54 protein-coding genes (2 of these 54 cut by a window edge) are annotated in these 57,671 nt (G+C 40.0%); 20 read left to right on the top strand and 34 right to left on the bottom strand.

Translation table 11 applies throughout. The features are described 5' to 3' along the window. Nucleotides 1–389, bottom strand: partial view of a D-glycero-beta-D-manno-heptose 1,7-bisphosphate 7-phosphatase gene (gmhB, locus tag AACV33_RS15640; RefSeq protein ID WP_017023052.1) — the 5' portion only. Its footprint begins 163 nt before the window's first position; the window shows 389 of its 552 coding nt (coding positions 1–389); its start codon is at nucleotides 387–389; the stop codon falls past the left edge of the window. Between the two features lie 253 nt (nucleotides 390–642). On the opposite strand from gmhB, the gene metN reads away from it, so the two are divergent. The 3 genes from metN to AACV33_RS15625 are packed head-to-tail and all read left to right on the top strand — an operon-like array spanning nucleotide 643 to nucleotide 3,198. Then, complete coding sequence (gene metN, locus AACV33_RS15635; RefSeq protein WP_012549669.1) at nucleotides 643–1,677, top strand: methionine ABC transporter ATP-binding protein MetN; 1,035 nt, start codon at nucleotides 643–645, stop codon at nucleotides 1,675–1,677. Further along, the gene (locus AACV33_RS15630) at nucleotides 1,667–2,344 is read left to right on the top strand and encodes a methionine ABC transporter permease (RefSeq protein WP_023603674.1); all 678 of its coding nucleotides are present in this window, start codon (nucleotides 1,667–1,669) and stop codon (nucleotides 2,342–2,344) included. Before metN ends, AACV33_RS15630 begins: the two co-directional genes overlap by 11 nt. A gap of 44 nt (nucleotides 2,345–2,388) precedes the next feature. Further along, nucleotides 2,389–3,198: a MetQ/NlpA family lipoprotein gene (locus tag AACV33_RS15625; RefSeq protein ID WP_017023051.1), complete on the top strand. Its 810-nt coding sequence runs from the start codon at nucleotides 2,389–2,391 to the stop codon at nucleotides 3,196–3,198. Nucleotides 3,199–3,260: 62 nt separating this feature from the next. Here the strand turns inward: AACV33_RS15625 and ykgO are convergent, their stop codons facing one another. After that, nucleotides 3,261–3,398 (bottom strand): type B 50S ribosomal protein L36, encoded by a 138-nt coding sequence (gene ykgO, locus AACV33_RS15620; RefSeq protein WP_012549672.1) that lies wholly within the window; start codon nucleotides 3,396–3,398, stop codon nucleotides 3,261–3,263. After that, nucleotides 3,398–3,655 (bottom strand): type B 50S ribosomal protein L31, encoded by a 258-nt coding sequence (locus AACV33_RS15615; RefSeq protein ID WP_012549673.1) that lies wholly within the window; start codon nucleotides 3,653–3,655, stop codon nucleotides 3,398–3,400. Before AACV33_RS15615 ends, ykgO begins: the two co-directional genes overlap by 1 nt. Nucleotides 3,656–3,798: 143 nt before the next feature. Between AACV33_RS15615 and tsaA the strand changes: the two genes are divergently transcribed. Continuing rightward, nucleotides 3,799–4,497, top strand: a complete 699-nt coding sequence (gene tsaA / locus AACV33_RS15610) for a tRNA (N6-threonylcarbamoyladenosine(37)-N6)-methyltransferase TrmO (protein ID WP_065611432.1) — start codon at nucleotides 3,799–3,801, stop codon at nucleotides 4,495–4,497. 146 nt (nucleotides 4,498–4,643) lie between these two features. Continuing rightward, nucleotides 4,644–6,359, top strand: coding sequence for a proline--tRNA ligase (locus AACV33_RS15605; protein ID WP_017023049.1), 1,716 nt, complete (start codon nucleotides 4,644–4,646; stop codon nucleotides 6,357–6,359). Between the two features lie 71 nt (nucleotides 6,360–6,430). On the opposite strand, the gene nanQ is transcribed toward AACV33_RS15605, so the two are convergent. The 4 genes from nanQ to AACV33_RS15585 all read right to left on the bottom strand — a co-directional run bounded on the left by nanQ (nucleotide 6,431) and on the right by AACV33_RS15585 (nucleotide 10,146). After that, on the bottom strand, nucleotides 6,431–6,901 hold the full coding sequence (gene nanQ, locus AACV33_RS15600) for an N-acetylneuraminate anomerase (RefSeq protein ID WP_017023048.1): 471 nt from the start codon (nucleotides 6,899–6,901) through the stop codon (nucleotides 6,431–6,433). A 56-nt stretch (nucleotides 6,902–6,957) separates the two neighbouring features. Next, nucleotides 6,958–8,475: a sodium:solute symporter gene (locus tag AACV33_RS15595; protein WP_182699412.1), complete on the bottom strand. Its 1,518-nt coding sequence runs from the start codon at nucleotides 8,473–8,475 to the stop codon at nucleotides 6,958–6,960. 61 nt (nucleotides 8,476–8,536) lie between these two features. Then, the gene (locus AACV33_RS15590; RefSeq protein ID WP_023603690.1) at nucleotides 8,537–9,412 is read right to left on the bottom strand and encodes an N-acetylmannosamine kinase; all 876 of its coding nucleotides are present in this window, start codon (nucleotides 9,410–9,412) and stop codon (nucleotides 8,537–8,539) included. Then, entirely contained in the window at nucleotides 9,409–10,146 is a 738-nt protein-coding gene (locus AACV33_RS15585; RefSeq protein ID WP_065611440.1) for an N-acetylmannosamine-6-phosphate 2-epimerase, read from the bottom strand. The genes AACV33_RS15590 and AACV33_RS15585 overlap by 4 nt, the downstream gene beginning before the upstream one ends. 227 nt (nucleotides 10,147–10,373) lie before the next feature. Here AACV33_RS15585 and nagA point away from each other — a divergent pair, with 227 nt between their 5' ends. Beyond that, nucleotides 10,374–11,534 (top strand): N-acetylglucosamine-6-phosphate deacetylase, encoded by a 1,161-nt coding sequence (nagA, locus tag AACV33_RS15580; RefSeq protein ID WP_026469742.1) that lies wholly within the window; start codon nucleotides 10,374–10,376, stop codon nucleotides 11,532–11,534. A gap of 39 nt (nucleotides 11,535–11,573) precedes the next feature. On the opposite strand, the gene AACV33_RS15575 is transcribed toward nagA, so the two are convergent. Then, nucleotides 11,574–12,452: a MurR/RpiR family transcriptional regulator gene (locus AACV33_RS15575; protein ID WP_017023043.1), complete on the bottom strand. Its 879-nt coding sequence runs from the start codon at nucleotides 12,450–12,452 to the stop codon at nucleotides 11,574–11,576. 288 nt (nucleotides 12,453–12,740) lie between these two features. On the opposite strand from AACV33_RS15575, the gene AACV33_RS15570 reads away from it, so the two are divergent. The 4 genes from AACV33_RS15570 to AACV33_RS15555 all read left to right on the top strand — a co-directional run bounded on the left by AACV33_RS15570 (nucleotide 12,741) and on the right by AACV33_RS15555 (nucleotide 16,877). Further along, nucleotides 12,741–13,634, top strand: coding sequence for a dihydrodipicolinate synthase family protein (locus AACV33_RS15570; protein WP_023603693.1), 894 nt, complete (start codon nucleotides 12,741–12,743; stop codon nucleotides 13,632–13,634). 147 nt (nucleotides 13,635–13,781) lie between these two features. Then, nucleotides 13,782–13,988 carry a YaeP family protein gene (locus AACV33_RS15565; RefSeq protein ID WP_023603694.1) on the top strand — a complete coding sequence of 69 codons (207 nt, stop codon included), beginning with the start codon at nucleotides 13,782–13,784 and terminating at the stop codon, nucleotides 13,986–13,988. Next, nucleotides 13,988–14,176, top strand: a complete 189-nt coding sequence (locus AACV33_RS15560) for a DUF4250 domain-containing protein (RefSeq protein WP_012549681.1) — start codon at nucleotides 13,988–13,990, stop codon at nucleotides 14,174–14,176. Before AACV33_RS15565 ends, AACV33_RS15560 begins: the two co-directional genes overlap by 1 nt. 499 nt (nucleotides 14,177–14,675) lie before the next feature. Next, the gene (locus AACV33_RS15555) at nucleotides 14,676–16,877 is read left to right on the top strand and encodes an immunoglobulin-like domain-containing protein (protein WP_370527100.1); all 2,202 of its coding nucleotides are present in this window, start codon (nucleotides 14,676–14,678) and stop codon (nucleotides 16,875–16,877) included. Nucleotides 16,878–16,982: 105 nt separating this feature from the next. Here AACV33_RS15555 and AACV33_RS15550 read toward each other — a convergent pair whose 3' ends face one another. After that, entirely contained in the window at nucleotides 16,983–18,332 is a 1,350-nt protein-coding gene (locus tag AACV33_RS15550) for a sodium-dependent transporter (protein ID WP_065611444.1), read from the bottom strand. A 494-nt stretch (nucleotides 18,333–18,826) separates the two neighbouring features. On the opposite strand from AACV33_RS15550, the gene AACV33_RS15545 reads away from it, so the two are divergent. The 3 genes from AACV33_RS15545 to AACV33_RS15535 are packed head-to-tail and all read left to right on the top strand — an operon-like array spanning nucleotide 18,827 to nucleotide 21,226. After that, nucleotides 18,827–19,267: an ATP-dependent zinc protease family protein gene (locus AACV33_RS15545; protein WP_012549564.1), complete on the top strand. Its 441-nt coding sequence runs from the start codon at nucleotides 18,827–18,829 to the stop codon at nucleotides 19,265–19,267. After that, nucleotides 19,267–20,172 (top strand): 30S ribosomal protein S6--L-glutamate ligase, encoded by a 906-nt coding sequence (gene rimK, locus AACV33_RS15540; protein ID WP_017023039.1) that lies wholly within the window; start codon nucleotides 19,267–19,269, stop codon nucleotides 20,170–20,172. The genes AACV33_RS15545 and rimK overlap by 1 nt, the downstream gene beginning before the upstream one ends. Further along, the gene (locus AACV33_RS15535; protein ID WP_017023038.1) at nucleotides 20,132–21,226 is read left to right on the top strand and encodes a succinylglutamate desuccinylase/aspartoacylase family protein; all 1,095 of its coding nucleotides are present in this window, start codon (nucleotides 20,132–20,134) and stop codon (nucleotides 21,224–21,226) included. Before rimK ends, AACV33_RS15535 begins: the two co-directional genes overlap by 41 nt. Nucleotides 21,227–21,295: 69 nt before the next feature. On the opposite strand, the gene AACV33_RS15530 is transcribed toward AACV33_RS15535, so the two are convergent. After that, complete coding sequence (locus tag AACV33_RS15530; protein ID WP_026025570.1) at nucleotides 21,296–21,781, bottom strand: GreA/GreB family elongation factor; 486 nt, start codon at nucleotides 21,779–21,781, stop codon at nucleotides 21,296–21,298. A 233-nt stretch (nucleotides 21,782–22,014) separates the two neighbouring features. Between AACV33_RS15530 and AACV33_RS15525 the strand changes: the two genes are divergently transcribed. Further along, entirely contained in the window at nucleotides 22,015–24,555 is a 2,541-nt protein-coding gene (locus AACV33_RS15525) for an Ig-like domain-containing protein (RefSeq protein WP_182699411.1), read from the top strand. Between the two features lie 72 nt (nucleotides 24,556–24,627). Here the strand turns inward: AACV33_RS15525 and AACV33_RS15520 are convergent, their stop codons facing one another. The 3 genes from AACV33_RS15520 to AACV33_RS15510 form a co-directional block, all read right to left on the bottom strand. Then, nucleotides 24,628–24,954 carry a DUF3622 domain-containing protein gene (locus AACV33_RS15520; RefSeq protein ID WP_012549559.1) on the bottom strand — a complete coding sequence of 109 codons (327 nt, stop codon included), beginning with the start codon at nucleotides 24,952–24,954 and terminating at the stop codon, nucleotides 24,628–24,630. A 404-nt stretch (nucleotides 24,955–25,358) separates the two neighbouring features. Next, nucleotides 25,359–25,895, bottom strand: coding sequence for a DUF3332 family protein (locus AACV33_RS15515; RefSeq protein WP_182699410.1), 537 nt, complete (start codon nucleotides 25,893–25,895; stop codon nucleotides 25,359–25,361). A 70-nt stretch (nucleotides 25,896–25,965) separates the two neighbouring features. Beyond that, nucleotides 25,966–26,481, bottom strand: a complete 516-nt coding sequence (locus tag AACV33_RS15510) for an RNA methyltransferase (RefSeq protein WP_017023033.1) — start codon at nucleotides 26,479–26,481, stop codon at nucleotides 25,966–25,968. Between the two features lie 176 nt (nucleotides 26,482–26,657). On the opposite strand from AACV33_RS15510, the gene AACV33_RS15505 reads away from it, so the two are divergent. Beyond that, complete coding sequence (locus AACV33_RS15505) at nucleotides 26,658–26,933, top strand: DUF134 domain-containing protein (RefSeq protein WP_017023032.1); 276 nt, start codon at nucleotides 26,658–26,660, stop codon at nucleotides 26,931–26,933. Between the two features lie 17 nt (nucleotides 26,934–26,950). On the opposite strand, the gene nqrM is transcribed toward AACV33_RS15505, so the two are convergent. The 3 genes from nqrM to purL form a co-directional block, all read right to left on the bottom strand. Continuing rightward, entirely contained in the window at nucleotides 26,951–27,154 is a 204-nt protein-coding gene (gene nqrM, locus AACV33_RS15500) for a (Na+)-NQR maturation NqrM (protein WP_012549555.1), read from the bottom strand. Further along, a complete protein-coding gene (locus AACV33_RS15495) occupies nucleotides 27,151–27,621 on the bottom strand; it encodes a NifB/NifX family molybdenum-iron cluster-binding protein (protein ID WP_241802905.1) in 471 nt (156 codons plus the stop codon). The genes nqrM and AACV33_RS15495 overlap by 4 nt, the downstream gene beginning before the upstream one ends. Before the next feature lie 239 nt (nucleotides 27,622–27,860). Then, entirely contained in the window at nucleotides 27,861–31,790 is a 3,930-nt protein-coding gene (gene purL / locus AACV33_RS15490; protein WP_182699409.1) for a phosphoribosylformylglycinamidine synthase, read from the bottom strand. A 363-nt stretch (nucleotides 31,791–32,153) separates the two neighbouring features. Between purL and mltF the strand changes: the two genes are divergently transcribed. Both mltF and AACV33_RS15480 read left to right on the top strand, forming a co-directional pair. Then, the gene (mltF, locus tag AACV33_RS15485) at nucleotides 32,154–33,638 is read left to right on the top strand and encodes a membrane-bound lytic murein transglycosylase MltF (protein ID WP_182699408.1); all 1,485 of its coding nucleotides are present in this window, start codon (nucleotides 32,154–32,156) and stop codon (nucleotides 33,636–33,638) included. Nucleotides 33,639–33,808: 170 nt separating this feature from the next. Further along, complete coding sequence (locus AACV33_RS15480) at nucleotides 33,809–33,967, top strand: hypothetical protein (protein ID WP_158007247.1); 159 nt, start codon at nucleotides 33,809–33,811, stop codon at nucleotides 33,965–33,967. Nucleotides 33,968–34,046: 79 nt separating this feature from the next. Here AACV33_RS15480 and tadA read toward each other — a convergent pair whose 3' ends face one another. Both tadA and AACV33_RS15470 read right to left on the bottom strand, forming a co-directional pair. After that, on the bottom strand, nucleotides 34,047–34,580 hold the full coding sequence (gene tadA / locus AACV33_RS15475; protein WP_182699407.1) for a tRNA adenosine(34) deaminase TadA: 534 nt from the start codon (nucleotides 34,578–34,580) through the stop codon (nucleotides 34,047–34,049). Nucleotide 34,581: 1 nt separating this feature from the next. Continuing rightward, on the bottom strand, nucleotides 34,582–35,454 hold the full coding sequence (locus AACV33_RS15470; RefSeq protein ID WP_017023027.1) for a LysR substrate-binding domain-containing protein: 873 nt from the start codon (nucleotides 35,452–35,454) through the stop codon (nucleotides 34,582–34,584). A gap of 728 nt (nucleotides 35,455–36,182) precedes the next feature. On the opposite strand from AACV33_RS15470, the gene AACV33_RS15465 reads away from it, so the two are divergent. After that, on the top strand, nucleotides 36,183–37,331 hold the full coding sequence (locus AACV33_RS15465; RefSeq protein ID WP_017023025.1) for an S-(hydroxymethyl)glutathione dehydrogenase/class III alcohol dehydrogenase: 1,149 nt from the start codon (nucleotides 36,183–36,185) through the stop codon (nucleotides 37,329–37,331). Between the two features lie 276 nt (nucleotides 37,332–37,607). After that, nucleotides 37,608–38,450, top strand: a complete 843-nt coding sequence (fghA, locus tag AACV33_RS15460; protein WP_182699406.1) for an S-formylglutathione hydrolase — start codon at nucleotides 37,608–37,610, stop codon at nucleotides 38,448–38,450. A gap of 73 nt (nucleotides 38,451–38,523) precedes the next feature. On the opposite strand, the gene AACV33_RS15455 is transcribed toward fghA, so the two are convergent. The 3 genes from AACV33_RS15455 to guaB form a co-directional block, all read right to left on the bottom strand. Further along, nucleotides 38,524–40,083, bottom strand: a complete 1,560-nt coding sequence (locus AACV33_RS15455) for an AbgT family transporter (RefSeq protein WP_023603705.1) — start codon at nucleotides 40,081–40,083, stop codon at nucleotides 38,524–38,526. 278 nt (nucleotides 40,084–40,361) lie between these two features. Next, entirely contained in the window at nucleotides 40,362–41,915 is a 1,554-nt protein-coding gene (gene guaA, locus AACV33_RS15450; protein WP_017023022.1) for a glutamine-hydrolyzing GMP synthase, read from the bottom strand. Nucleotides 41,916–42,131: 216 nt separating this feature from the next. After that, a complete protein-coding gene (gene guaB / locus AACV33_RS15445; RefSeq protein ID WP_017023021.1) occupies nucleotides 42,132–43,595 on the bottom strand; it encodes an IMP dehydrogenase in 1,464 nt (487 codons plus the stop codon). A 209-nt stretch (nucleotides 43,596–43,804) separates the two neighbouring features. Between guaB and xseA the strand changes: the two genes are divergently transcribed. After that, on the top strand, nucleotides 43,805–45,139 hold the full coding sequence (gene xseA, locus AACV33_RS15440) for an exodeoxyribonuclease VII large subunit (protein WP_182699405.1): 1,335 nt from the start codon (nucleotides 43,805–43,807) through the stop codon (nucleotides 45,137–45,139). A 1-nt stretch (nucleotide 45,140) separates the two neighbouring features. Here xseA and AACV33_RS15435 read toward each other — a convergent pair whose 3' ends face one another. From AACV33_RS15435 to iscX, 13 genes are all read right to left on the bottom strand, one after another. Then, nucleotides 45,141–45,377, bottom strand: a complete 237-nt coding sequence (locus AACV33_RS15435) for a zinc ribbon domain-containing protein (protein WP_017023019.1) — start codon at nucleotides 45,375–45,377, stop codon at nucleotides 45,141–45,143. Nucleotides 45,378–45,673: 296 nt separating this feature from the next. Next, entirely contained in the window at nucleotides 45,674–46,549 is an 876-nt protein-coding gene (locus AACV33_RS15430; protein ID WP_182699404.1) for an alanyl-tRNA editing protein, read from the bottom strand. 55 nt (nucleotides 46,550–46,604) lie between these two features. Further along, nucleotides 46,605–48,107, bottom strand: coding sequence for a ribosome biogenesis GTPase Der (gene der / locus AACV33_RS15425; protein WP_012549538.1), 1,503 nt, complete (start codon nucleotides 48,105–48,107; stop codon nucleotides 46,605–46,607). 180 nt (nucleotides 48,108–48,287) lie between these two features. Continuing rightward, the gene (gene bamB, locus AACV33_RS15420) at nucleotides 48,288–49,445 is read right to left on the bottom strand and encodes an outer membrane protein assembly factor BamB (protein ID WP_012549537.1); all 1,158 of its coding nucleotides are present in this window, start codon (nucleotides 49,443–49,445) and stop codon (nucleotides 48,288–48,290) included. Nucleotides 49,446–49,455: 10 nt separating this feature from the next. Beyond that, nucleotides 49,456–50,067 (bottom strand): YfgM family protein, encoded by a 612-nt coding sequence (locus AACV33_RS15415; protein WP_012549536.1) that lies wholly within the window; start codon nucleotides 50,065–50,067, stop codon nucleotides 49,456–49,458. Between the two features lie 11 nt (nucleotides 50,068–50,078). Further along, nucleotides 50,079–51,347, bottom strand: a complete 1,269-nt coding sequence (hisS, locus tag AACV33_RS15410) for a histidine--tRNA ligase (RefSeq protein ID WP_182699403.1) — start codon at nucleotides 51,345–51,347, stop codon at nucleotides 50,079–50,081. Between the two features lie 40 nt (nucleotides 51,348–51,387). Then, on the bottom strand, nucleotides 51,388–52,506 hold the full coding sequence (gene ispG / locus AACV33_RS15405) for a flavodoxin-dependent (E)-4-hydroxy-3-methylbut-2-enyl-diphosphate synthase (RefSeq protein ID WP_012549534.1): 1,119 nt from the start codon (nucleotides 52,504–52,506) through the stop codon (nucleotides 51,388–51,390). Nucleotides 52,507–52,518: 12 nt separating this feature from the next. Then, entirely contained in the window at nucleotides 52,519–53,409 is an 891-nt protein-coding gene (locus tag AACV33_RS15400) for a RodZ domain-containing protein (RefSeq protein ID WP_023603709.1), read from the bottom strand. Then, the gene (pilW, locus tag AACV33_RS15395; RefSeq protein WP_012549532.1) at nucleotides 53,399–54,160 is read right to left on the bottom strand and encodes a type IV pilus biogenesis/stability protein PilW; all 762 of its coding nucleotides are present in this window, start codon (nucleotides 54,158–54,160) and stop codon (nucleotides 53,399–53,401) included. Before pilW ends, AACV33_RS15400 begins: the two co-directional genes overlap by 11 nt. 30 nt (nucleotides 54,161–54,190) lie before the next feature. Continuing rightward, nucleotides 54,191–55,309, bottom strand: coding sequence for a bifunctional tRNA (adenosine(37)-C2)-methyltransferase TrmG/ribosomal RNA large subunit methyltransferase RlmN (locus tag AACV33_RS15390; protein ID WP_023603710.1), 1,119 nt, complete (start codon nucleotides 55,307–55,309; stop codon nucleotides 54,191–54,193). Nucleotides 55,310–55,539: 230 nt separating this feature from the next. Continuing rightward, nucleotides 55,540–55,974: a nucleoside-diphosphate kinase gene (gene ndk / locus AACV33_RS15385; protein ID WP_012549530.1), complete on the bottom strand. Its 435-nt coding sequence runs from the start codon at nucleotides 55,972–55,974 to the stop codon at nucleotides 55,540–55,542. Between the two features lie 88 nt (nucleotides 55,975–56,062). After that, nucleotides 56,063–57,349 carry an aminopeptidase PepB gene (gene pepB, locus AACV33_RS15380; protein ID WP_065611461.1) on the bottom strand — a complete coding sequence of 429 codons (1,287 nt, stop codon included), beginning with the start codon at nucleotides 57,347–57,349 and terminating at the stop codon, nucleotides 56,063–56,065. Nucleotides 57,350–57,586: 237 nt separating this feature from the next. Continuing rightward, nucleotides 57,587–57,671: the 3' portion of a Fe-S cluster assembly protein IscX gene (gene iscX / locus AACV33_RS15375; protein WP_012549528.1), read on the bottom strand. Its footprint extends 116 nt past the window's final position; the window shows 85 of its 201 coding nt (coding positions 117–201); its start codon lies beyond the right edge, outside the window; it ends in the stop codon at nucleotides 57,587–57,589.

Below are 57,671 nucleotides of genomic sequence, written 5' to 3'. Positions count from 1 at the left end.
ACAGATTTTTCCATGTCGATATCTAAGAAGCTTTGAGCTGACATGAACATACCAGGATTTGGTTTACGACAATCACACTCTTCTTTGTACTGTTCTACTGTCGCTTCAGGGTGATGTGGACAATAGTAAATGCCATCAAAATCGATGTCATGCTCAGCAAAGTTCCAATCCATCCATTCAGTTAATGTTTCAAACTGCTCTTCAGTAAAGATACCACGTGCAATGCCTGATTGATTGGTCACTAATACAAGTAAGTAGCCCATGTCTTTGCATATCTTAACAGCATCGAACACACCATCAATGTATTCAAAGTCATCACGCTTATGAACGTAGCCACGATCAACGTTAATCACGCCATCTCTATCAATAAATATTGCTGGTTTAGACAAGGTAAAACCCTCTAATTGTCGAATCTCTTAATGACAAAATTATCTCACGCTTTTAAATGATTAGCATCTTATTTATACGTTTAGCCGTCTAGACGTAAAAATATCTATTGACTTAATTATCCATTCGAAATAGCATCGTCTTACATTAAAAAATAATTTAAAATGCGATATAGCTCAACTTTTGCAACATTGTGAACTTTTGTGTAACGTTATTTAAATTCCAATTGCTTAGCAGTTCAGTTCAAGGCGAATCATGATTGAAATAAACCGCGTCAATAAGGTCTTTTATCAAGGTGCAAAGGAAATTAATGCCCTTAAAGATATTAACCTTCATATTGCCCAAGGCACCATCTTCGGTGTTATTGGTTCATCAGGTGCAGGGAAAAGCACACTGATACGCTGTGTAAACATGTTAGAAAAACCAACCAATGGCGAAGTCATTGTGGATGGTGTTGATTTAACTAAACTGTCGTCAAGTGAATTAAGCAAGGCTCGTCGTAATATTGGGATGATCTTTCAGCACTTTAATCTTTTGTCTTCTCGCACTGTATTTGAAAATGTAGCTTTACCTTTAGAGCTTGCAGGAAAATCAAAACAAGAGATTAATAAGAAAGTGAATGACTTATTAGATCTCGTCGGACTGTCAGACAAACACCACACTTACCCTGCTAATTTAAGCGGTGGTCAAAAACAACGTGTGGCGATTGCTCGTGCGCTTTCAACCGATCCAAAAGTATTGTTATGTGATGAAGCAACCAGTGCGCTTGATCCTGCGACAACGAAATCAATTCTAGAACTGATTAAAGATCTAAATCGTAAATTAAGCATCACTATCTTAATTATTACTCATGAAATGGAAGTGGTAAAAAACATCTGTCATGAAGTCGCGATCATCGGTGATGGTGAATTGGTTGAGAAAGGCATTGTGAGTGATATTTTTGCCCACCCTAAAACCGTTTTAGCTCAAGAATTCATTCGAGCGACATTAGATTTATCAATTCCTGACGATTTTAAAACGCGTCTACACGATACTTATGTCGAAGGCAGTTACCCTCTGATCCGTTTAGAGTTTACTGGCGCAACGGTGAATGCACCGGTTATCAGTCAAATATCTCGTGAATTCAATATTGATATCAGTATTTTAAGCTCTGATATTGATTACGCTGGCGGCGTTAAATTTGGCCTAATGCTTGCTGAGTTTTTCGGTAACCAAGAGTCAACAAAACAAGCGATTGAATTCTTACGTAATCATCATGTAAAAGTAGAGGTGTTAGGTTATGTCGTTTGATGTGATTTCCGCATGGCTTGATTTAAACAGCAAGCTATTATTGAACGCGACTGGCGAAACTCTGTACATGGTTTCTGTTGCTGGTATTGTCGGTTTTGCTATTGGTATTCCACTGGGTGTTATTTTGCATATCACCAAAAAAGGTGGATTAATGGAAAACCCAGCGTTCAATAGCATCCTTGGCGCTGTTGTAAATATGGGACGTTCTGTGCCTTTCTTGGTACTCATGGTTGCTATCATTCCGGTGACTAAGCTTATTGTGGGCAGCTTTATTGGTACCACGGCAGCCATCGTTCCATTAACCATCGGGGCAATTCCTTTTGTTGCTCGTTTAGTGGAAGGCGCATTAATTGAAGTACCAAGTGGGTTAGTTGAAGCCGCACAATCAATGGGCGCAACTCCTCTTCAAATTATAACTAAGGTATTGCTTCCTGAAGCTTTGCCTATGATAGTGAACTCAGTAACTATCACTCTGGTTACCCTCGTTAGCTACTCAGCAATGGCTGGAACAGTTGGCGGCGGCGGGTTAGGTGATGTAGCGATTCGTTATGGTTTCCACCGTTATGATTTAACCATCATGGCTGTGACCGTTGTTATGTTGATTGTTTTGGTTCAAATCATTCAATCAATTGGTGATAACTTAGTTAAAAAAGTTGATCACCGTTAATCTAATTTAAAATTTAAATGGAATTCATTTTTAAGGAGTAAATAATGGTATTGAACATAAAAAAACTGGCAGCAGTAGCGGGTCTAGCATCAACGCTTATTCTTACTGGTTGTGGCCAAGAAGAAACAAACACAAACCTAATTAAAGTAGGTGTAATGGCAGGTGCTGAAGCACAAGTCGCTGAAGTTGCAGCAAAAGTAGCAAAAGAGCAATACGGTCTTGATGTTGAGTTAGTGACATTTACCGATTACGTAACACCAAACGCAGCATTAGATGATGGTTCAATTGACTTGAACGCATTCCAACACAAACCATATTTAGATCAACAAGTCGCTGACCGTGGTTACAAAATTGAAGTTGCTGGTAATTCATTTGTTTACCCAATTGCTGGTTACTCTAAGCAAGTAACTGCTGTTGACCAAATTGAAGATGGTGCACGTATTGCGGTACCAAACGATCCAACTAACCTTGGCCGTTCTCTTCTTCTTCTTCAAGAGCAAGGTCTAATCACATTACGTGACGGTTCAGGTCTTGCTGCAACGGTTCGTGATATTACCGCTAACCCTAAAAACATCACAATTGTTGAGCTAGATGCGGCACAACTTCCTCGTTCTCTTGATGATGTGGCACTGTCTGTAATCAACACAACTTACGCAAGTAGCCTAAACCTTACACCGGAAAAAGACGGCATCTTTGTTGAAGATAAAGACTCTCCATACGTAAACTTAATTGTTGGTCGTACTGATAACGTAAACACTGAAAACGTAAAGACTTTTGTTAAAGCTTACCAATCAGAAGAAGTTTACCAAGCCGCTCTAAAAACATTTAAAGGTGGCGTAGTTAAAGGTTGGTAACCCCTCTTTTAACGTAATCAAACCTAAAAAGGTTGGCATCACTGCCAACCTTTTTTTATGTCTTACTTTTTCTTCTTTCCTTGAACCGCTTTAAATCGAGGGTTTGTTTTACAAATAACAAAGACTCGCCCCTTTCGCTTTACGATTTGACAGTCTTTATGTCGCGATTTAGCACTTTTCAATGAGCTTAATACTTTCATTATACCTTACCTTTTAATGCACCAAATCGACGATTGAAGTTTGCAACTCGTCCTTCCGTAGAAACCACTCTTTGTTCACCCGTATAAAATGGGTGTGATTCAGAAGAGATATCCAATGTCATGTAAGGGTATTCCTTTCCATCTTCCCATTTCATCGTTCTGTCTGTTTGTAATGTTGACCCGATAAGAAAATATTTATTAACACTCGTATCGTGAAAAAGAACCTTTCTGTATGTTGGATGAATGCCTTCTTTCATTTTTCTCTCCCTATAAATTGCCATCAATTGTTATGTTATAACATAACAATTAGCAATTGCGAACTATTATCATATAAAGTAAAAAAGTGACGATTCATTAGTTATGATAAAATTTATCCATATTCACCGTTGAGCTTACATAAATGACTTATCACATCGATCCTGTTGGTTTTATTCAATCGCCTTATAAAGAAAAGTTTGCGGTTCCTCGTCAACCTCGCTTAGCACCTAGCGCGACATCTCGCCTAAAATTGGTGGGAGATGCAAATTCACCAGAAGCGGTGCGTGGGATTGAGCAGTTCTCTCATTTATGGCTCTTATTCTTATTTGACCAAAACTTAGATGCGGGATGGAGGCCAACGGTTCGCCCACCACGATTAGGTGGAAACGAACGCATTGGAGTTTTTGCTTCACGAGCGACCTTTCGTCCCAATGGTATTGGAATGTCAGCCGTCGAGTTAAAAGGCGTTGTTCAAGAAGGTAATCAAACTTATTTAGAATTAGGCAGCGTTGATTTGGTAGATAGCACACCGATTATCGACATCAAACCCTACATCCCTTATTCCGATTCAATCCCTACTGCGTTGGGGGGATTTGCAGAAAAAGAACCCGATGTTCTCAACGTGTACTTATCGATTGAGGCACAAAAATCACTCGCATCACACCCTCAAAAATCACACATTGAAGCCGTGATAAAAGAAGTACTTGGACAAGATCCCCGCCCAGCCTATAAAAAAGGCAAAGCGGATACTAAGGAATATGCGGTAAATTTGTTTGATTTGAACGTGAAATTCACCGTTGACAGCAATTCCATCACGGTAACTGCAATTGATCGCTTTTGAGATCGCTTTTAGGCTGATATCATAGAGGGCTTAATTTTAGATTTGAGCCCATTCTTAAAGAACATACTCTTACTAAAATTGAACTCTCGGTTTAACTGTTTAAATCGAGCTATTCCAATATTCATAACTAACAAATGGATGAAAACATGCGCACTAGCAAATACCTTCTTTCAACACTGAAGGAGACTCCAAACGACGCAGAAGTAGTGAGCCACCAGCTCATGCTACGTGCAGGTATGATCCGTCGTCTAGCTTCAGGTTTATATACTTGGCTACCGACTGGTCTACGTGTATTGCGTAAAGTCGAAAATATCGTTCGTCAAGAGATCGACAATGCAGGTGCAATCGAAACGTTGATGCCCGTAGTTCAGCCGTTTGAGCTTTGGGAAGAAACTGGCCGTTCTGAAAAGATGGGGCCTGAACTGCTTCGTTTTACTGACCGTCATGCTCGTCCATTTGTACTTAGCCCAACGGCTGAAGAAGTTATCACTAGCCTTGTGCGTAACGAAGTGAATTCTTACAAGCAGCTTCCGCTAAACTTGTACCAAATTCAAACAAAGTTCCGTGATGAACGTCGTCCACGCTTTGGCGTAATGCGCGCACGTGAATTCTGCATGATGGATGCGTACAGCTTTGACATCGATAAAGACGGTCTACAAAAGTCATACGATGCAATGCACGATGCTTACTGTAGAGCATTCGACCGCATGGGTCTTGAGTACCGTCCAGTATTGGCTGACTCTGGCGCTATCGGCGGCAGTGGTTCTCAAGAGTTCCACGTACTTGCAGAAAGCGGCGAAGATTTGATCGCATTCTCTACAGAATCAGATTACGCAGCAAACATCGAAAAAGCAGAAGCGCTAGCACCAACAACTGAACGTGCTGCTCCTACTCAAGAGATGACAACGGTTGATACACCAAACGCAAAAACAATTGCAGAATTGGTAGAGCAACACGGTATCGCAATTGAAAAAACAGTGAAAACATTGTTTGTTAAAGCATCTGATGAAGTTGATGCTGATATCATTGCACTTATCATCCGTGGTGATCACGAACTTAACGAAGTTAAAGCTGAAAACCTTCCACAAGTTTTATCTCCACTAGAGATGGCTGACGAAGCACAACTTCGTGATCTAATCAGTGCTGGTGCAGGTTCTCTTGGTCCTGTTGGCCTAGAACTGCCATTCATCGTTGACCGCTCTGTTGCGGTAATGAGTGACTTTGGTACAGGCGCAAACATCGATGGTAAGCACTTCTTTGGTGTGAACTGGGATCGTGATGTACAGCTTGGTCAAGTTGAAGATCTACGTAACGTTGTTGAAGGCGATCTAAGCCCATGTGGTCAAGGTACTCTACAACTGAAACGCGGTATCGAAGTCGGTCATATCTTCCAATTAGGTACAGCCTACTCAGAAGCAATGAACTGTGGTGTACTTGATGCTAACGGTAAAAACTCTATCCTTGAGATGGGTTGTTACGGTATAGGTGTTTCACGTGTTGTTGCATCTGCTATCGAGCAAAACAATGACGAATACGGCATTGTATGGCCAGAAGCACTTGCACCATTTACGGTTGCTATCGTTCCTATGAACATGTACAAATCTGATCGCGTTAAAGAAGCAGCAGAAAAACTGTATGCAGAATTAACAGCGATGGGCATCGACGTTCTATTTGATGATCGTAAAGAACGCCCTGGTGTTATGTTCAAAGACATCGAACTTATCGGTATTCCACATACTGTAGTGATCGGTGATCGCAGCATGGACGAAGGTAACTTTGAATATAAGAACCGTCGTGCAAACAGCAAAGAAGTCATCGAAATTGCAAACATTGTTGAGCACATTAAAGCACAACTAAGTTAATTCGACGCTTCATCAAACACAAAAAGCTAAGTCGTATGACTTAGCTTTTTTTATGCATTAAATCAGATAAATTAACTGAGTAAGCTGCGATGTACCTTAATGACTATTTTTTTAATTGCCATCGATTGTTCGACTAAGCAGCCCGGTTTATGAGGTTCTTCAGGAAAGAAAATCGCAAACATCTTTGGGTGCATAATCACTTCATTACACTGATGCATGCTCTCTACTAAATAAAAATCGTTCTCTTCATCGTATGCTTTAGCTATTGGGTTTACTTCATTTTCCAACGAATATTGAATTCGCTCTTCCCCATGAATTAAGCATTGAACATCAATATATTCCTTATGCACTTCCGCTTGTTTGTCATTCGCAAATCCCGTATCAAACTCCATCACATTAGCAAAAATACGCTCACCATCAATGATGTGTTTTCCCGTTGTTAATCGCGCTAAATCCGTCTCATTTAAATACATTAAACATTGCTGAATAACTGGCGGTAAATACTGATTTGTTGCTTGATGTTCAATATGACCATAAATCATAAACAATCCTTAGAAGAGCCTCTACAATAAAATAAAGGCTCAGATAAATAATAAAATTACGCTTTAGCGGCTTGTGTTGATTTCTTTTCTTTTACTGCACTTAACTCATCAATTTCGTCAGAGCTTAAATCATTTTTGAAAAGAGGCGCGGTGAAATAACCCACAATCACGACTACCAACGTACCAATAACACCATAGAAGAAGAAGTTTAAATCGGTTGCTGAACGAACCCACAGTACCGTAACAATACTTGCAATGACGCCTAATAAAGCACTGTTCGCATTTGATCTACGGAAAAAGATACCAAGCATAAAGAGTCCTGTCATAGGCCCCCCCATTAAACCAAGTAAACTATTAAAGGCATCCCATATTTCACTTTCATTCGACATAATTAAGTACGTTGACGCAATTACCCCTAAGATCCCCGCAATAACCGTTAAAATCCGACCTACTTTTAGTTTTTGCTCTGAGGTCGGGTTATTACTGAGTTTTTCATAAATATCAGAAGTAAAACACGCCGCAATACTGTTTAAGCTGCTTGAGATACTTGATTGTGATGCGGCGAAAATAGCGGCAATAATTAAACCCGCAATACCAACCGGCATTTGAGAAATAATATAGAAAGGTAAGATCCCTCCGGTATTAAAATCCGCAGGAAGCAACTCAGGATTTTGAGTGTAATAAGCAAATAACGCACTCCCCACAGCAAAGAAGAAGACAGGAACACACGCCACTAACTTGGCATTAGTAATCAATGCTTTCTTCGTTTCTTCAATATTCTCTGTCACGATATAACGTTGAACCACATCTTGGCTTGCCGTGAACTGTTGTAAAGAAGCAAAGAAGAACCCAATCATTAATACAGGGATTGTGCTCTCTGTCCAACTCCAACTAAATTGTTCCGCGGGAAAATATTTATTCGCTTGATTTGACATACTGAATACTTCAACAATACCGCCATCAACATTAAAACAAACCACCACAAAGATAAAAATAGCCGCAACAGATAACATGATGCCTTGAATTACATCAGTCCAAATGACCCCTTCAATGCCCCCTAAGAACGTATAAATAATACAAAGAACACCAATTAAAAACACAATCATCAATGGGCTAATATCAATAAATGGCATTAGCGCTAATGCGGTTAGATAAGTAACGATTGCTATTCGGCCAATATGAAAAAGCATAAAAGAAATACTGCCAAATAAGCGCATCTTCACATCAAAACGTCTTTCTAAGTATTCGTATACAGAGGTTAAATTTAATTTACGAAAGAAAGGGATGTAAAACCAAAAAACGATAGGAAGAATAGCAATAGCAACGTATTGCCCTATTAAAAATGTCCAATCACTGGTGTATGCTTTTGCTGGAATAGACATAAACGTTATCGAACTGAGGGTTGTTGCAAAAACACTGAATCCTGCGGCCCAACCGGGGATACGCCCCCCAGCTTTAAAGTAGTCATCCGCTGACTTTTGGCGACGAGCAAAATAGACACCCACCCCCATAATCGCCCCAAGATAAACAAAGAGCGCGATGTAGTTTAGTGTACCAAATGAATGTGCTTCCATTAGATTGTACCTTGTATAATTTTATGTAGGGTTAAATTATTATTATTTTAGAGGTTGTTCTTTAACGCATTTTATTCGCCCAATCAGCCACACCTATTAATCCAGCGTCCGCGCCACACAGTGCAGATTGAACTTTGGTTTGATAAGCAATGGGTTGTTGTGCTAAATAATGTTGTACTCGTTGTAAGTAATTCGGAGCAAGACCAACACTGCCACCCAAAGTGACAAGTTCGATGTCTAACACCATTTTTAAATCAGCAATCAGGTTGGCAATTACCTTTGCTGAGGTATTCACGATTTCTTCCGCGTTATTATTTTTTTGTGCGAAATGTGTAAACACGGTTTCACCATCACAAGTGTCACCAAAAAATGGTTTTCCGGCATGGCCAATGGCGGTTCCAGAGGCGATGCTTTCTACGCATCCCCTCCGGCCACAACCACATATTGGTCCATTAGGATCCGCAAGCGTGTGTCCTGCGTGGCCTGCAATTCCATTTGCGCCAATCAATAATTCATTATTAATAACGACCCCAGCACCTACGCCAGTCGATACCGTAATAAATGCCATGTTGATATTGTTCAATTCAAGAGTTTGATACTCAGCCCACGCGGCGGCTTGCGCATCATTAATCACAACCGTTGTTTTTTTTGTGATGTTTTCTATCACCGATTGAAGTGGGTAGTTATTTAATCCACCAAGATTTTGGGGGTTTAACGCCGTAAGTACGCCGTCATTAATAATCCCTGTAGAGGCAACCGCAATCGTAGATACTTCATTTAAAAATGGCATTAATAAGTGTTCTAGCGCCTTATCCATATTTTTAGGATCACTGGATGATGGCGTTGATATTTGATGACGGCGCAGAACTTTTCCAGATTGAACAATCGCTGCCGCAATTTTAGTTCCACCAATGTCGACGGCTAGGCACGATTTCATGCAATATCCTTAACCACGTTTGATTTACCCAGTTCAACTTCAGATTTAAACCACTCACAAATATGCTCAATACGAGTAATGGCAGAACCAACGGTGACACAAGACGCCCCCGCTTCTATAGCTTGGCGTGCGAGTAATGGTGAATTGAATCGACCTTCAGCCATCACAAAACACCCTTTACTCGCTAAGTGATCTATCAGCTGGAAATCAGGTTCTTTTGGTATCACTGATGTCGTGTAACCAGACAATGTCGTGCCAATAATTTCAACGCCGAGCTCATGGCAAAACATCCCTTCAGCATAAGTAGAAGAATCAGCCATGACCAAGCAACCTAAGCTTTGAATTTTGCTAACTAACTCTTCAACGGATACTGGACGAGGTCGATGAGTTGCATCAATAGCAATAATGTCAGCCCCCGCTTCTTTTAATGCGATTACATCTTCTATAAAAGGGGTAATTCGTACCTCTGAATCCATTAAGTCTCGTTTAACAATACCAATAATAGGTACAGAGACATGAGGTCTCACCGCTTTTAAATTATCAATGCCTTCAATTCTTAAGCCAACAGCTCCGCCTTCAACGCTTGCGATTGCCATGGCAGCAATAATGTCAGGGGTGTCCATCGCACCACCATCCACAGGTTGGCATGATGAAACGAAACCTTGTGATAATGCATTCAATGTTTTGTTGATATTGCTTTCCATAAAGCCAAACTCCAAATCTAGCAACAACATAATAGTATTGCTCCAATATATATTTATGGAGTTAAACTTCAACGATTGAATGTTAAAATGGAGATCTAGATCGACTAAAAAATAAAACATCGAAAAAACAAACGAACAAAAACCTTTATTTATAGGTATTTTAATTGATTGGGGTTCAACATTACTGTATTTTTAACGGTATATAAATTGGAGCTTAACTCCAGTTAAAATTAAAAACTTATTAATAAGGTAGAATAATGAAGAGAGAAAACACTCAAAATAATCATTATATGATTACTAATATTGACGTTTTTGATGGCCAAAAAACAGATAAAAAACAAGCAATTATTATAACTAACGATACGATCACATCCATTATCTCAATGGAAAAAGCACAATCTTTATCACTCAATAGCATTGATGGAAATGGCGCATTAGCGACAGCTGGATTTATTGATATCCAATTAAATGGGTGTGGTGGTGTACTGCTCAATACGGACATTGCGTTATCGACCTTAGACACAATGAATAAAACAAACGTGATGTATGGAACGACTCAATACCTACCGACTTTAATCACTTGTACCGAAAAAGACCTACACCGCACATTAACAATGATGGCCGATTTTAATCAGGCAGAGCAAGAAGGTGTTTTAGGTCTCCATCTTGAAGGCCCGTTTATCAGTATTGAAAAAAAAGGGGCACATCAAGCTCAATACATTCGCGAATTAGACTTAACGACAGCACTATTACTCGCCAAAAACAGCGCATACATTAAGGTAATTACCGTTGCACCAGAGCACGTTTCTCAAGACGTTGTTGATTGCTTAACTGACGCTGGTATTACCGTTTCTATGGGGCACACAAACGCCACTTATGCGGATGTAAATTCAAGATCTGGCTTTACTATGGCAACTCATCTTTACAATGCCATGACCCCATTAGGCTCAAGAGAGCCGGGAGTGGTCGGTTATATTTTTGATCAAAAACCGTATGCGGGAATTATCGTAGATGGTATTCATGCCTCTTATCCGTCCGTTCGAATTGCTCATCAACAACTAAAAGAAAAACTATTTTTAGTGACCGATGCCGTGACTCCCGCAGGTACTGATCTGACTGAATTTGATATGGCAGGCACACAAGCTTTTGTGACAGAAGGTAAATGCCATTATGAAGATGGCACTATTGCCGGTGCTGCGATTACCATGATTGATGGTGTAAAAAACCTGATAAACCATGTTGGGCTATCTAAAGAAGAAGCACTAAGAATGGCAAGTTTATATCCAGCTCAAGCATTAAACATGGATAACAAATACGGAAAACTAAAAGAAGGGTATAAGGCAAACATAACGTTATTAAACGACGATAATGACGTTATGAGTACGTTTCAGATGGGTAAATTAGCTTATCAACGATAATAAAACCGCGAGCAGAGATCCTACTCGCGGTTTCTTTTATTAGGATTTATGACACAACGCTTCCGTTGTCTTCAGTTTATTGGCTTTTGCACCATTGATGTCTCGTTTCACTAATAAGGTATAAATTAAATCCAATACAAATAACTGTGAAATTTTCGTACCAATAGAATCACCTTGTAATTGGCCTTGTCTATTACCATTAACCAACACGTAATCAGAATGCTTAGTAATATCAGAGCGTGGGTTATGGGTTATCGCAATCGTCGTAGCCCCGTTATCTTTGGCTAAACGCAACGCTTTAGTCGTTTCGACTGAACACCCAGAATGGCTAATACCCACAGCGAAATCGCCAGGTTGCATTAGCGATGACTTTACATACATAAAATGATTATTGGTAAATGCATCTACATTTAGACCAATTCGCATAAACTTATGCTTTGCGCTTTCTGCCGTTAATCCAGAAGAACCAACCCCAAAAAAATAAATCGCTTTCGCATCTTTTAATGCTTCTGCTACCAACTCCAAAGACTGAAAATTAAGTAAGTTCATGGTCTCTGACAATACACTTTCAATCGTAGCTTGAAGCTTGTGCCCTATGACTTCCGCATTATCTTCCGCAGTCACATCCGTATCAAAAATTTCTTTTTCGCGACCTTGAAGATTAGACACCTCAATCGCAAGTTCCATTTTAAAATCTTGGTAGCCTTTAAATCCTAAAGTACGACAAAAACGAATGATGGTCGCATCACCCGCATTAACGATCTGTGATAACTCTGCAATAGAGTGCTTGCTCACTTGTGTCGCGTTAGCCATAACATAATCAGCAATGCGTTTTGATGATGGCGTTAAGCTATTATAAAGACTGCCGATCATATCAATGATATTGCCAGCTTTGATTTGAATATGATGGTTGGACATTATTAAATAATCCTTGAATAAAACAACCTACTGATTTTATTTTGTCACGGCACTCCTTATTTGTGAAGTGTAACTCCGTGATTAGTTTGTACTAACCGCCCCTAAAAACCGAAAATCAGGCGCATATAAAAATTTTATCTGAAAAATGGGGCTTACAGATCACATTTACAGCATCACCCTCCCCTTTTTATATTGCAAAATGAAACTTTACTCCATAATATTAGTTTAACTCCAAAGTATTTAAATTAATGAAGAATGACTTCACAAAGATAATCTAATGAGGATGACATGAAAAAGTTAACAGGTTTAATTGCAGCTCCACATACTCCATTCGATAGTTCAGGTAACGTTAATTTTGAAGAGATTGATAAAATTGCCAAGCATTTAATTAATGATGGCGTAAAAGGTATTTATGTATGTGGCACAACAGGTGAAGGCATTCATTGCAGCGTAGAAGAACGTAAAGCAATTGCTGAACGCTGGGTAAGTGCTTGTAATCATAAACTCGACATCATTGTTCACACTGGTGCGCTTAGCATTGTAGATACATTAGAACTAACTCGTCATGCCGATACACTTGATATTTTAGCGACCTCAGCCATTGGTCCTTGTTTCTTTAAACCAGGTAGCGTCGCTGATCTTGTTGAATATTGTGCAACCATCGCTGCAGCGGCACCATCAAAAGGATTTTACTATTACCACTCAGGAATGTCTGGCGTAAACTTGAATATGGAAGAGTTTTTAATCCAAGCCGATAAACGCATTCCTAACTTATCAGGACTTAAATTTAACAGCGGTGATTTATACGAATACCAACGTTGTCTTCGTGCTTGTGATGGTAAATTTGATGTACCGTTTGGTGTTGATGAGTTCCTACCCGGCGCATTAGCCGTTGGTGCAAAAAGTGCAGTAGGCAGTACTTATAACTACGCAGCACCTCACTTTAATTCTATTATTGAGGCTTTCAATAAGGGTGACCACGACGCTGTATTTAATAAAATGACCAACGTTATTGAATTAATCCGAGTGCTGGTTGAGTTTGGTGGTGTGGCCGCAGGAAAAATCGCGATGGAACTTCACGACATTAATGCTGGTGATCCTCGTTTACCACTAATGCCGCTAAGCGCAGAGCAAAAGTTAGCGGTCGTTGAAAAAATGAGAGCCGCAAATTTTCTTAAATAAAGAATAACTTAGTTAACCATACGCCTTGATTTAGCTCCTAAGCTGAAAAACGTTTTCCCCTACGTTTTTCAGCTTTTTTTAATCTATGTTTTCCTTATTTCTCAGTGTAAACTTCATAACAGTTATCATTTTAAGATGGAAAGTATTATGAAAGTATACGATTGTTGTGACATGGTTCGTGAACTGTACTCATTAATTGGCAGTGGCGATCAAGGTTATATTCCTCAAGCGATTAACTGTGCAGTTAAATCATTAAACGACATTGCAGCCGACGATTCTCTTCCAAAAGAAACCCGTGAAAAAGCCGCATTTGCTGCTGCAAACTTATTAATTTCTGATTTTGAGGATGCGTAATGACACCTGAAAAAGTCGCTTCAATGGATCCAATTATGTTAATGAGTATCGTTAATATGAAAATTCGTGATGAATTTGGGGATCTTCACTGTTTCGTGAAATTCTATGAATTAGATCAAGATGCATTAATAAAGAGATTAGCTGACGCTGGTTTTGATTATTTAGAAGAAGCCAAACAATTCAGATAATCTATTTAACAAGGGAAATTAATATATTGTTTCCCTTTTAATAACACTTCTCGCCTCTCCCTTCTTTCCTTGCTTACTTTATTATTAAATTTATATATTAATATTTATACTTAATCATTTCATCAATATAAAAACAACAAACGTTAATATAAAAAGAGACATTACTCCCACCTTATTTTAACTATTCCAAATCGAATATATTGATAATAACGCAACTAAAGTGATACTTATCCCAGATTTACCCAATAATACCGAACTTAATTATTATCGTTAATAATTAACCACTTAACTTAAAAACACCTGATTTTTTCATTGTTAATCACATAAATAAATAATATTAAATTAAAAATGCTCTTTACGGAAACATCTTGTTACATTTGTAAAATATAACTTTTAAATATCCATGATAATTTCATTTCTCTTTATTAATCACCGTTAATTAAATCTATTAATATATTTAATTAATCCGATTAACTTACCTTTTATGAGTGAATTATGTATGGCATTACTAACAAATAAAATGAAGCTAAACACTATCGCATTAGCGTTATTAGGTGCTGGTTTTTCAGTTCAATCCCACGCAAATGATATGACAAACCCTGAAGGCGGTATTGTTGTTGGTTATTGGCACAACTGGTGTGATGGGCGTGGTTACCAAGCAGGTAACGCGCCTTGTATGACACTTAAAGAAACAAACCCAATGTATAACGTGGTCGATATTTCATTCATGAAAGTATACGACACCGCTGAAGGTCGTATCCCTACTTTCCGTCTTGATCCTACCGTTGGTTTAAGTGAAGCGGAATTCATCGAACAAATTAAAGAATTAAATGCACAAGGTCGATCTGTTGTGATTGCTCTTGGTGGTGCTGATGCACACATCGAATTAAAGCGTGGCGACGAAACAGCATTTGCAGACGAAATAATTCGTCTTGTTGAAGTGTATGGCTTTGATGGCCTAGACATCGATTTAGAACAAGCCGCCGTCACCGCAGCAGATAACCAATGGGTAATTCCTGAAGCATTAAAAATGGTGAAAGATCATTACCGTACTCAAGGTAAAAACTTTCTCATCACAATGGCTCCTGAATTCCCTTACTTAAAAGCAGGCGACAAGTACATCCCATACCTTGAACGTCTAGAAGGTTACTACGATTGGATTAACCCACAGTTCTATAACCAAGGTGGTGATGGTGTCTGGGTTGATGAAGAGAACGCTTGGATTACTCAAAACAGTGATGCTATGAAAGAGAAGTTTATTTATTACATCTCTGACTCTCTGATCAATGGAACTCGTGGTTTCCATAAGATCCCTCATGACAAACTTGTTTTCGGTATTCCTACCAATAGCGATGCAGCTGCAACAGGGTTTGTTAAAGAACCCCAAGATCTTTACAACGCATTCGATGCACTAAAACAACAAGGCCAACCATTACGTGGCGTAATGACATGGTCAATTAATTGGGATGTCGGTACAGATGCAGCGGGTACCCCATACAACAGTAGTTTTATTAATGATTATGGCCCTTATGTTCATGGTCAAACACCACCGCCGCCAGTCGTTGGTAAACCTGTATTTAGTGGCCTATCTGATACACGAGTTCAACACGGTACCGTATTCTCGCCATTAGCGGGTGTAAAAGCGATGGACAAAGAAGACGGCGATGTAACGTCATCAATCACGGTTGAAGGCTCAGTAAACACACAGGTACTTGGTGATAATGTACTTACTTACAGCGTGACCGATTCTGATGGCAACGAAACAAAACAAGGCCGCAATGTCGAAGTTTACAGTGCATTACCTGAACTTACAGGTGTAACCAATACGACAATAAAAATCGACTCTGCATTTGATCCATTAACGGGCGTAAAAGCAACAGATGCTGAAGACGGTGACTTAACGTCTCAAATCAACGTTGAAGGATCAGTCGATACGACTCTTGCTGGTAAATACTCATTAACGTATTCAGTAAAAGACAGCGCAAATCAAACAGCAACAGCAATACGTACTGTTACCGTAAATGACGGTTCTGAAGTCTGCGTGAGCCCTTGGAAAGCAGACCAAGTGTATTTAACAGATGAAACGACAAGTCACAATGGCAAAACGTGGCAAGCTGGCTGGTGGACTCAAGGCGATGAACCGGGAACCACTGGTGAATGGGGCGTTTGGAAACTGATTGGTGATACCGATTGTGGTGGCGTAATACCTGATCCAGAAGCAGAGTTAAGCGCTAAAATTACAGGACTTAGTAACGAGTATTCCGTCATTGATTCAGCAGCAACGATCACGTTTACAATTACGACGAATGAGATGGCGTCAACTACCGTCGATATCATTGACCGTATGGGAAACAGCGTGACGTCATACTCAGAACAAGTCACAGGAACCCAAGCGATTTCGTTACCATTAACGAATGTTGAAGAAGGGTATTACTCTATGCGTCTATTGGCATCAAATGATGATAATTCAGTAGAGGAACGTTACAGTTTTAATCTAGTATCGGAAGATACGACAACGCCACCAACAACAGATGTTCCCGCTTATGAAGCAGGGAAAACATACGTTGAAGGTGACCAAGTCTTAGCGACAGATGGTAATGTTTATCAGTGTAAAGCTTGGCCTTACACTCCATGGTGCTCAAGCTCTGCTTATGCTCCAGCAGAGAGCCAACTTTGGGCTAATGCGTGGGATAAAAAATAAGCATTAACCACTGAATGTATCGTATTTTTCGATAGTTAAAAATAAAACAGCCAGCATTTATCTGCTGGCTGTTTTCTATCTTAATGTTGTTTATTTATAAGTGTATTAGAACGATGCCCACAATACGGCGATAACTAAAACAGGACACACAAATTTCACATACAGAGGCCAAACTTTACCAAAGAAACCTTGTTGGAATTCAGGATAACCTTGCTCAAGCTCTTTAATTTTAGAGTGACGACTCCACACCCAGCCACCAAATACACAGAACAATAATGCCGCGACAGGTTGTAAATATTGCGTTGCAATCATCGCAACTAAGCCAAATAGTTCAGAAAAATTAAAGACAATCACCACACTAAACACGGCAATTAATAAACCTAATACCCAGCTTGTTGGTGTTCTTCTCGTTTCAAATCGCTCACTCACTAAAGAAACTGAACATTCAAGCATTGAGATTGAAGACGTTAATGCAGCGATGGTTAATAATAAGAAGAAAGCAATGGCGAACAGATCGCCCAATAAACCTAAGCTATCAAACATCATTGGTAAAACCGTAAACACCAACGTGTCAGAACTTAATAACGATCCATCTTCGGCATAAATTTGAACGCCCTTTTGCATTGCAACAAACATCGCAGGCATAACCACTAAGCCCGCAACAAATGCCACAGCGGTATCCACTAAAGTAACGTTCATCGCCATTTTAGGTAAATTCTCTGTCTTACTTAAATACGATCCGTAAATCAGCATTGAACAGCCACCAATGGTTAGCGAGAAAAAGCCTTGCCCCATGGCTGCTAGAATCAATTTTTTATCCATTACTTTTTCAAAATCAGGAATCAGATAATGCTTTAGCCCTTCAACAGCACCCTGCTGCATCATGATATAAACAAACAATAATCCAAATAAAACAAATAATGCCGGCATCAAACGAGTAGACCATTTTTCAATACCGTCTTTAATTCCACCTTGTACGATTAAAATAGTTAATACATAAAAGAGTATCGTACCCAGTAAATTACGTTCAATGCTAAAACCTTTAAACCACTCAGCGAGATCATGCAATCCAACAACATTGGCCATCGCACCAAATAGAAAACAGATTAACCAACCACCAACAATGCTATAAAACATCAGTACAACACTAGGTACACTCAGACCAATCCACCCAACAAAAGCACCAAAACGCTTACCCATTGGATTTGAAGTCAGAGATCGCATACTGTCTACTGGGTTTGCTTGACCATGACGACCGATCGCCATTTCGACAACAAGCATAGGGAAAGCCACCACAAGGATCATGATGAGATAAACCAATAAAAAGGCACCACCACCATTGCTTGCTGCCTGAGTTGGGAAGCCCCAAATATTACCCAGACCCACCGCTGCACCAGCAGCTGATAATATAAATCCTAATCGTGAACTAAAACTTTCTCTGTTACCTGTCGTCATCTCTGTATCACCACACTAGTACAATAAGCGAATAATAACTTCACTCGTAATTAAACACCAGATTTAAATACTCGCTTCATTCATTTATTTCTCTTAACAATAAGAAAGCAGAGACTCCATCTACTTTAAAATAAGAAAACAACATAATATCTATTCATTATTTGTCAAAATACCCACTAACATAGTGCTCTTTTTTTAAACAGTGTGAATAGAAAGCTTAATTCCATTCACAAATGGCTATCCATTAAAAAAACTAATGTGACGCGCGTCAAAATTATAATGAATATTTTATTTGACGAAATTTAAAACTGCTGATAAATTCGCGCCTATTGAGTCACGGTGTACACATCCTATAACACCTCTCTACGTATTCCACCAAACTCCAGACTACTGAACATATCAGTTCAGACAAATTAGATGGTAGCCAAATGGGTTAGATATCTGCAACGTATTTACTATACTTGTTGTAGATTTTTCTATTTGAGAAAATATTAATGACAAATAAAATCATGGTTGGATGGCGAGAGTCTCTTAGCCTTCCCGAGCTTGGTATTAAATTAATTAAGGCAAAAGTCGACACTGGCGCCCAAACATCTTGTTTACATGCGTTTAAAGTTGAGCCCTTTACCAAAGATGGTGAAGCATGGGTTCGCTTCTGGATCCATCCTGAAAAACGTAATAATGATTTTGTTCAAATATGCGAAGCTCCAATTGTTGATAAGCGAGTAGTAAAAAGCTCAAGTGGGCAAGAAGAAATGCGCTATGTGATCAGAACCATGATCCGACTAGCAGGCCAAGAATGGCCAGCAGAAATAACATTAAGTAACCGAGAAACAATGGTGTTTCGTATGTTACTTGGCAGATCATCAATGCAAGACCGCATTGTTGTTGATCCATCGTCGTCTTACCTAGTTGATTTTGAGGAAATTGTATAATGAAAATCGGTATTTTATCTCGTAACCAAGACCTTTACTCTACTCGCCGTTTAATTGAAGCGGCAGAAAGCCGTGGTCATGAAGTAAAAGTAATTGATGCATTACGCTGTTATATGAATATCAATTCAGAAAAACCTCAAATTCACTTCAAAGGTGAAGAACTGATTAATTACGATGCGATTATCCCTCGTATTGGCGCATCAGTTACTTTTTATGGTACTGCTGTATTACGTCAATTTGAAATGATGAATGTCTACCCGGTGAACGAATCTGTTGCTATCACTCGTTCTCGCGATAAATTACGTTCAATGCAACTGCTTTCTCGTAAAGGCATTGGTATGCCAATCACGGGTTTTGCAAGCAAGCCTGATGATGTAAAAGATTTACTTGATATGGTTGGCGGCGCGCCAGTTGTGATCAAGCTCTTAGAAGGCACTCAAGGTATTGGTGTTGTTCTTGCAGAAACAAGAAAAGCAGCAGAAAGTGTTGTTGAAGCATTTATGGGCTTAAAAGCGAATATTATGGTTCAAGAGTTCATCAAAGAAGCTGGCGGTGCAGATATCCGTTGTTTCGTTATTGGTGGCAAAGTGATTGCAGCAATGAAACGTCAAGGTGCAGAAGGCGAATTCCGTTCTAACCTACACCGTGGTGGTTCTGCGTCACTGGTTAAACTGACTCCAGAAGAACGTAAAACAGCAGTAGCAGCAGCAAATATCATGGGATTGAACGTAGCAGGTGTCGATTTACTTCGCTCTGATCGTGGCCCATTAGTTATGGAAGTGAACTCTTCACCTGGCTTAGAAGGCATTGAAGCCGCTACAGGTAAAGACGTTGCTGGTTTAATTGTTGATTTTATTGAGAAAAATGCAGCGACAAAAGGGACTAAAACTCGTGGCAAAGGCTAGACAGAACAAAGCATTCGACATACTAACGCATTCAGTTGCACCCGGTGAAAGAAAGGTCATTGAGATTGAAGCCGCAAAGCTTTATACCCACTCACCTTTATCTATCCCTGTAGAAATCATTAATGGCCAGCATGCTGGCCCAATCCTGATGGTCAATGCGGCCATTCATGGTGATGAGCTCAATGGGGTTGAAATTGTTCGACAGTTAATCAATAACATTGACCCAAAAACCCTAAAAGGCACTTTAATTGCAGTGCCTATTGTTAACGTTTTTGGTTTCATTCATAAATCTCGTTATCTACCCGATCGCCGAGATTTAAACCGTTGCTTCCCTGGTTCAGAAAAAGGCTCTTTGGCATCACGCATGGCAAATACCTTTTTCACCCAAATAGCAAAACGTTGTGATTATATTGTTGATTTGCACACCGGAGCGATTCATCGAACAAACTTACCTCAAATTCGTGCCAATCTAAGTAATCCTGAAACGTTACGAATTGCAAAAGCATTCGCAACACCATTGATTGTAGATTCGCCATTACGAGATGGTTCGTTACGCAGTGAAGCTGAACGTTGCGGTATTCCAGTATTAACATACGAAGCCGGTGAAGCATTGCGCTTTGAACCGATAGCGATCAATGCTGGATATGTGGGTGTACAACGAGTAATGCAATCTATTGGTATGTTAAAAGCCAGTAGAAAGCGCTTACCAACAGCCATTATTGCGAAATCAACTGGCTGGCTTAGAGCAGAAAGCGACGGTATCTTACGTACTATCGTGACACTCGGTGAGCAAGTTGAAAAAGATCAAGTTCTTGCTTATATCAGTGCGCCACTTGGGCACGGTGAGATCGAGATTATCGCACATAAAGGTGGCATCGTTATTGGCCAACAAACATTACCATTAGTTAATGAAGGGGACGCTATTTTCAATTTAGCTTACTTTTCTGAAGATGATGAGATGGTCGGTCAAACAGTTGAAACGTACATCGATGAAATGATTGATGCCGATACTGATCAACTAACGAATGGGCAGATCACAACATCTACCCTTTGATATTTCGATACCAAAAACAAAAATAAGAGAGGTTCGCCTCTCTTATTTTATTCATAATATTTACCGGTATTACTGAACACCAATAATTTCGTATTGTTGTTTTCTTCCAGCTAAGTCAAGTTCGAATTCATCCCCAAGCTGCTTTCCTATCATGGCCTTACCTAAGGGTGCTGATGGCGTGATCAACAAAAATGTCATGTCTTCATGAGTCACTTTTATCCCCCCCGCTGACGGTCCAATAAAGAACTGACTTTCGATATCATCCTGATTCACTAATGTCACTAACGCACACTGATTTATCACGCTATCTTCACCGTATTCTAAGCGTGGTAATTTACGATACGCTAAAATATCGGCATCACATTCTGACACTCTTCGAGCTTGCCCATGCGCTAAATACGAGGCTTCTAAACCAAACGTTTCATACTTACTTCGAGCTATGGCTTCTTTATCTGTCGCTTGTTCAATCGCTCGCTGTGTCGCCTCTAACGCCATTTGGTGAACTTGACGTAATTGTTGAATGATTGAATCTAATAACGCTTCTTTTTCTATCATGTTAGATAACCCATAAAATCGACCGCTTATCATAACAAAAATAAAGATAACCGCTTTAACTTCCTATCCCATTTTTAATGTGAAGTATTTCCAAAAAGAATCGTAACTCAATGAGAATAGAGTGAATCCCTGTGATCTCCTGTTAAATAGCAAAACAAAATGAAATACCTTCTTAATTATCGACTAAAACTTAAGAGTCAATCCCCCCGACTTACTCGATTAAGGATATATCTATGAAACGGATTTTCATTAACAGTGCTATTGCTTCTGCTCTCTTTATTTCATACGGAGCCAATGCTTTTGATTGCAGTTCACTCCCTCTTTGGCAAAATTCAGAACCCTACAGCGGTGGTGCTGAAATACAACAAAATCAGATTGCATACCAAGCACAATGGTGGTCCCAAGGACATTCACCAGAAACACATTCTGGTGAATGGCAAGAATGGAAACGTTTAGGTCAATGCGATAATAGTGGCGGGAATGCCGCACCAACACTGTCCATCATCTCCCCCTTAAATAATGCTGCGATTGCAGAAGGAAGTGCCATCACATTACAAGCCAATGCTGTGGATAGTGACGGAGAAATTACTCGTGTTGAATTTTTAGCGGATAGCCAATCCATTAAGATAATCACCGCCCCACCGTATAACACGGATTGGGTAGCACTAAAAAACACGACATCAATTTCAGTGATCGCTACTGATAATGAAGGCAGTTCAACGGCTGAATCCGTCTCTATTCACGTACAATCAACCGGGGATTTAATCCCACCATCAATACAACTTCTCTCACCAACGGGCAATGAAGTTCTCTCTGTCGGCGATGCTTTATTAATGTCCGCAGACGCAACAGATAACGATGGTCAAGTCGCTTATGTCGAGTTTTATGTTGATAGCGAATTGGTTTTTACAGACAGTTCCGTGCCTTTTGAACACTTATGGGCAGCAACAAAGGGAACGCATCGTTTTAAAGCAAAAGCGATCGATAATGATGAACAGTCAAGCATCAGCCAAGAAAGTATCTTAACCATCACGGAACCATCTAGCGGTGGTTGTGCAGGCTTACCTCAATACAAATCAGGAACGGCTTACACTCAAGGCGATGAAATACAAAATATTAATCAAAAATATCGTTGTGATGTCGGTGGCTGGTGTTCTTCTTCATCTGATTGGGCGTATGCTCCTGGCACAGGCTCAAGCTGGCAAGATGCATGGACAGGGCTAGGCGTTTGTAGCACTCCACCAGAGGTCGCCATTACTTCACCAAGTGATAACAGCGTCATTCTTGCAGGATCGTCCATTATAATAAATGCCACCGCAAACGACAGTGATGGCAGCATTGTTGGCGTAGAATTCTTTGCAAATGACATTACACTAGGCGCTGATACTCAAGCCCCTTATTCCATGACTTGGACTGCCGCCTTAATTGGAAATAACACACTAAAAGCCGTAGCAACCGATAATGAAGGAAATAACAGTGACAATAATATTCTTGTTACTGTCAGTGATCAAAACGTAGTGACAAGTCTAACTTCCCCTGCATCTGGATCGAGCCTTGCCTTAGGAAAAGTTACTCAACTAAGTGCAACCGCAACTTCATTAACCAGCTCGATAACTCAGGTTGATTTCTTAATTAATGGGGCAATCATTGGGTCAGACACAACAACACCATACAATACCAATTGGACACCAAGTGCTATTGGTTCTTACTCCATTTCAACAGAGGCCACTGATACCCAAGGAAATAAAGCACTCTCAATAGCATCAAGTATTACCGTTCTAGAACAAAGCCAAGCAACGCATAAATTAATTGGTTATTGGCATAATTTCGTTAACGGTTCTGGTTGCCCTATTCGTTTATCGGAAATGCCTGATGAGTGGGACGTTATCGATATTGCATTTGCTGATAATGATAGAAACAGCAACGGAACGGTGCATTTCAACCTCTACTCTGGCGATATTCACAGTAGCTGTCTCGCTCTAGATCCTAATCAATTTAAACAAGACATGGCCGCGTTACAGGCAAAAGGAAAAATATTTGTACTTTCTCTTGGTGGTGCAGAAGGCACAATAACCTTAAATACAGAACAAGATGAAGCCAATTTTGTCAGTAGTTTAACCGCACTTATTGATGAATGGGGCTTTGATGGGCTAGATATCGATTTAGAAAGCGGATCGAATTTACTTCATGGCACACAAATTCAAGCTCGCTTACCTACGGCACTAAAACAAATAGAAATGAATATGGGCGGAGACATGTATTTAACCATGGCACCAGAACATCCTTATGTTCAAGGTGGAATGGTTGCTTACAGCGGTATTTGGGGCGCTTATATTCCAGTAATAGACCAAGTTCGAGATACATTAGATCTTCTTCATGTTCAATTATATAACAATGGCGGATTAGCAAATCCATACATGCCAGGAGCGGCTCCAGAAGGATCCGTTGATATGATGGTAGCGTCGGTAAAAATGCTCGTTGAAGGGTTTGAACTCGCTGATGGCTCTTTCTTTGCTCCACTAAGAGATGATCAAGTCGCTATTGGTCTACCTTCAGGACCAAGTTCAGCAAACTCAGGACAAGCGCCAACACAAAACATTATAGATGCATTAGATTGTGTCACTTATGGCTCAGCATGCAGCACCGTTGTTCCAAATAAATTATACCCGAATTTTGGTGGTGTGATGACATGGTCAATTAACTGGGATAAACATGATGGGTTTAATTTCTCACAACCGATTGGCGAGAAACTGACATTAATGAACGCTCAATAACATAAAATAAAATAACAGGCACAAAAAAGGCGCTCAATAAGCGCCTTTTTTATTTTAAATAGATAGAGAAGATTACTCTTCGTCGTAATCGTATTCGCTTTCGTCTTCTTTCGCATCACGAGCAGCTTCATATTCTGCTTTTTGTGCCGCTGATTTTTCTTTCTTACGAGCGATCATTTCTTCTTTTTCGCTACGTTGATCAGCTTTACGATCGTTACGAACAGCTTGAGTCTTTGCAAATTCAACAAGCTCTTTTTGAGCCCATTCAACTGCTTCAGCTTCGCTTTCAAAACCAAGTTGACGCTTAGATACAACCGTTCTGCGAGAAGTAACTTGGCGCGTAATTTCAGCAGCCCAAGCGTTGCGTTTTTCTACAATACGGTAATCAAACTTTGCCATTTTTATTTCCTAGAATTCGATAGTTAAGGGATAGATCATTACTAAAAAATCCATCTATAACTGCAGTATAATACTTGCATTCCCTTTAATGCCCGCTATTAGAACACATTTCAATAAAAATGCACCAAAAAGATGTACTGAGCATCCCTCGAAAAAGTATAAAATTGAAATTAGCACGCGCCCAAAAGATATATCGTTTCCTTCCAAGCCATTATCATCGTTAATCCTTCTCTTACCAAGATCTCGATACGACATATCTTCAACCTATTATTCGTCGAAAATAGCAACCATAATACCAAGAGTAAGTTTGACGTAAATTAAAACCGAAATCGAACCAATCGTTTATTTTACTTATAAAATAACGATTGATGAGATCATCAATCGTTATTTATTTGAATGAGACGTTAGCTTCTTGATGCAGCCAGTTCTTCAAGTGCTTCGATACTTGTTTCTGATACGATTTGTCCATCCATATAGTAAGTAATGTGATTGCCATCTCTTACCCCTAATAACACGGCTTTCTCGCCATTATTATAAGTAATGTCCATTTGAACCGTATTTTCATCAATTTTCTTCATTTGACCAGATTCGATAGCACGATTTGATGAAAGAGGAATTGGTGCTGTTTTTAATGAATCATCAAGGCTGTCATTAATCTTCATCATCGTATCGACTTTACTATCAAAGATATGAGGTGTTCCAGTCAGTACGTTTTTACCCGTCCAAAATTCTAATGAGTTAAAGACAATATAATCCGATGCTAATGTCAGAGCATAAACAGGGGTTAACAAGAAGTTAACTCCGGCACGAGCATAACGGTTATCCACGACTTGAACGTTAAATTTCATCAACATTCCCGTGACGGCATTACTACCAACACAACCCGATAACGTTAGTGCTACGGCCGATATTGCAATGACTTTGATGATGCTTTTCTTCATAATTCCCTCTACTTAATATAGTGTTCACACTTTAAAAGCATAGGTCTTATATGAAAAACATCCAGAAAGATTATTCTTTCTCTTTAATAACTAAGTGATTTCTATTATCTCGACTACTGCGAATCAATTCATCACCTTTTACAATATCGACTGATTTAGCTAAGCGATCATATAAAAGTACATTAACCGTTGCGGCTAAATTCATGCAACCCACGGTTGGAATATAAACAACGTGATCAGCACGGTCAGCCACTTGTTGTGTAATCGAACCATCTTCTGGACCAAATACATATATCGCTTTATCTGGATGTTTGAATTCAGGTAATGAAATAGCGCCTTCAGCTAACTCAACACACACAATTTTCATGTCATCGGCTAAGTTATCAAGTAAGCACTCAACGCTAGTTAGCGGGATTTTATTTACTGCTTTTTTTGTATCGGTTTGAAATTTAGCAGCACGGTCATACCTTTCACCAGTATAACGAACATCATCCACTTGATAACAACCAGCAGCACGCATCACTGCGCCAACATTCGTCGGACTTTTTGGGTTACTTAAACCAATTGTGACATGCGTATTTTTCATTATTGTTCCGTACTCTCAAATTAAAGAGCACGCATTTTACCAAAGAGAACCTAAGAGGGATAGTTGGAGTTATCAATCATGATTATATCGATTAATGTTATGCCCTTTATATAATAATCATTGGCATATTTACGTCTCTCATTTATGGTTACCCAATTAAAGCAGAGGACACTTTCATGGCCAGACCAATAATAGAACGAAATATACGCTGTAGACCCGCTCATAGTTGCTTCAAACCTAATGGCATTCCCATGACAGAACTAGAACAAGTGTCATTATTACCTGATGAATTTGAAGCCATTCGCCTATCCGATCTTCATGGGCTCAATCAACAAGCTTGTGCTGACCAAATGGGAATATCTCGTCAAACGTTTGGAAACATCATTAAACGAGCACGAGCAAAAACAGCACAAAGTATCATTGAAGGAAAAGCACTAATGCTAAGCAAGTAGTGCTTTGTTTGAAACCACTAACGTTGAGGTTCTTGAATTTGATATAACGATTGTTTCGCCTCTTCAATACAGGTTGTCTTGCAATTACAAACACGCTTTACCTTTAAAATACTTAACCCTCCGCAACTGCCTTTAATACTTTGTCGGTGAAAAATAACGCCGATGGCCATCATTAAAATCACGGCTAAAAAAACACAAAAAGTCACCATGAATGTCATCATAATCCCTCCTCACCTTTACGGAAATTAAGCATTTTAGCGACTACTCCAATCAAACGAGGCGCTAATATTTTTGCTTGAATTCTTTCTGTTTTTCGCCCCTCAGAGCACCCCACTTTATTTAAATGATTTATAGATTGTTTTGCAGCACTGCAATCCATGATTTTTTCTAACCTAGAGGGATGAATTGAAGACAATTGACTCATTCTTGTTGCTTGGTAAATATCCACATTACGGCTCAATAACTTAGTTAATAATCGCTCTCCGATATTACGAACCACCACCGCTTCAACTCCATGCATTATTAACATGTCTAACAATGCTTTCTTTCCTTTGCAGCCAGTAATCTCCTTCGCCGGATTATCAATAGAAATAGACCTTCCTTTTCTATCATCCAGAATTAAAAACTGCTCAGCTTTAGAAAAATGGGGGGCGATTTTATCTCGATGACTTGGAATGGCGTAAATCATAAAAACCTCATTAAGTAACATTGAATGATCACACCATACACTCAATTATTGGCATATGCCAATAACTCATATTTTACACATAAAAAAACCGCTGAGATTTTCATCCCAACGGTTTTTAATAAAAGAGTCGTCTTTACCCAACCCTTTGTCTTATTGTAAAACAAAATTAGAAATAAATTTATTCTAATTAATCACATTTTTTAATTAATGTTTGATTTCCTGCTCATTAAAACAGCAAATCAACCAATGTTCTTACGTGCATTTTGGAACATACGCATCCATGCCCCATTTTCCCCCCAAGACTCAGGCGCCCAAGAGTTAGCAACCGTACGGAAGACACGCTCAGGGTGAGGCATCATGATCGTCACTCGACCATCCGTCGTTGTTAAACCAGTGATTGCATTTGGTGAACCGTTCGGGTTATTCGGGTACTGTTGCGTCTGATTGCCATTATTATCAACATAACGTAGCGCAACAGTTCCTGAGTTTTCGATTGCATTTAGGTGATCATTATCACGAACTTCAACACGCCCTTCGCCATGAGAAACAGCAATAGGCATACGAGAACCTTCCATTCCATTGAAGAAAACAGAATCAGATTTCTGAACTTCAACTAGGCTGAAACGTGCTTCAAAACGCTCTGATTCATTACGAACGAAACGAGGCCAATACTCTGCACCAGGAATCAATTCACGCAAGTTAGACAGCATTTGACACCCGTTACACACACCTAGAGAGAACGTATCTTCACGTTTGAAGAAATCTTCAAATTGATTACGAGTCTTTTCGTTGAACAGAACCGATTTAGCCCAACCTTCACCAGCGCCCAATACATCACCGTAAGAGAAACCACCACACGCGACAAGACCGTTGTACTCTTCAAGTACCGCAGAGCCAGTAAGAATGTCACTCATGTGAATATCAGTGGCTTCAAAACCTGCGCGGTCAAACGCTGCTGCCATTTCCACATGCGAGTTAACGCCTTGCTCACGCAAGATTGCCATTTTAGGCTTGGCCCCTTTATTGATCATAGCCGCTTCAATAATTGGAGCCGCAATGTCTTCGTTCACATCAAAACTAAGGCTAACGTTTAGGCCAGGGTCTGAATTGTCTTTCTTCGCTTCGTGTTCTTGGTCTGCACATTCAGGGTTATCACGTAATCCTTGCATTTTATGTGTTGTTTCAGCCCAAATAGTACGTAACTCAGTACGGTTACGTTCAACGACAACTGTCTCACCAGATTTAATTACTAGCTCGTCTGAATCAGCAACAGAGCCGATAACGTGTGAACATTCACCTAGCTCATTTGCTGTTAATGTTGATAGAACGGAATCTAGATCTTCGTTACGAACTTGAATTACTGCGCCTAATTCTTCATTGAACAACACAGCAAGCGTATTTTCATTGCTCTCTGATTCAAGTAACAGCGCTTCAATATTCGCGTTCACACCACAGTGACCAGCAAACGCCATTTCAGCAAGTGTTACAAATAAACCGCCGTCGCCCTTATCGTGGTAAGCCACTAGTTGATCATTAGCAACCAATGTTTGAATGCCTTCGTAGAAGCCTTTCAGCTGTACTGCGTTATCGACATCAGCCGGTTTATCACCCAATTGTTTGTAAACTTGTGCCAGTGCCGTTGCACCCATGCGGTTTTTACCGTTGCCCAAGTCAATAAGAACTAACGATGTTTCACCTTTGTCGGTTCTTAACTGAGGAGTCACTGTTTTACGGACGTCTTCAATTCGAGCAAAAGCAGTGATGACAAGAGAAAGTGGAGACGTCACTTCTTTCTGCTCGCCATTTTCTTCCCATTTGGTTTTCATCGACATAGAGTCTTTACCCACCGGGATAGTCAAACCAAGTGCAGGGCAAAGCTCTTCACCAACGGCTTTAACTGCTTCATAAAGACCCGCATCTTCACCAGGGTGACCCGCTGGAGACATCCAGTTTGCAGACAGTTTAATGTGTTTAATATCACCCACATTCGTTGCTGCAATGTTTGTAATTGCCTCACCAACCGCTAAACGTGCTGATGCACCAAAGTCTAATAAAGCAACCGGTGTACGTTCACCCAGTGACATCGCTTCACCGTGGTAAGTATCATAACTTGCCGCTGTTACTGCACAGTTCGCAACAGGAACCTGCCAAGGACCAACCATTTGATCACGAGCAACAAGACCTGTTACTGAGCGATCGCCAATGGTGATTAGGAATGTTTTTTCAGCGACGGTAGGTAAACGAAGAACACGCTCAATCGCCTCATTCAATTCAATGCCAGAACAATCAAGCGCCGAGTTATTTGCTTTTAGTGTCTTAGCATCACGGTGCATCTTAGGTGTCTTACCTAAAAGGATGTCCATTGGCATATCAATTGGCGTATTGTCGAAATGTGAATCTTCTAATTTTAGATCACGCTCTTCTGTTGCTTTACCAACGACGGCATAAGGTGCACGTTCACGCTTACAAATCGCTTCAAACGTTGCTAAATCTTTATCAGCAACAGCCATAACATAACGTTCTTGAGATTCGTTACACCAAATTTCAAGTGGGCTCATGCCCGGCTCATCATTTGGTACATCACGTAGATTGAAGATACCACCACGTTCACCATCATCAACAAGCTCAGGTAATGCGTTTGAAATACCACCTGCGCCTACATCGTGGATAAATGCAATTGGGTTTGCATCACCAAGCTGCCAACAACGGTCGATAACTTCCTGACAACGACGCTCCATTTCTGGGTTTTCACGTTGCACTGAAGCAAAATCAAGATCTTCAGCCGATTGACCTGATGCCATTGACGATGCAGCACCACCACCAAGACCGATGTTCATTGCTGGACCACCAAGAACAATTAAGCTTGCGCCCACAGGGATCTCTTTCTTCTGAACATGATCATCACGGATATTACCTAAACCACCCGCAAGCATGATTGGTTTGTGGTAACCACGAACTTCTTCACCATTGTGTGAATTTACTTTTTCTTCGTAAGTACGGAAGTAACCTAATAGATTTGGACGACCAAATTCATTGTTAAATGCTGCACCGCCTAGAGGGCCTTCAAGCATAATATCAAGTGCGGTTACGATACGGCTTGGCTTACCAAAATCCGTTTCCCATGGTTGAACAAAGTTAGGAATTTTTAAGTTAGATACAGAGAAACCAACCAAACCAGCTTTTGGTTTACCACCAATACCGGTTGCGCCTTCATCACGGATTTCACCACCAGAACCTGTTGATGCACCCGGCCAAGGAGAAATTGCCGTTGGGTGGTTATGGGTTTCAACTTTCATCAAGATATGTGTTTTCTCTTGGTGGTAGTTGTACTGGCGTGTTTCTGGATCAGGGAAAAAGCGACCAACGGTTGACCCCGTCATTACCGCGGCATTATCTTTGTAAGCAGAAAGTACATGCTCAGGGGTAACTTCAAAGGTATTTTTGATCATTTTGAACAAGGTTTTATCTTGTTTCACACCATCAATAGTCCAATCTGCATTGAAAATCTTGTGGCGACAATGCTCTGAGTTCGCTTGTGCAAACATCATTAATTCAATGTCAGTCGGATTACGACCTAGTTTTTCGGTAAAGCTTTCAAGAAGGTAATCGATTTCATCTTCAGCCAATGCAAGACCTAGGGTAACGTTTGCGTTTTCTAGCGCTTTACGACCACCGACAAGTAGATCAACTTCAGCATAAGGAATCGGTTCTGCAACCGTAAACAATGCCGCTGCCGATTCAAAATCAGTAAAGACCACTTCCATCATGCGATCATGAAGAATGGCTTTTAGTTCGACTAATTGAAGTTCAGAAAGTGTTTCAGAGGTTTCTACATAATAAGCAGTACCGCGCTCTAAACGTGCGATATTTGATAAACCACAGTTATGGGCGATATCAGTAGATTTTGAAGACCAAGGAGAGATAGTACCCGGACGAGGGGCAGAAAGAAGCAACAACCCTTCAGGTTCATGTTCTTCAATCGTTGGACCATAAGTCAGTAGTTTTTCTAACTTTTCAACTTCAGACGCATCAAGGTCAGCTTTTACATCAGCAAAATGGGCAAACTCAGCATAAATACCTGTTACAGGTAAACTCAGTTCACGGCAAAGCTCAAGCAGCTTATTAACACGAAATACAGATAGAGCAGGTGAACCACGCAAAATTCTCATGTACTTAGGTCTCTTTGGCAATGAATTAAAGGTAATATTGGAATAGTTTCATGATGTTAAAAGCAATCAACTCAATTAATTACTCATATCACATAGCGACTATGCCGATGTTACCTCTGGTATTGCGAGCGCATTATAAAGGATTTTGTTTTGTGAAGTAACACCCAAAGCAACCGTTTGCGTATTTTTTTTCAAAAAAAGAGAAACGCCCCTCTGTTTTAATGAATTTGAATATAAAATGTACACTTGATGCAAATATTGGCCTTAATCTCTCTTTATTGTTCTAATTTGTTACTGCGCTTTTGCCTCTTTTTCTCCCATTTGATATAACTACGCCCTACTTATTTAAAAGAGCATTCTGACTTGAGCCACATCCGATATTATCGTCTTCTAAAATCTTGCCTGGTTATTTCTACGCTTGTATTTACCTTAACGGGTTGCCAAGTAGAATCAGAACCAAAAACAAAACTAGAGCAAGTAAGAGAACGTGGCATCTTAAGAGTCAGTACATTAAACAATCAACTCTCTTATTATATTGGCTCGAACGGTCCTACAGGGCTTGATTATGATCTTGCGAAAGCCTTTGCTGAAAAGCTAAATGTAAAATTAGAAATCACGCCTGCTTATACGTATTCAGGTTTATTCCCAGCGCTAAACCGCAACGAAGTCGATATTGTTGCCGCTAATATGACCATTACCCCTGAACGTCTAGAAAACTTTCGTACCGGACCAATTTATTATTATGTGAGTCAACAGGTCGTATATAAAAAAGGGAACTGGCGCCCTCGAAATATCAAAAACCTCACAGAATTAGATGAAAACTTAACGATTGTGAAAGATTCTAGTTTTGAAGGCACTTTATTAAAATTAAAAGAAAAATATAAAAAATTAGAATGGTCTACAGAAGATAATACGGATGTAAGTGAACTATTAAAACAAGTCGCACGCGGTGAAATACATTACACCTTAGCCGATTCGGTTGAGCTGTCTCTTACCCAACGAATTCATCCCGATCTCGCTGTCGCTTTTGAGTTAACCGAAGATCAACCTATCGCTTGGTTCTTACAAAAAACAGAAGACGATAGCCTTCAGGCATTATTGATTGAGTTTTTTGGTGAGCTAAAAAGCAGTGGTAAATTAGCATTACTAGAAGAAAAATATTTTGGTCACGTAGAAACGTTCGATTACGTTGATACACGTGCTTTCATTCGTTCACTAGAAAGTAAGTTACCGAAATGGGAACCTTTATTTAAAAAATACGCAGGGGATTTTGATTGGCGTTTCTTAGCCGCTCTCTCATACCAAGAGTCACATTGGAACCCTATTGCTAAATCTCCTACAGGTGTGCGAGGCATGATGATGCTCACCTTACCAACGGCTCAATCTGTTGGGGTTAAAAATCGATTAGACCCAGAAGAAAGCATTCGCGGGGGAGCTGAGTATTTACGTCGTATAGTAAAACGTGTACCAGATTCCATTACCGAACATGAGAAAATTTGGTTTGCCTTAGCGTCTTATAACATTGGTTTCGGACACATGATGGACGCCCGTCGTTTAACACAACGATTAGGGGGCGATCCTAATTCATGGACAGACGTAAAAGACAATTTGCCTTTGTTACGCCAGAAACGTTATTACAAATACCTTCGCTATGGATTTGCTCGTGGTGATGAAGCTCAAAACTACGTTGAAAACATCCGTCGTTATTACCAAAGTATTATTGGTTATGAACAAGAACAAGCAAACAAATTAATCCAAGAAGATATCACCGTTGAAGATTTAACTGTCATTGATGTTCCATTGTCATCAGCAACGTCTACGGCAAGCCACGCAGTTTCAAGTCAGTAATTTGTTACTGTATAAAAAAGGCATTAGGATGATAACGGCTGACTCGATGAGAACGTTCATATAACGGTAACAATTACCACATACTCTGAGCTAAATAGATTAGAAAATCACTCGAATTAAGGGTAAGTGATTAACCTTAATTTTTTGCTTGTTAAATGGAAGGGGGATCAATGATCTCTAATAGAAGAAAACTAAAAACACAAACCTCGCTTAGGGGAAGTACTCAGCGTCGACGTAAATTATTAAATAACCATAAAAAAGTACTTCATCGCCAACGCACTTATGCACTGTCTCTTTTTGATGAAAATGAAGCTCTCTTTTGTCGTTAATTACCTTTATTCCTCCTTTGTTAACGTACTTTAAAAAGGCAAATTAACCGTGAACTTGCCTTTTTGTCTCTGCTTTCTGTTATTTACTCTCTAATTCGTCTTTCTTTTCAGCCTCTCGCTGCAATTGTTTCTCTTCTTTTTTCTCTTTTCGTCTACGCTTAAAAAAAGCTTGTAGCTGTTCACGACACTCATCAGCCATTAATCCAGATTCACACTCAACAAAATGAAAAGCAGTGGCTGCTGTAAACAAATTAATGACACTGCCTGATGCCCCTGTTTTTAAATCCGCTGCACCAAAAACAACCTGTTTAATTCGACTCTGTACGATGGCGCCAGCACACATTGGACAAGGCTCAAGAGTGACATATAACGTCGCGTTAACCAGCCGATAGTTCTTAACGGTTTGCCCTGCTTGCTTAATCGCCATCATCTCAGCGTGAGCGGTAGCATCATGAGTTCCAATTGAACGGTTCCAGCCCTCTCCTATTATCTCGCCATCTAGCACAATAACGGCACCAACAGGAACTTCACCTTCACCTTCTGCGATTGAGGCAAGCTCTATCGCTCTTTGCATATAGAACGTCGCGTTCTTATTCTCGTCTAAATCTACCATTCTATTCTGCTAACTCTTTTGCTAAGAACTCAACCAATAAACGAACTTTTGTTGAAAGGTGTCGATTGTTGGGATATACCGCCCAAATACCTTCTTTAGGCTCTCTATATGGAACCAGTATTTCGACTAATTCCCCTTTATCCATTGATTCTTGAACATAAAAATCAGGCAGCTGAACAATGCCTAATCCTTTTAAAGCAGCATTCGTTAGGGCTGCGCCACTATTACAATGAACCGATCCCTTTACTCTTACACTTTTTTCTTTTTTATTTTCAATGAATCGCCAAATAGGCAAACTGCCAACTAAACAATTATGCTGAGAGAGTTCAGACAAGGTATGTGGTTCACCATATTTTTCAATATAAGCAGGCGATGCACATACTCGTACTTGTCGGCTAGATAAGCGTTTTGCCATCATTGTTGAATCACTTAATCGACCTAAACGAATCGCCAAATCAAAATCTTGCTCAACGAGATCGAACGTTTGATTTGATAACACAAGTTCAAGTTCAAGTTGCGGATACATGAGCATGAAATCGCTAAGCAATGGCGCGATAAGTTGCTCACCATACGTGACTGATGACGTAATTTTTAAACGCCCTTGAGGGGTCGCATTTAATTCGGTAATCGCTCTATCTGCTTGTTTTAAGCCTTCAACTAAATGACGACAATGTTGATAATAAGTTTGTCCAGCTTCTGTTACAGATACTTTTCGAGTCGTTCGTATTAAAAGTTTTATCGATAAACGTTCTTCTAATGCCGCGACTTTACGACTAATTTGTGCAACTGAAGTCTCTAATGCTTTTGCTGCACCAGTAAAACTTTGTGCTTCTGCTACGGCAACAAATTCTGTTACCCCTTCCCAATTAATCACTCGCTGATACTCCGTACTTATTATTACACAACAGTAAAAATAACTTTTATTATACCGCGATTATCACAAATAATGAACTGCTCATAATGACCACTAACAAAACAATAAACGAAAATAAAAGTAATACTAAGCTTGAAGAATTACCTTAATCTATGCGGCTCTGCATAGAAATAAATAGACCAATATAAAAATAGATTTTGCCCTACTTTCTGCGTTTGCTTAAACGTGACTAAAAACATCGTCTCTCCAATTCCCCCAAAGGATAAATGATTATTGCGGAATATTTTGTCATTACTATTGCCATTTTGCCCCAATAAAAGAAACATATACTTTTTCAAAGACCGTATTTTAGGTCACGTCGGTTAACCTCTTTCCTTATCGCTTCAAATTTATGCAATACAGGCAATACATACTCAAGTATAAAATGAATGTTATTTTGAAGATGCAGCATTCAAATACTCTTTTTCCTATAAATTGATTCAATACGCTTATTTAATTCTAAATTAAGACTAATATTCACTCTATTGACTGCTATTTTATAGATAAAATAATGATTACAGGCTGAAAACACGTTTATTATTACATTTTAGTAAAAATCATTTTCATTTTAGGGGGATTATCAATTCTCATGGAATGCTTATACTAGGCACATCAAAACGAGACAGCGAAATTAAAATTCAACTACGCTTTAGTTGACTGCTGATTCAACCAATTAAAAGGAAAACCCAATGGCTCTTGATATTAAACCTGATCAAACACACATCAAATCTAAAGCAATGGTAGCTTGGGCTGCTGGCGAACCGCTAAAAATGGAAGAAGTTGATGTACAACTTCCTAAAGCGGGCGAAGTATTGGTTCGCATTGTTGCTACTGGCGTGTGTCACACTGATTTATTCACTCTTTCTGGCGATGATCCAGAAGGTATCTTCCCATCAATCCTAGGCCATGAAGGCGGCGGTATTGTTGAGATGATCGGCGAAGGCGTAACAAGTGTTGCTATTGGCGACCATGTTATCCCTCTTTACACGGCGGAATGTGGTGTATGTAAGTTCTGTACTTCTGGCAAAACGAACCTTTGCCAAGCGGTTCGTGAAACTCAAGGGAAAGGCTTAATGCCTGATGGAACTAGCCGCTTCTCTATTAATGGCGAAACTATCTTCCATTACATGGGTTGCTCTACGTTCTCTGAATTCACGGTTCTTCCTGAGATTTCATTAGCGAAAGTATCTAAAGAAGCGCCGCTTGAAGAAGTTTGTCTTCTAGGTTGTGGTGTAACTACAGGTATGGGTGCAGTTCTTAACACGGCTAAAGTTGAAAAAGGCGACACGGTTGCTGTATTCGGTCTTGGCGGTATTGGTCTTTCAGCTATCATCGGCGCAAAAATGGCCGGAGCAAGTCGCATCATCGGTGTGGACTTGAACGAAAGCAAATACGAACTGGCTAAGAAATTAGGTGCGACTGATTGCATCAACCCAACAAAATTCGATAAGCCAATTCAAGAAGTGATTGTTGAAATGACGGACGGTGGCGTGGATTACTCTTTTGAGTGTATCGGTAACGTGAACGTCATGCGTGCAGCACTTGAGTGTTGTCACAAAGGTTGGGGAGAATCAATCATCATCGGTGTTGCTGGTGCTGGTCAAGAGATCTCAACTCGTCCATTCCAACTTGTGACTGGTCGTGTATGGCGTGGTTCTGCATTCGGTGGCGTTAAAGGCCGTACTGAACTTCCAGGTATCGTTGACCGTTACATGCAAGGTGAGTTCGCTCTTGATGACTTCATTACTCACACTATGGGCCTTGCGGATGTAAACGCAGCGTTCGACTTAATGCACGAAGGTAAATCTATCCGTACTGTTCTACATATGGATAAATAATAAATTCGGTTCTAGCTCAAACTGCTAGAGCCAATTTTTACTTGCTCCCATCTTCTATGTTGGTGGGAGTAATTTATAGATGACTTTTTGATTTTAAAGTGCTTTCCCGTAAAAGAAAAAGCAACACTGCCTCATTTTTACGCGGGTGGCGTAGCAATGAATTAAATAGCAATACCTCTTTTTTCTTTACTTCAAAGCACTTTAAAATCAATCAGTAGACTCCACATTCTATGCAGTGCTCTCACTGATATGAATAACACATAATAAGGGCTCACCATGACAATCGAAAACATCAGCCAAGCCAAAGTTGCCGGTGGTTGGCACAAACAATATACACATACATCGTCAACATTAAATTGTGATATGCGCTTTGCAATTTATCTGCCAGCAAACGCGTCTGAAACGAATCCTGTACCTGTTTTATATTGGTTATCTGGCTTAACTTGTACTGATGGAAACTTCATGCAAAAAGCAGGGGCATTCAAAAAAGCAGCTGAACTAGGTATTGCGATTGTTGCAATGGATACTAGCCCTCGCGGCGAAGACGTAGCTGATGATGCCGAAGGTGCTTACGATTTTGGTCTGGGTGCAGGGTTCTATTTAAATGCGACGCAAGCGCCATGGAATCGTCATTATCATATGTATGATTATGTAACTAAAGAGCTGCCTTCTCTTATTGAAGCGCACTTCCCTGTTTCAAGCAAAAAATCGATATCGGGTCATAGCATGGGCGGACACGGTGCAATTACGATTGGATTGAAAAACCAAGAGGCGTATCAGTCTATTTCTGCATTTAGTCCAATATCTAATCCTATTAATTGCCCTTGGGGTCAAAAAGCATTGGGGCTATATCTTGGTGAAAATAAAGAAGATTGGAAGGAATACGACAGCTCTGAACTTCTTAAAAAAGGGTCTAAATTACCAATTTTAGTTGACCAAGGTGAAGCGGATGGCTTTTTAGAAGAGCAATTAAAGCCAGAATATTTATTGGCCTCAGCACAACTGTCAGGTGCCAATCTTGAAGTTAGAATGCAACCAGGCTATGACCACAGCTACTTCTTTATTTCTACCTTCATTGATGAGCACTTAGAATTTCACGCGGCTTATTTAAACGCCTAGCTTTCCCTAAAGAACCAATATAAAAAAGCCCTGAGAACTCTCATTCTCAGGGCTTTTTTGTCACTAATACAAATTAACCAGGAAGGTTATAAGTGTACGGTGCTTGAATACCCAGTGGGATACCAAGTGCCCAATACGCTAGTAAGAAGATTGTCCAACCAATAAGCATCGCAATAGAAAAAGGCATCATAAGTGAAGCCAATGTACCGATGCCCGTCGACTTAACGTAACGTTGACAGTAAACCACCACTAGCGGGAAGAATACCATCAGAGGTGAAATAATGTTTGATACAGAATCACCCACACGATATGCCGCTTGAGACAGCTCAGGTGAAATACCAACACCCATTAGCATTGGAACCAGTACAGGACCAATTAGTGCCCATTTAGCGGAGGCCGAACCAATAAGTAAATTAACAAAAGCGGTTAGTAAAATCATACCAACAATCGTTAGTTGCCCTGGAAGGTCAAGCGCCTTCAAGAAATCAGCACCGTACATAGCTAAAATAGTACCGATGTTTGATTGACTAAATGCCACTAAGAATTGCGCACAGAAGAATGACATAACCATGTATGCCCCCATTGTCCCCATTGTCTCTGACATCGCTTTGATTACATCATTACTGCTCTTAAATTTACCAGAAACACGTCCAAAAACGATACCCGGGATAACAAACAGAATAAAAATCAATGGAACAATAGACTTCATTAGCGGCGCAGAGAACGACGTAATTTCGCCTTCTGGTGAACGAAGTGCTGAATCTTCAGGATAGATAAGCGCAATTAATAATGCGATACCAGCAACCATAGCCCAGCCTGCATATTTAAACGCTTTTGATTCGATTTCAGTAAAAGAACCAAGATCTGGCGCTTCTTCTGCATCTTTATCTACTGGCGTATTTGCTAAACGTGGTTCAATGATTTTCTCTGTCACATACCAACCAATAGCAACAATCAGTACAGAAGAAAGTCCAGTAAAGAAAATATTCGCTAATGGATTAACAACATACGATTGGTCCAGTACTTGAGCGGCCGTTTGTGTAAAGCCTGCCAATAATGGATCAATACCTGATGGAATAAAGTTAGCAGAAAAACCACCTGATACACCCGCAAATGCAGCGGCAATACCCGCTAACGGATGGCGACCCGCCGCGTGGAAAATGATACCACCTAGTGGGATAACTAATACATAACCTGCATCCGCTGCTGTGTGTGACACAATCGCAACAAGAATAAGCATTGGTGTAAGTAATTTAGCTGGAGTGAAGTTCAGCATTTTCTTTAGGCCAGTTTGAATAAAACCCGAAGAATCTGCGACACCAACACCTAGCATTGCAACCAGTACAATACCTAAGGGTGCAAAGCTAGTAAAATTAGTGACCATTGTTGCTAAAAAGTTCGCTAAAGAATCACCAGTTAAAAGGTTTTTCACCTGAACCGCATCTTGGGTTACAGGGTGAATTAGATCAAAGTTAATCTGTGATAATAGCGCTGAAAGCCCCCAAACAATTAAAAGGCCCCAGAAAAAAAGTAAAGCAGGATCTGGAATTTTATTACCTACTCGTTCAATAGTGTTTAGAAAACGGTCCATAGCACTAAGCTTTGGTGCCTTCTCTGCTGATTGGTTACTCATTCATAATTCCATATTAGTAAATGTTGTATTTAAAGATAAAGAGATTTAATTTTTTTTATTCTTTATCTATTCCTTTGCTAAATCAGTGTAAACCAGATATTGCCAAGAAAAGCTTAATACATTGCATTTTCACCACTATGGAAATGTTTAATTTGTAAATCAATGTTTCACCGAAACATATCACTAACAAATTTAATAATCACATCACAATAGAAACAAAAAAAGCGCCTTTCGGCGCTTTCTGTTTATTTGATATACATTAGCAGATTAAGTGAAAATTATTCCCACTCAATCGTTGCTGGCGGCTTACCAGAAATATCGTAAACAACGCGAGAGATACCGCCAACTTCATTGATAATACGGTTAGATACTTTACCTAAGAAATCGTATGGTAAATGTGCCCAATGCGCAGTCATAAAATCAATGGTTTCTACCGCACGTAGAGAAACAACCCAATCGTATTTACGACCATCGCCCATTACGCCAACAGAGCGTACCGGTAAGAATACAGTGAATGCTTGAGATACTTTATTGTAAAGATCGGCATTATGAAGTTCTTCAATAAAGATCGCATCAGCACGACGAAGTAAATCACAGTACTCTTTCTTAACTTCACCAAGAACACGTACACCTAGACCAGGTCCAGGGAACGGGTGACGATAAAGCATATTGTATGGAAGACCTAATTCTAAACCAATCTTACGAACTTCATCTTTAAACAATTCACGTAACGGTTCAACAAGACCCATTTCCATGTCATCAGGTAGGCCGCCAACGTTATGGTGAGATTTAATAACGTGTGCTTTACCCGTTTTAGACGCCGCAGACTCGATAACATCTGGATAAATGGTCCCTTGAGCTAACCACTTAGCATTTGATAATTTCTTAGACTCTTCGTCAAAAATATCAACAAACACATGACCAATGATCTTACGCTTAGCTTCTGGATCTGATTCACCACTAAGAGCGGTTAAGAAACGTTCTTCAGCTTCAACATGAATGATCTTAAGACCAAAGCCTTCACTGAACATTTCCATCACTTGTTCTGCTTCATTTAAACGAAGTAAACCGTTATCAACAAATACACACGTTAGTTTGTCGCCAATCGCACGGTGAGCAAGCATCGCAACCACAGATGAATCAACACCACCAGAAAGACCAAGGATAACTTCATCGTCACCCACTTGTTCTTTAATGCGAGCAATGGCATCTTCAATGATTGATGCAGAAGTCCACAGACCTTCACAACCACATACATTAAGAACAAAGTTCTCAAGCATTTTTAGGCCATTTTTAGTGTGTGTTACTTCTGGATGGAATTGAACACCGTAGTATTTCTTCTCTTCGTTTGCCATTGCAGCGTAAGGACACGTTTCTGTCTCTGCAATTTTTACGAAATCAGATGGGATCTCAACAACTTTATCACCGTGGCTCATCCAAACATCTTGAGTTGCTTCAAGATCTTTAAACAACGCTGATTCGCCAGTTACTTGAACTGCAGCATAGCCAAACTCACGCTCAGTAGACGTTGCTACTTTACCACCAAGTTGCTCTGCCATTGTTTGCATGCCGTAACATACGCCGAATACAGGAACACCAGAATCAAATACATATTGAGGAGCACGTGGAGAGTTTGCTTCTGTCACACTTTCTGGACCACCAGATAAAATGATGCCATCAGGATTGAAGTCACGGATATCCGATTCTTCTACATCCCAGCTCCAAAGCTCACAGTAAACACCAATCTCACGGATACGACGCGCAACAAGCTGCGTGTATTGAGAACCAAAATCTAAAATAAGAATGCGTTGAGCGTGGATATTAGTCGTCATTAGTCTTTCTCAAAAAGTCATTTATTTAGTGTGGTTTTACTATAAAACCACACGCTTAAAATTGAATTTGGTACAAAGTATTTTTCTCATATTTCAAAGCAGAATCACTCGAACTCGAAGAGAAGGTACAACATTTACAATGTGCAAACGAGTACCTTTAACAACGAAACCGTAAGGTTCTACAAAAACTGAGAAAAATTAACCTAGGCGCTTTTTCTAACCTAAACGGTAGTTTGGTGCTTCTTTTGTGATCTGAACATCATGTACGTGCGATTCTTTCATACCCGCACCTGAGATTCGTACAAATTCTGCTTTAGTACGCATATCTTCAATCGTTGCAGAACCCGTTAGGCCCATGCTTGAGCGTAAACCACCCATTTGTTGGTGAACGATCTCTTTTAGACGACCGCGATACGCGATACGACCTTCAATACCTTCTGGTACAAGTTTGTCGGCTGCATTATCTGATTGGAAGTAACGGTCTGAAGAACCTTGAGACATTGCACCAAGAGAACCCATACCACGGTAAGATTTGTATGAACGACCTTGGTAAAGAATAACTTCACCCGGCGCTTCTTCAGTACCAGCAAACATTGAGCCAACCATGACACATGATGCGCCGGCAGCGATTGCTTTACAGATATCACCAGAATAACGAATGCCACCATCTGCAATAACAGGAATGCCGTGAGCATTTGCCACTTCAGCTGCGTCTGAAATTGCAGTAATTTGAGGAACACCAACACCAGTTACAATGCGAGTAGTACAAATTGAACCAGGGCCAATACCGACTTTAACCGCACTTACGCCAGCATCGATTAATGCTTGAGCGCCTAAACCAGTCGCAACGTTACCACCGATGATTTGTAGATCAGGGAAAGCAGCACGAGTTTCACGAATACGTTGTAAAACGCCTTCTGAGTGGCCGTGTGATGAATCGATAAGTAGAACGTCAACACCTGCTTCAACAAGAGCAGCAACACGCTCTTCGTTACCAGCACCCGCACCAACAGCAGCACCAACACGTAGACGACCACGTTCGTCTTTACATGCATTCGGTTTACGTTCTGCTTTATGGAAATCTTTTGCTGTGATCATACCAGTTAGTTGGAACTCATCGTTCACTACCAATACTTTCTCAACGCGAGCTTCATGCATTTTCTCTTGAACTTCTTCACGAGTTGCGCCTTCTTTAACAGAAGCTAAGCGTGATTTTGGCGTCATTACAACGTCAACTTTCTTAGATAAGTCTGTTACGAAACGCACATCACGACCAGTAATGATACCAACAAGTTCGTTAGTTTCAGTTACTACAGGGAAGCCAGCAAAACCGTGTTTTTCAGTCAGATCTTTCACATCTTGAATAGTTGCGTCAGGACGAACGGTTACTGGAGCAGAGACAACGCCTGCTTCAAAGATTTTTACTAAGCGAACTTCTTCAGCTTGCTGTTCAATTGACATATTTTTGTGGATAAAACCGATGCCACCCTCTTGCGCTAACGCAATAGCAAGACGCGCTTCTGTCACGGTATCCATTGATGCTGAAATCATTGGGATATTTAGAGAGATGCTCTTCGTTAACTGAGTGCGAATATCAGCGGTGTTAGGAAGAACAGTAGAGTGTGCTGGGACGAGTAAAACGTCATCGAAGGTTAAAGCTTCTTTTGCGATTCGTAGCATTTGCAATATCTCACAACATAAGGTGTTAAAAGAAATAAATCCCACTTTATCGTTTCGCATAATAAAGTGTTTTGGATTTGATATTGCAGACGGATTATACGCACCGCGCAAACGCTTGGCTAGACATTTATTTGTTTTTAATTTGCAATTACCCCCTTGATATGTATTATATTGCCGCTAATTCCTATATTCATGTCTAAGGCATTCTCATGTCTCTCGATTCTAATCCCCGCATCTTTACAGTCTCCCGATTGAATTCTGAAGTTCGTTTATTATTAGAAAATGAAATGGGAATTGTTTGGCTTGTTGGTGAAGTGTCTAACCTTACGATGCCCGTTTCTGGCCATTGGTATCTCACTCTTAAAGACAGCCAAGCTCAAGTCAAATGTGCCATGTTTAAAGGCAATAATCGTCGCGTAACGTTTAAACCTCAAAATGGTAAGCAAGTACTTGTTAAAGCTCGTCTCTCTTTGTATGAGCCTCGTGGTGACTATCAGTTAATCATTGAAAGCATGCAAGCTGAAGGGGATGGTCGTCTTCAACAAGAATTCGATCACTTAAAAATGTCATTAGCCGCTGAAGGCTTATTCGCTCAGACCGCTAAAAAGGCCTTACCAGAGCAACCGAAATGTGTCGGTATTATTACGTCTAAAACAGGCGCGGCTCTTTTTGATATTTTAAACATATTAAAACGACGAGATCCAAATCTTCCTGTCATCATTTATCCAACCTTAGTTCAAGGCACAAATGCCGCAATTCAAATAGCACAAGCCATTGGACGAGCAAATAGCCGTAATGAGTGTGATATTTTGATCGTTGGACGTGGAGGCGGTTCATTAGAGGATCTTTGGTGCTTTAATGAAGAAATTGTGGCAAGAACCATTGCTGCCAGTCAGATACCAATAGTTAGTGCTGTAGGTCATGAAATCGATGTCACTATCGCCGATTTTGTTGCCGATGTACGTGCTCCAACACCTTCTGCTGCGGCTGAACTAGTGAGTCGAGATCTCTCTTCTCAATTGCAGATAATCTCGCATCAAAAACGTCGTTTACGCAGTGCTATTGAACGCTATTTATCCCAACAACAAAAACGACTTTCAACATATCAATTTAGAATTGAAAAACAACATCCTCAACTTCAATTAAATACACAAAGCCAACGTTTAGACGATCTTAATCAACGCTTAGAAAGTCATATGCAACAGCGACTAGAGCGTAATCAGCATAAGATAGAAAACCTTTCTTTACGTCTTAGTAATTTATCTCCCGCAAGAAAAGTACACCAAGATAAGCAACGTATAGAGACATTAAAGCGTCGTCTTTTAGATTCAATGGACAGAAACTTACTAATGCAACGTCATCAGCTTGCTTTAGCTGCTGAAAAACTGGATACCGTAAGCCCTCTTGCAACATTAAAGCGAGGCTATTCAATTACACGTAATGCATCAGGCAGTCTCATAACATCAACTCAGCAGGTTCATACTGGTGATACCATTACAACCCGCTTTGTTGATGGTGAAGTACAATCAATAGTCGATAAGTAACTTACTGCTTATCGCTTAATTGTACTAACTCAGTCTTTACTCGTGATTTTGACTTCAGCTCATTACACTCATGGCAGAAATAATTTGCTGCACCACAGGCGTTAAGCTTTTCCATTTCTTTATTGCAGTCAGGACAATGCGCGATTTTTTTAAAATCAACCTGACAAAAATCACAATGATAACCCTCTTTCTGCCAGCGTAATTCTGATTGGCAGCTTGGGCATTGATTTACTTGCATCACTTACTTCCTCTACGACTATTCACTTTAAACAAATGCAGATCTTTGCGCTTATAGGGATCTGATCAGCGATCATCCCCTTTAAGAACATTTATATAACCACACCCCGAAAGCATTAGTTACATATGCTGTATTTCAATTTAAAACGATATAAAAAACCAATGATGATATGCAGAACACAAAGATCCAGTACATCAATCAGAGAACAAGAAGACTCTTCCAGTTGAATTACCTTTAATTACGTAAATAACAGAGCGTACTCTACACTTCATGTAATTTCGATTTATGCATTCCTATTATCGCTTTATGGACTGCGTTATCATCAATAATTCTTGCTTATCTTGAACTTGTAGTTGCACCTTAATTTCTTGATATTCATCAAATGAAGCAACATGTGTTCCACCACAAGGCAATTTTGCAATACCATCTATACCAAAATCAGCAATCCAATAACGTGAGTCTGTTAACGCTTTACCATCACACTCCATGCTTACCTTACTGCCTAATGATAACCATTCTTTAATCTGTTGGTTTATTTGATGCTCAATAGCAGAAAGATCATCTAGCATTTCAACGCTGTTTAATCCACGCTTACGAAGTGTTTTACCTAAACGATAAATGTCTTCACAATGGTCTTCTGTTACAAAACTTGTAACTTGGGCGTAGTTATTAAAATTGTAATGACCTAATTCATCTTTTCTGTCTGCATCTTTACGCCAATACTTAGCATGAAGCGCTTTATTTAATGCAAGATAGGCAATATGGCCTGCACTGTGTCCTCGGCTTAATGCTTTTTGATGTTCTTCATCAACCGTTAACTCAATGCTATCACCAAGAGAAACGGGCACTGCACTTTCAACTAAATGAGCAACAACAAACACCCAACCCTCTTCACCTCGTTTAATCGGTATTTCTTTATTGGTGTATAGAGTACCCGTCGATAATTCAATAGCAGCAGTATGACAAGCAAGTACTGGGTATTCATTTGAACGAGTACTAATCGTTCCTTTATCTTCAGGATGATCTGGCCAAATATGACTAACAGGGTGAAAAGGCGTTTCTTTCACAACAAGCCATTGGCCTTGTTCTGTTTTTTTAATTAATTGAATTTCAGAAGTGTGTTGCCACGTTTGATGACAGAATAAAACATCCGTTGAAAAGAATTGAGTCATGATTTTTACCTAAAAAAAACGCCCAATTAATTGGGCGTTTATCGTTTAGTTGAATTTATTTTTTATTGCGGTTTTTAACAGCACCAACAAGACGTTTACGTTGACGCTCTTGAGACAATGTTAATTTGCCACCGCGATCTTCAAATGGGTTTTCGCTGTTCTGGAACTGAATACGAATTGGCGTACCCATGATTTCTAATGATTTACGGAAGTAGTTCATTAAGAAACGTTTGTAAGAAGAAGGTAATTCTTTTACTTGGTTACCGTGAATAACGATAAGTGGTGGGTTATAACCACCTGCGTGCGCGTATTTCAATTTCACACGACGGCCACGAACCATTGGCGGTTGGTGATCATCTTGAGCCATCTTCATAACACGAGTAAGAACAGATGTACCTACACGCTTAGTTGCAGAAACATAAGCTTCTTGTACTGATTCATATAAATGACCAACACCCGTACCATGCAATGCAGAAATAAAGTGAAGACGAGCAAAGTCAACAAAACCTAAACGGCGGTCTAGTTCTGATTTTACTTTCTCTTTAACTTCATTATTCAATCCATCCCACTTATTAACAGCAATAACTAAAGAACGACCCGCGTTCAATGCAAAGCCTAACAAGCTTAGATCTTGATCTGAAATATTTTCACGCGCATCAATAACCAATAAAACAACGTTAGCATCTTCGATTGCTTTCAATGTTTTGATTACTGAGAATTTTTCAACGGTTTCATTGATACGACCGCGACGACGAACACCCGCAGTATCGATCAGTACATATTCTTGACCTTCACGCTCCATTGGAATGTAAATAGAGTCACGAGTTGTACCTGGCATATCGTAAACAACCACACGCTCTTCACCTAAAATACGGTTAATTAGCGTTGATTTACCTACGTTAGGACGACCGATAATGGCAAGTTTGATTGGTTGATCTTGAAGACGAGCAAAATCTTTCTCTGCATCTTCTTCTGTAAGATCTTTTTCTTCGTCTTCAAAATCTTCAAATTCAGTCAGATCAGTAATCTCACCGTTTTCATCTCTTAAAGATTCTTCAACAAGCTCTTCCATAAAAGGAGCAAGAGCAAGCTCAAGCAGAGAAGTAACACCACGACCGTGTGAAGCAGCGATTTGGTATACTTTACTCATACCTAATTGCCAAAACTCAGCACTTGCCGCATCTGCATCAATACCATCAATCTTGTTTACTACTAAGAATGTTGGTTTTTCACGAGAACGTAAGTGTTTTGCTATCGCTTCATCAGATGATGTCAAACCAGCACGGCCATCAACCATAAATAGTACAACATCAGCTTCTTCAATCGCAGCTAATGACTGTTCAGCCATTTTAGTTTCAACACCTTCTTCTGTTCCATCAATACCGCCGGTATCGATTAGAATGAATTCTTGCTCTTCTAACTTAGCTCGACCATATTTACGGTCACGCGTTAAGCCTGGAAAGTCCGCAACTAATGCATCCCTTGTGCGTGTAACACGGTTAAACAGCGTCGACTTACCAACATTTGGACGCCCTACCAGAGCAACAACAGGAATCATATATACCTCTTAATTTAATCATAGGCATAGCGCGAGCTAATACCAATTTGATGATAGTTTTTTTAATATGAACGGATAAAAACCATCACCAAATTGGATTATCTTTCACTATCTAAAAACAATAAAAGGCTCCAAAGTCAGAAGGACTTGGAGCCAATTCACAATTATAGCAAATAAAACTTATTTAATTCGCATTTTTTTGATATCGCCTTCACGTGTAACAATTAGGAAACTATCCCCAACCACTATCGGTGAAACCGCAATACCATCGCTGTCAATTTCTTGTTGTGAAACAAACAAACCACTTTCTTTATCTAGCCAATGCAAATAACCTTCGTTATCCGCTAAAACTACATAATTATCGATGATAATTGGTGATGTTAACTGGCGATACTCTAGCTCTTTATTGTTCCAAAGCTCAGTACCACTTCGTGCATCGACGGCAACAACATGATCTTTTTCTGTTACTAGGAAAAGGCGCTTTCCATCCGTAGACATATCCATGGCAGAAGAATAATTACGCTTCCACGCAGGTTGACCAGTACGAAGATCTAACGCAATCAACTGTCCGTTATAGCCAATAGTATATAAACGTCCACCAAGGATTAATGGCGATGAATCGACATCAACAAGGCGATCTATTTCAGTCGCTCCTTTTGGTGTTCCTACTGGTTGTTGCCACAACAATTGACCTTTAGACATCAATGCTGCTGCTAAACGTCCATTAGACATTCCCCAAAAGACACCACCAGATATACTGACAGGAGCACTGTCACCACGAAGTGTTAAGCTAGGAACTTCACTGTTAATTTCCCACTTTTCGGTTCCGGTTTCCGCATCAAATGCAACCAAAGCCCCACGACTGGTATGAACGATTACATAACCTTCGTCCGCTAATGGTTTAGCAATAACTTCACCATCGACTTTCTCACGCCAAAGCTCTTCACCGGTTTCTGCATCAAGAGTGATAATCTCTCCATTTTCAGAACCAATGAATACTTTTCCATAAGTCAGCGTCAGACCGCCAGATAATCGAGCAGTATCATCTTGTTCTAAATCTTGTTCCCAAATGGTTTTACCATTTTTAGGGTCAAGCGCTTTAACAAGACCATCTCGACTTGCGACATAAATCTTATCGTAAGCATATGCAGGTGTTAAACGTGAAAAATAATGTCCAACACCATCACCAATTGAACTTGTCCATTCCGTTGTTGGTTCAAATTGATTCTGAACAACAGGAACAGGTGCCATTACGATTGTATCTTCTTCACTCGCACAACCAACAAGCATGGAGAAACCAAAGGTACATAATGCCGCTTTTTTTAACACCTTACGCATTCAGTTGTCCTTACTCAGCTAAGTCGTCCAATTTCATTTGAACAGATGGATTCATGCCATCTTGAAGTGACTCTGTATATTCAGAACGAGCGGTTGCAATATCACCTTGACTCAGTGCAATGTCGCCTTTCAATTCTGCAACACGAGCAGACCAGCTTGTTGATTTAACACCAGCTAATGTAGTAAGTGCAGCATCAAACTTATTTTGTTCCGCTTGAATACGAGCAGCACGAACTTGAGCCATTGCGACTAATGCATCATCTTTACTGTTGTTTGAAATCCAAATCAACTGTTCTAATGCGGCATCTAATTGATTCGCTTCAACTTGAACTTTAGCTAACTGAAGTGCTGCCAATGCGGCATATTCACTTTTCGCATGTGCTGCAATAAAAGTTTGAGTCGTTTCTTCAGCTTTAGCTCCAGAGGTGTGCAATGCCGTCAATGTTCTTTCGTAACCTGCAGAAGCCGTTTCTTTCGCAGTCACTTGCATTGATTGGTAATATTTCCAACCTAGAATCGCACCAATACCAACAACGCCACCAATTACGACAGCCTTGCCATTTTCTTTCCACCAACTTTTAATGGCTTCAACTTGTTGTTCTTCAGTTTCGTAGGCTTCCACGTCCTATCCTCTTAAATCAATTCTGCTAATTTTGCGAATACGTCTGCTTGAGCGAATGTCTCTTGCTCACCAGTACGTAAATCTTTTACGTTTACAGTTAGCTCTGCAACTTCACTCTCACCTAAAATAAGAGCTACCGCTGCACCCGCATTGTCTGCACGTTTAAATTGCTTTTTAAAATTACCACCACCGAAGTGACACATTACTCGTAATCCAGGAACCTGTTCACGCAGTCGTTCAGCCAGTTTCATACCAGTCATTAATGTGTCTGCTCCAGAAGTCACCATATAAACATCAACCGAGCGGCGTACGTCTGTTAATTCTAATGTTTCCATTAAAAGAACTAAACGTTCAAGACCCATAGCAAAGCCAACTGCCGGAGTCTCTTTTCCACCTAATTGCTCAACTAATCCATCGTAACGACCACCAGCACATACCGTACCTTGAGCGCCTAAACTTTCAGTTACCCACTCAAAAACAGTACGGTTATAATAATCTAAACCACGAACTAAGCGTTCATTAACTTGATATTGGATGCCAGCAGCGTCAAGTAGTTCACATAATCCAGAAAAATGTGCTTTTGAATCATCATCTAAATACTCAGACAGCTTAGGTGCATCGCCTAAAATAGCTTGTACTGCTGGGTTTTTAGTATCAAGAACACGCATTGGATTAGTGTACATACGACGCTTACAATCTTCATCCAAGATATCTAAATATTGTTCTAGGAATTCAATTAACACCACACGATAGTTAGCACGAGCTTCTAATGAACCAATTGAGTTAAGCTCTAAATGAACGTGCTTATCAATACCTAGCTCACGCCACAAGCGTGCTGTCATCATGATAAGTTCAGCATCAACATCTGGACCATTTAGACCAAATACTTCAACACCAACTTGATGAAATTGACGGTAACGACCTTTCTGAGGGCGTTCATGACGGAACATTGGTCCCATGTACCATAAACGTTGTTCTTGGTTGTACAACAAACCATTCTCAATCCCTGCACGTACACAACCTGCAGTACCTTCTGGACGAAGCGCTAAGCTATCACCATTACGGTCGTCAAACGTATACATTTCTTTTTCAACAACGTCTGTAACTTCACCGATAGCACGCTTAAATAGATGCGTCTGTTCAACAATCGGCATGCGAATTTCGCTATAGCCATACGCACTAATAACGCGTTTTACGCTGTCTTCTACTTTGTGCCACAATGGCGACTGTGTTGGAAGGCAGTCATTCATGCCTCGAATTGCTTGGATTGCTTTAGCCACGTTCACTTCCCAATGGGTTTTATTTATATCTGGATATTAATCAGTCGATCTGATTAATATCAATTTGATTTTCTTTTGATAACATCGCTGCTTTTGCACGGATCCTAGCTTCTAGCTTATCCACGATATTGTCGTTATCAAAACGTTCTTTTTGACGAATGCCATCTTCATAGAATGCACTTTTACGATAACTTCCCGCAATTCCCATATGAGACACTTCCGCCTCGCCTGGGCCATTAACGACACAACCAATCAAAGATACGTCCATTGGTGTGATTAAGTCTTCTAAACGCTGTTCAAGCTCATTAACCGTAGCAATAACATCAAACTCTTGACGAGAACAGGTTGGGCACGCAATAAAATTAATACCACGAGAACGAATTCGTAATGATTTTAATATGTCAAAACCAACTTTGATCTCTTCAATAGGATCTGCCGCTAGCGAAATACGTAATGTGTCGCCAATGCCTTCTGATAATAATAAACCCAAACCAACGGCTGATTTAACAGAACCCGCACGAGCACCACCTGCCTCGGTAATTCCAAGGTGCAATGGTTGCACTATCTGTTTTGCTAGCAAACGATAAGAATCGACAGCTAAAAAGACATCAGAAGCTTTGACACTGACTTTGAACTGATCAAAGTTCATACGATCTAATATATCGACATGGCGCATTGCGGACTCTAGTAATGCTTCTGCTGTCGGTTCTTTATATTTAGCTTGAATGTCTTTTTCTAATGAACCGCCATTCACACCAATACGAATCGGAATATTATTATCTCTTGCACAATCGACAACAGAACGAATTCGTTGTTCATTACCAATATTACCGGGATTAATACGTAAGCAATCCACGCCATATTCCGCAACTTTTAATGCAATACGATAATCAAAATGGATATCAGCAACTAATGGAACCGAAACCTGTTGTTTAATCAACTTAAAGGCTTCTGCCGCATCCATTGTTGGCACTGAAACACGAACAATATCAGCGCCGACTTTTTGAAGTGCATTAATTTGTGCAACGGTAGCAGCAACATCAGTTGTTAACGTATTCGTCATAGACTGAACAGCGATTGGTGCGCCATCACCAATAGGAACATTACCCACATAAATGCGAGTAGATTGGCGACGTTTAATTGGAGACTCTATATGCATGGAATCAACTCATTATTGAGGTAAAGTTAGTCGTGCAACTTTACCGGCAGGATATGCAGATAAATTAACAGGTTTGCCTTTGTAGCTTAACGTGACCGCATTTGGAGCGCCAATCACCAACTCATAAGGTGCTTTGCCTGTTAATTTTAATGTTTGATTTGATTTCTTAACACCTGAATACAAACGATTGTTTGCGGCGTCTTTCACTTGAAGCCAGCAATCACTATTGAATGTAATTACAACATCATCAGTAATAATTGCTTCTTGTGCTTGCTCTGATACTGTCGGCGTTTCAATCGAATCAGTCGCTTCATCAGTAACGGTTGTTTCAGCTAAAGGGGCAGTCACTGTATCAGAACTTTCTAATGTATCAATTCCGTCATCAAGTGCCACTGCACTTTCTGTTGAGCTATCAGCTAACTCATCGACAATAACCGCTTCTTCTTTATTTATCTCTTCAACATGAGACGTCGCTTCTGCGGTTTCAAATTGAGCTTGTTCTTGCCACCACCACAGTACAGACATACTTAGAATAAGCGCAAAAATAACCCATGTTAGCTTCATAATACGGTTATCATGTTTTTCTCTTTTTGTTTTACGAGAAAAACTTTGCATATCGTGTTCTTCAATTTGCGCTTTACCCAGTATATCTAACCCATTCAATACCGCCATTTCTGGAACATTAACGGCTTTTGCATATGAGCGATAATAACCACGAGTAAATGTGGCAAGTTTTCCCATATCAAACTGATCAGCTTCTATCTGCTCGAGAACTTCTACACGCAGTCGTAAGCGCGCTGAAATATCTTCTAACGTTAGATTTGATTCTTCACGAGCGTTTTTTAATAACTGCCCTGGAGCGATAATGGTTTCAATGTTGTCTTCTGTATGTTCAATAGTCATGATTTATATAGGTCTGATATTCTTTGGAGTCCGGATATTTTTGTCCCAAAATGTTTGCATATTTAGTAACCAAATGTGCATTGCCTGCTTTTTTTTCTAATTCTATGAGTAAGCTTAGGCTAACGGGTTTATATCCGTACTTCTTATTAAATTTAAACAGCGAAATCCTCGGTTCTGAATAGTTGCCTTCATCAATATTCAATTTAGCCAATTGAAGGGTGGAACGAACTCGATGGGGATCGTGAGCGAGTGAACGCTCAAAATACGTTTTTGCTGTTACGTTATCTCCACTACTTAGGGCGCACATCGCTGCATTTTCATAGCTTGCTGACACTAAATAGTAGTAAGGTTGTTCAATTGCCAGAGTAAACTTTTGCTGTGCTTCCTCATAACGGCCTTTTCTACAGAGAAAAACCCCGTAGTCGTTTAATACATTACCATTTTTTGATGAATAACGTAATGCTCGTTTGTAAGCCTTTTCAGCTAATTCATTTTCTTCTACTTGTTGATAATAATAAGCGAGGGAAGTTTGAGAGCGGTAGTAGTCAGGAGCATATTGTGCAGCCAGTTCCAAATTCTCACGGGCCTTCATCATATTGCCCGCATTTAAGTAACCTAATCCGAGAGTAATTCGAGCTTCGGAAGCTCGAATTATCTCATCGTCGGTCATCTCATCGGCTTCATTAACCGTGACACAACCGGCACTGGTTAACAATCCAATTGCTAACCATGCTGCACTCCATTTTATCATTCTGCTTTCCCTTGCTGTAATACATCAAGATTAAACAGTTTTTACAGGGATAGCCTCACCTTGCTGTTTAACTTGAGTGCGTTTAGTTCTATCGATTACATCACCGACCAATTGACCACAAGCGGCATCAATATCATCACCACGAGTTCTACGAACCGTTACCGTAAAATCGTATTCCATCAATGTCTTCATGAATCGATCGATACGTGAATTACTTGGCTTTTTGTATGGTGACCCAGGATATGGGTTAAATGGAATCAAATTAATCTTTGCCGGAGTATCTTTTAGCAATTCTGCGAGTTGTCTTGCATGATCCATATCGTCATTTATATGATCTAAAAGTACGTACTCTACCGTTACACGACCACGGTTAGCATTTGATGATGCTATGTATTCACGAACACACGCTAAAAACGCTTCAATATTCCAACGATCATTAATTGGCATGATCTCACTGCGCAATTTATCCGTAGGTGCATGAAGAGAAATAGCTAAAGCAACATCAACTTTGCCGATCATTTGTTCTAAGCCAGAAACAACACCTGATGTAGATACAGTGACACGACGTTTAGACAAACCAAAACCTAGATCATCAAGCATAATATCTAATGATGGAATTAGATTTTTCATATTAAGCAATGGTTCACCCATGCCCATCATTACGACATTCGTAATTGGACGGCGACCCGTTTCTTTTTCTAAACCAATTTCACGAGCTGCACGCCAAATTTGACCGACAATTTCAGAAACTTTAAGGTTACGGTTAAAGCCTTGTTGTGCTGTTGAGCAGAATGTACAAGCAAGTGCACAGCCCACTTGAGAAGATACGCATAAGGTTGCGCGATCACCATCAGGGATATAAACCGTCTCAACATCTTGATCGCCTACTTTCATCGCCCATTTGATGGTGCCATCAACTGAATGCTGAGCTTCAGATACGTAGGGTGCTCGAATTTCACATTTCTGCTTTAGCTTTTCACGAAGCTTTTTGTTGATGTTGTTCATTTGATCGAAGTCATCACAACCAAAGTGATACATCCACTTCATGATTTGATCTGCTCGGAAGGCTTTCTCTCCTAATTCCTCAGAAAAAAATGCTCGAAGTCCTTTACGATCAAAGTCCAGTAGATTGGTTTTAGTTGTAGTCATGTTGCCTCTCTGATAAATAACATCACCGCTAATATGGGCGCAGAATTGTACAAGCTTTGAGAGGATATTACTAGAGTTTCAGGCATGAGAGCCGTTAGGAGGGAGTTCATTTAACAATAAAAAGGTTATCGTATTTATCGTTCTGTTATCTAGGGTATTCATATTACAGTAAATACAAGCTCCTCTGAATCTTCAGGGAGCCTGCAAACATTCTAAACTCTTAGTTCGATTTACTCAGCAGGGCGTGGGCAAATTTCATCTTCAACAAAGAAATAAGCAATCTCACGAGCGGCTGATTCAGGACTGTCCGAGCCATGCACAGAGTTATAACGCATGCTGATCGCATAATCAGAACGCAAGCTACCACAGGCCGCTTCATCTGGATTTGTTTTTCCCATCAATTCACGGTAGCGAGTAATAACACTTTCACCTTCAAGCACTTGAACCATAACAGGGCCTGATGTCATGTACTCAACGAGTGCATCAAAAAATTCTTTGCCTTCATGCTCGGCATAAAAACCTTGAGCCTGTTCTTTTGTTAGAGAGAGCATTTTAGCGGCTACAACTTGCATACCCGTTTTTTCAATACGACGGTAAATAGCACCGATTAAATTACGCTTAACCGCATCTGGTTTTACAATTGAAAAAGTACGTTCTATTGTCATTCTACTTTCCTTCAAGTTTCTTTTACTTCTTAAAAGCTATTATAATTATTAGAAAAAAGACCGAGTCTATTGCCCGATCTTTTCTTATTTATTTTGTAAGAATGTTCGCTAATGTTCTTACACCGACACCCGTTGCCCCTGCAGACCATTTGTCTGAGGGAGCGGTTCGGTAAGTTGCAGAGCAATCCATATGCAACCAGCCTTTCTTATAATCATCAACAAAATAAGAAAGAAAACCCGCGGCCGTACTTGCGCCTGGTGAATAGGCTCCAGAACCAATATTCGCTAAATCAGCAAAATTAGAAGGCAACATCTCACGATGAAATTCCATTAACGGCAAACGCCATAAACCTTCGTTCTCTTCTTGAGCTGAAATTAATGCTTGCTGGCTTAACTTTTCATCAAAACTCAATAATGAATGAAAATCATTACCAACCGCCATTTTAGCGGATCCCGTTAGTGTTGCACAATCGATAATTAATTCGGGGGTTTGCTCAGAAGCAAATTGAAGGCCATCCGCTAAGACTAAACGTCCTTCTGCATCTGTATTTAAAATCTCAACCGTTTTTCCATTTTTATAGGTAATGATATCGCCTAACTTTAATGCTCGACCTGATATCATATTTTCTGCGCAGCATAAAACCAATTTAACACGCTTATCTAAACCACGAAGAATCGACATTGCAAGACCTGCAGTAACAAGCGCAGCTCCGCCCATGTCAGCCTTCATTGATGCCATGCCACCTGAAGGTTTAATGCTGTAACCACCAGAATCAAACGTAATGCCTTTACCTACAAGACAAGCGTATACAGGCGCATTTTCATCACCCGTTGGGTTGTAGTCTAATTGCAGCATCGCAGACGTACGTTCAGAGCCACGACCGACGGCATACGTTCCCGTCCATCCTTCCGTTAAAAGATCTTTATCTTTTACAATTTTAGCTTTTACCGTTCCTTCTGGAGCAACTGATTTAATGAATTCGGCCGCCATACTCGCCAACTGGCGTGGGGCAACTTCTTCTGCCGTTTTATTAATAATGTCACGGGTCCAGTTGGTCGTTAAAATACGTGCATTTAATTCTTTTTCGTCATGATCTGAGAGTGAGTTCCAAGCGATATCATTATTACTTTTCGAACCACGGAAGCCTTGAATAAAAGACCAAATAGATTCGAGATCCCATGACGCGCCATCCAAAGCGACATCAACAATACCTTGAGTATTTAACTTTCGTGCAGCACGTTGAACCGTACTGTATACATCATTGTCAGTATAATGAATGACGGCGCCTTCTGTGGTAAATGAAAGCAGTGCGTTATTCCCCCAATGAGCAAGAGCTTTTGTATTTGAAAGTTGTACTGTCATCTTCTGTGACATCATGTATCTCCTTTATAAAACGCAACACCACTCAACAATAAGTCATGATCATACCAATTCAACTTGCCATTGATTTTTATTGCATTTTTGTATTCGGTTAAACGAACAGAACGTTCGATTTTTAAGTCAATTTGCCTACTTTAAACCCGTGATTCAAGGAACTTAGGTTAATTCTAAGAGATGGAGCCAACCAATTGCTGATATTTCATATATTTCAGACGAGATCCTTCATTAAGACTAATCCCACTCATCCATCCAACAAAGAATGATAGCTTCTAATACCTTCTCTCCTGAGTGCTTTGGATCGTCATCAAAATCATCC

Source organism: Aliivibrio sp. SR45-2 (assembly GCF_963890165.1).
GTDB classification, from domain to species: Bacteria; Pseudomonadota; Gammaproteobacteria; order Enterobacterales; family Vibrionaceae; genus Aliivibrio; species Aliivibrio salmonicida.
The sequence above is the reverse complement of the archived record's forward strand: the minus strand, read 5'-3'. Positions and strand labels throughout refer to the sequence as shown.

Excerpts from the sequence above, each read along its gene's own strand:
- metN (WP_012549669.1), top strand. The coding sequence starts at position 643 with ATGATTGAAATAAACCGCGTCAATAAGGTCTTTTATCAAGGTGCAAAG.
- AACV33_RS15630 (WP_023603674.1), top strand. The coding sequence starts at position 1,667 with ATGTCGTTTGATGTGATTTCCGCATGGCTTGATTTAAACAGCAAGCTA.
- AACV33_RS15625 (WP_017023051.1), top strand. The coding sequence starts at position 2,389 with ATGGTATTGAACATAAAAAAACTGGCAGCAGTAGCGGGTCTAGCATCA.
- ykgO (WP_012549672.1), bottom strand. The coding sequence starts at position 3,398 with ATGAAAGTATTAAGCTCATTGAAAAGTGCTAAATCGCGACATAAAGAC.
- AACV33_RS15615 (WP_012549673.1), bottom strand. The coding sequence starts at position 3,655 with ATGAAAGAAGGCATTCATCCAACATACAGAAAGGTTCTTTTTCACGAT.
- tsaA (WP_065611432.1), top strand. The coding sequence starts at position 3,799 with ATGACTTATCACATCGATCCTGTTGGTTTTATTCAATCGCCTTATAAA.
- AACV33_RS15605 (WP_017023049.1), top strand. The coding sequence starts at position 4,644 with ATGCGCACTAGCAAATACCTTCTTTCAACACTGAAGGAGACTCCAAAC.
- nanQ (WP_017023048.1), bottom strand. The coding sequence starts at position 6,901 with ATGATTTATGGTCATATTGAACATCAAGCAACAAATCAGTATTTACCG.
- AACV33_RS15595 (WP_182699412.1), bottom strand. The coding sequence starts at position 8,475 with ATGGAAGCACATTCATTTGGTACACTAAACTACATCGCGCTCTTTGTT.
- AACV33_RS15590 (WP_023603690.1), bottom strand. The coding sequence starts at position 9,412 with ATGAAATCGTGCCTAGCCGTCGACATTGGTGGAACTAAAATTGCGGCA.
- AACV33_RS15585 (WP_065611440.1), bottom strand. The coding sequence starts at position 10,146 with ATGTTGTTGCTAGATTTGGAGTTTGGCTTTATGGAAAGCAATATCAAC.
- nagA (WP_026469742.1), top strand. The coding sequence starts at position 10,374 with ATGAAGAGAGAAAACACTCAAAATAATCATTATATGATTACTAATATT.
- AACV33_RS15575 (WP_017023043.1), bottom strand. The coding sequence starts at position 12,452 with ATGTCCAACCATCATATTCAAATCAAAGCTGGCAATATCATTGATATG.
- AACV33_RS15570 (WP_023603693.1), top strand. The coding sequence starts at position 12,741 with ATGAAAAAGTTAACAGGTTTAATTGCAGCTCCACATACTCCATTCGAT.
- AACV33_RS15565 (WP_023603694.1), top strand. The coding sequence starts at position 13,782 with ATGAAAGTATACGATTGTTGTGACATGGTTCGTGAACTGTACTCATTA.
- AACV33_RS15560 (WP_012549681.1), top strand. The coding sequence starts at position 13,988 with ATGACACCTGAAAAAGTCGCTTCAATGGATCCAATTATGTTAATGAGT.
- AACV33_RS15555 (WP_370527100.1), top strand. The coding sequence starts at position 14,676 with ATGGCATTACTAACAAATAAAATGAAGCTAAACACTATCGCATTAGCG.
- AACV33_RS15550 (WP_065611444.1), bottom strand. The coding sequence starts at position 18,332 with ATGACGACAGGTAACAGAGAAAGTTTTAGTTCACGATTAGGATTTATA.
- AACV33_RS15545 (WP_012549564.1), top strand. The coding sequence starts at position 18,827 with ATGACAAATAAAATCATGGTTGGATGGCGAGAGTCTCTTAGCCTTCCC.
- rimK (WP_017023039.1), top strand. The coding sequence starts at position 19,267 with ATGAAAATCGGTATTTTATCTCGTAACCAAGACCTTTACTCTACTCGC.
- AACV33_RS15535 (WP_017023038.1), top strand. The coding sequence starts at position 20,132 with ATGCAGCGACAAAAGGGACTAAAACTCGTGGCAAAGGCTAGACAGAAC.
- AACV33_RS15530 (WP_026025570.1), bottom strand. The coding sequence starts at position 21,781 with ATGATAGAAAAAGAAGCGTTATTAGATTCAATCATTCAACAATTACGT.
- AACV33_RS15525 (WP_182699411.1), top strand. The coding sequence starts at position 22,015 with ATGAAACGGATTTTCATTAACAGTGCTATTGCTTCTGCTCTCTTTATT.
- AACV33_RS15520 (WP_012549559.1), bottom strand. The coding sequence starts at position 24,954 with ATGGCAAAGTTTGATTACCGTATTGTAGAAAAACGCAACGCTTGGGCT.
- AACV33_RS15515 (WP_182699410.1), bottom strand. The coding sequence starts at position 25,895 with ATGAAGAAAAGCATCATCAAAGTCATTGCAATATCGGCCGTAGCACTA.
- AACV33_RS15510 (WP_017023033.1), bottom strand. The coding sequence starts at position 26,481 with ATGAAAAATACGCATGTCACAATTGGTTTAAGTAACCCAAAAAGTCCG.
- AACV33_RS15505 (WP_017023032.1), top strand. The coding sequence starts at position 26,658 with ATGGCCAGACCAATAATAGAACGAAATATACGCTGTAGACCCGCTCAT.
- nqrM (WP_012549555.1), bottom strand. The coding sequence starts at position 27,154 with ATGATGACATTCATGGTGACTTTTTGTGTTTTTTTAGCCGTGATTTTA.
- AACV33_RS15495 (WP_241802905.1), bottom strand. The coding sequence starts at position 27,621 with ATGATTTACGCCATTCCAAGTCATCGAGATAAAATCGCCCCCCATTTT.
- purL (WP_182699409.1), bottom strand. The coding sequence starts at position 31,790 with ATGAGAATTTTGCGTGGTTCACCTGCTCTATCTGTATTTCGTGTTAAT.
- AACV33_RS15480 (WP_158007247.1), top strand. The coding sequence starts at position 33,809 with ATGATCTCTAATAGAAGAAAACTAAAAACACAAACCTCGCTTAGGGGA.
- tadA (WP_182699407.1), bottom strand. The coding sequence starts at position 34,580 with ATGGTAGATTTAGACGAGAATAAGAACGCGACGTTCTATATGCAAAGA.
- AACV33_RS15465 (WP_017023025.1), top strand. The coding sequence starts at position 36,183 with ATGGCTCTTGATATTAAACCTGATCAAACACACATCAAATCTAAAGCA.
- fghA (WP_182699406.1), top strand. The coding sequence starts at position 37,608 with ATGACAATCGAAAACATCAGCCAAGCCAAAGTTGCCGGTGGTTGGCAC.
- AACV33_RS15455 (WP_023603705.1), bottom strand. The coding sequence starts at position 40,083 with ATGAGTAACCAATCAGCAGAGAAGGCACCAAAGCTTAGTGCTATGGAC.
- guaA (WP_017023022.1), bottom strand. The coding sequence starts at position 41,915 with ATGACGACTAATATCCACGCTCAACGCATTCTTATTTTAGATTTTGGT.
- guaB (WP_017023021.1), bottom strand. The coding sequence starts at position 43,595 with ATGCTACGAATCGCAAAAGAAGCTTTAACCTTCGATGACGTTTTACTC.
- xseA (WP_182699405.1), top strand. The coding sequence starts at position 43,805 with ATGTCTCTCGATTCTAATCCCCGCATCTTTACAGTCTCCCGATTGAAT.
- AACV33_RS15435 (WP_017023019.1), bottom strand. The coding sequence starts at position 45,377 with ATGCAAGTAAATCAATGCCCAAGCTGCCAATCAGAATTACGCTGGCAG.
- AACV33_RS15430 (WP_182699404.1), bottom strand. The coding sequence starts at position 46,549 with ATGACTCAATTCTTTTCAACGGATGTTTTATTCTGTCATCAAACGTGG.
- der (WP_012549538.1), bottom strand. The coding sequence starts at position 48,107 with ATGATTCCTGTTGTTGCTCTGGTAGGGCGTCCAAATGTTGGTAAGTCG.
- bamB (WP_012549537.1), bottom strand. The coding sequence starts at position 49,445 with ATGCGTAAGGTGTTAAAAAAAGCGGCATTATGTACCTTTGGTTTCTCC.
- ispG (WP_012549534.1), bottom strand. The coding sequence starts at position 52,506 with ATGCATATAGAGTCTCCAATTAAACGTCGCCAATCTACTCGCATTTAT.
- AACV33_RS15400 (WP_023603709.1), bottom strand. The coding sequence starts at position 53,409 with ATGACTATTGAACATACAGAAGACAACATTGAAACCATTATCGCTCCA.
- pilW (WP_012549532.1), bottom strand. The coding sequence starts at position 54,160 with ATGATAAAATGGAGTGCAGCATGGTTAGCAATTGGATTGTTAACCAGT.
- AACV33_RS15390 (WP_023603710.1), bottom strand. The coding sequence starts at position 55,309 with ATGACTACAACTAAAACCAATCTACTGGACTTTGATCGTAAAGGACTT.
- ndk (WP_012549530.1), bottom strand. The coding sequence starts at position 55,974 with ATGACAATAGAACGTACTTTTTCAATTGTAAAACCAGATGCGGTTAAG.
- pepB (WP_065611461.1), bottom strand. The coding sequence starts at position 57,349 with ATGTCACAGAAGATGACAGTACAACTTTCAAATACAAAAGCTCTTGCT.